Origin of the sequence: Vibrio intestinalis, from assembly GCF_025195085.2 — a bacterium.
GTDB classification, from domain to species: Bacteria; Pseudomonadota; Gammaproteobacteria; order Enterobacterales; family Vibrionaceae; genus Vibrio; species Vibrio intestinalis.
In genome coordinates this window covers 1-57671 of sequence record NZ_JANAVY020000009.1, presented here as the reverse complement: position 1 = coordinate 57671, position 57671 = coordinate 1, and the positions used below count along the sequence as shown (strand labels likewise).

The 57671-nt window shown below is 44.1% G+C and carries 50 protein-coding genes and 1 other annotated feature; of the genes, 32 read left to right on the top strand and 18 right to left on the bottom strand.

Annotated features, from left to right (window positions below; translation table 11 throughout):
- Nucleotides 1–51: 51 nt before the first annotated feature.
- The 4 genes from arcB (at nucleotide 52) to MU515_RS12925 (ending at nucleotide 3644) form a co-directional block, all read left to right on the top strand.
- Nucleotides 52–2400: an aerobic respiration two-component sensor histidine kinase ArcB gene (arcB, locus tag MU515_RS12940; RefSeq protein WP_260260849.1), complete on the top strand. Its 2349-nt coding sequence runs from the start codon at nucleotides 52–54 to the stop codon at nucleotides 2398–2400.
- A 40-nt stretch (nucleotides 2401–2440) separates the two neighbouring features.
- Complete coding sequence (locus MU515_RS12935) at nucleotides 2441–2887, top strand: hypothetical protein (protein ID WP_260260848.1); 447 nt, start codon at nucleotides 2441–2443, stop codon at nucleotides 2885–2887.
- A gap of 273 nt (nucleotides 2888–3160) precedes the next feature.
- Nucleotides 3161–3283, top strand: a complete 123-nt coding sequence (locus MU515_RS12930) for a hypothetical protein (protein WP_260260847.1) — start codon at nucleotides 3161–3163, stop codon at nucleotides 3281–3283.
- A 109-nt stretch (nucleotides 3284–3392) separates the two neighbouring features.
- Complete coding sequence (locus MU515_RS12925; RefSeq protein ID WP_260260846.1) at nucleotides 3393–3644, top strand: DUF1127 domain-containing protein; 252 nt, start codon at nucleotides 3393–3395, stop codon at nucleotides 3642–3644.
- 35 nt (nucleotides 3645–3679) lie between these two features.
- Here the strand turns inward: MU515_RS12925 and MU515_RS12920 are convergent, their stop codons facing one another.
- The gene (locus tag MU515_RS12920) at nucleotides 3680–4714 is read right to left on the bottom strand and encodes an NADP(H)-dependent aldo-keto reductase (protein ID WP_260260845.1); all 1035 of its coding nucleotides are present in this window, start codon (nucleotides 4712–4714) and stop codon (nucleotides 3680–3682) included.
- Between the two features lie 134 nt (nucleotides 4715–4848).
- Between MU515_RS12920 and MU515_RS12915 the strand changes: the two genes are divergently transcribed.
- The gene (locus MU515_RS12915; protein WP_260260844.1) at nucleotides 4849–5160 is read left to right on the top strand and encodes a DUF6482 family protein; all 312 of its coding nucleotides are present in this window, start codon (nucleotides 4849–4851) and stop codon (nucleotides 5158–5160) included.
- A gap of 4 nt (nucleotides 5161–5164) precedes the next feature.
- Here the strand turns inward: MU515_RS12915 and mutH are convergent, their stop codons facing one another.
- On the bottom strand, nucleotides 5165–5830 hold the full coding sequence (mutH, locus tag MU515_RS12910; protein ID WP_260260843.1) for a DNA mismatch repair endonuclease MutH: 666 nt from the start codon (nucleotides 5828–5830) through the stop codon (nucleotides 5165–5167).
- 620 nt (nucleotides 5831–6450) lie between these two features.
- On the opposite strand from mutH, the gene rppH reads away from it, so the two are divergent.
- The 5 genes from rppH to MU515_RS12885 are packed head-to-tail and all read left to right on the top strand — an operon-like array spanning nucleotide 6451 to nucleotide 11761.
- Entirely contained in the window at nucleotides 6451–6969 is a 519-nt protein-coding gene (gene rppH / locus MU515_RS12905) for an RNA pyrophosphohydrolase (protein WP_260260842.1), read from the top strand.
- Between the two features lie 2 nt (nucleotides 6970–6971).
- Nucleotides 6972–9218: a phosphoenolpyruvate--protein phosphotransferase gene (ptsP, locus tag MU515_RS12900; RefSeq protein WP_260260841.1), complete on the top strand. Its 2247-nt coding sequence runs from the start codon at nucleotides 6972–6974 to the stop codon at nucleotides 9216–9218.
- 28 nt (nucleotides 9219–9246) lie between these two features.
- Nucleotides 9247–10038, top strand: a complete 792-nt coding sequence (locus MU515_RS12895) for a sulfite exporter TauE/SafE family protein (RefSeq protein WP_260260840.1) — start codon at nucleotides 9247–9249, stop codon at nucleotides 10036–10038.
- Between the two features lie 43 nt (nucleotides 10039–10081).
- Complete coding sequence (lgt, locus tag MU515_RS12890; RefSeq protein WP_260260839.1) at nucleotides 10082–10900, top strand: prolipoprotein diacylglyceryl transferase; 819 nt, start codon at nucleotides 10082–10084, stop codon at nucleotides 10898–10900.
- 9 nt (nucleotides 10901–10909) lie between these two features.
- The gene (locus MU515_RS12885; protein WP_260260838.1) at nucleotides 10910–11761 is read left to right on the top strand and encodes a thymidylate synthase; all 852 of its coding nucleotides are present in this window, start codon (nucleotides 10910–10912) and stop codon (nucleotides 11759–11761) included.
- A 300-nt stretch (nucleotides 11762–12061) separates the two neighbouring features.
- Here the strand turns inward: MU515_RS12885 and MU515_RS12880 are convergent, their stop codons facing one another.
- Nucleotides 12062–13207, bottom strand: a complete 1146-nt coding sequence (locus MU515_RS12880) for a Na/Pi symporter (RefSeq protein ID WP_260260906.1) — start codon at nucleotides 13205–13207, stop codon at nucleotides 12062–12064.
- A gap of 412 nt (nucleotides 13208–13619) precedes the next feature.
- Between MU515_RS12880 and nhaR the strand changes: the two genes are divergently transcribed.
- Both nhaR and MU515_RS12870 read left to right on the top strand, forming a co-directional pair.
- The gene (gene nhaR / locus MU515_RS12875; RefSeq protein ID WP_260260837.1) at nucleotides 13620–14510 is read left to right on the top strand and encodes a transcriptional activator NhaR; all 891 of its coding nucleotides are present in this window, start codon (nucleotides 13620–13622) and stop codon (nucleotides 14508–14510) included.
- A 116-nt stretch (nucleotides 14511–14626) separates the two neighbouring features.
- Nucleotides 14627–14923 carry an ArsR/SmtB family transcription factor gene (locus MU515_RS12870; RefSeq protein WP_260260836.1) on the top strand — a complete coding sequence of 99 codons (297 nt, stop codon included), beginning with the start codon at nucleotides 14627–14629 and terminating at the stop codon, nucleotides 14921–14923.
- Between the two features lie 123 nt (nucleotides 14924–15046).
- On the opposite strand, the gene rpsT is transcribed toward MU515_RS12870, so the two are convergent.
- Complete coding sequence (gene rpsT, locus MU515_RS12865) at nucleotides 15047–15307, bottom strand: 30S ribosomal protein S20 (RefSeq protein WP_260260835.1); 261 nt, start codon at nucleotides 15305–15307, stop codon at nucleotides 15047–15049.
- A 261-nt stretch (nucleotides 15308–15568) separates the two neighbouring features.
- Here rpsT and murJ point away from each other — a divergent pair, with 261 nt between their 5' ends.
- The 6 genes from murJ (at nucleotide 15569) to ispH (ending at nucleotide 23345) form a co-directional block, all read left to right on the top strand.
- Nucleotides 15569–17131, top strand: coding sequence for a murein biosynthesis integral membrane protein MurJ (murJ, locus tag MU515_RS12860; RefSeq protein WP_260260834.1), 1563 nt, complete (start codon nucleotides 15569–15571; stop codon nucleotides 17129–17131).
- Between the two features lie 184 nt (nucleotides 17132–17315).
- Entirely contained in the window at nucleotides 17316–18251 is a 936-nt protein-coding gene (gene ribF, locus MU515_RS12855; protein ID WP_260260833.1) for a bifunctional riboflavin kinase/FAD synthetase, read from the top strand.
- Nucleotides 18252–18315: 64 nt separating this feature from the next.
- A complete protein-coding gene (ileS, locus tag MU515_RS12850; protein WP_260260832.1) occupies nucleotides 18316–21177 on the top strand; it encodes an isoleucine--tRNA ligase in 2862 nt (953 codons plus the stop codon).
- 85 nt (nucleotides 21178–21262) lie between these two features.
- On the top strand, nucleotides 21263–21805 hold the full coding sequence (gene lspA, locus MU515_RS12845; protein WP_432816148.1) for a signal peptidase II: 543 nt from the start codon (nucleotides 21263–21265) through the stop codon (nucleotides 21803–21805).
- Between the two features lie 116 nt (nucleotides 21806–21921).
- Entirely contained in the window at nucleotides 21922–22353 is a 432-nt protein-coding gene (gene fkpB, locus MU515_RS12840) for an FKBP-type peptidyl-prolyl cis-trans isomerase (protein WP_260260830.1), read from the top strand.
- 29 nt (nucleotides 22354–22382) lie between these two features.
- Nucleotides 22383–23345 carry a 4-hydroxy-3-methylbut-2-enyl diphosphate reductase gene (gene ispH, locus MU515_RS12835; protein WP_260260829.1) on the top strand — a complete coding sequence of 321 codons (963 nt, stop codon included), beginning with the start codon at nucleotides 22383–22385 and terminating at the stop codon, nucleotides 23343–23345.
- A gap of 184 nt (nucleotides 23346–23529) precedes the next feature.
- Here ispH and MU515_RS12830 read toward each other — a convergent pair whose 3' ends face one another.
- A complete protein-coding gene (locus tag MU515_RS12830) occupies nucleotides 23530–25014 on the bottom strand; it encodes a carbon starvation CstA family protein (protein WP_260260828.1) in 1485 nt (494 codons plus the stop codon).
- A 208-nt stretch (nucleotides 25015–25222) separates the two neighbouring features.
- Here MU515_RS12830 and MU515_RS12825 point away from each other — a divergent pair, with 208 nt between their 5' ends.
- Entirely contained in the window at nucleotides 25223–25564 is a 342-nt protein-coding gene (locus MU515_RS12825) for a DUF2799 domain-containing protein (protein WP_260260827.1), read from the top strand.
- A gap of 40 nt (nucleotides 25565–25604) precedes the next feature.
- Here MU515_RS12825 and murQ read toward each other — a convergent pair whose 3' ends face one another.
- Both murQ and MU515_RS12815 read right to left on the bottom strand, forming a co-directional pair.
- Nucleotides 25605–26531 carry an N-acetylmuramic acid 6-phosphate etherase gene (gene murQ / locus MU515_RS12820; RefSeq protein WP_260260826.1) on the bottom strand — a complete coding sequence of 309 codons (927 nt, stop codon included), beginning with the start codon at nucleotides 26529–26531 and terminating at the stop codon, nucleotides 25605–25607.
- An 8-nt stretch (nucleotides 26532–26539) separates the two neighbouring features.
- Nucleotides 26540–27655, bottom strand: coding sequence for an anhydro-N-acetylmuramic acid kinase (locus MU515_RS12815; RefSeq protein ID WP_260260825.1), 1116 nt, complete (start codon nucleotides 27653–27655; stop codon nucleotides 26540–26542).
- Between the two features lie 151 nt (nucleotides 27656–27806).
- On the opposite strand from MU515_RS12815, the gene nagZ reads away from it, so the two are divergent.
- Complete coding sequence (nagZ, locus tag MU515_RS12810) at nucleotides 27807–28793, top strand: beta-N-acetylhexosaminidase (protein WP_260260824.1); 987 nt, start codon at nucleotides 27807–27809, stop codon at nucleotides 28791–28793.
- Between the two features lie 50 nt (nucleotides 28794–28843).
- On the opposite strand, the gene btsR is transcribed toward nagZ, so the two are convergent.
- Nucleotides 28844–29563, bottom strand: a complete 720-nt coding sequence (gene btsR / locus MU515_RS12805) for a two-component system response regulator BtsR (protein WP_260260823.1) — start codon at nucleotides 29561–29563, stop codon at nucleotides 28844–28846.
- Between the two features lie 32 nt (nucleotides 29564–29595).
- Nucleotides 29596–31269 (bottom strand): sensor histidine kinase, encoded by a 1674-nt coding sequence (locus tag MU515_RS12800; RefSeq protein WP_260260822.1) that lies wholly within the window; start codon nucleotides 31267–31269, stop codon nucleotides 29596–29598.
- 243 nt (nucleotides 31270–31512) lie between these two features.
- Here MU515_RS12800 and MU515_RS12795 point away from each other — a divergent pair, with 243 nt between their 5' ends.
- Together MU515_RS12795 and tyrA are read left to right on the top strand one after the other, a co-directional pair.
- Nucleotides 31513–32586, top strand: a complete 1074-nt coding sequence (locus MU515_RS12795) for a 3-deoxy-7-phosphoheptulonate synthase (RefSeq protein WP_260260821.1) — start codon at nucleotides 31513–31515, stop codon at nucleotides 32584–32586.
- A gap of 29 nt (nucleotides 32587–32615) precedes the next feature.
- Nucleotides 32616–33743 carry a bifunctional chorismate mutase/prephenate dehydrogenase gene (gene tyrA, locus MU515_RS12790; protein WP_260260820.1) on the top strand — a complete coding sequence of 376 codons (1128 nt, stop codon included), beginning with the start codon at nucleotides 32616–32618 and terminating at the stop codon, nucleotides 33741–33743.
- 82 nt (nucleotides 33744–33825) lie between these two features.
- On the opposite strand, the gene MU515_RS12785 is transcribed toward tyrA, so the two are convergent.
- A complete protein-coding gene (locus MU515_RS12785) occupies nucleotides 33826–34155 on the bottom strand; it encodes a hypothetical protein (RefSeq protein ID WP_260260819.1) in 330 nt (109 codons plus the stop codon).
- A 555-nt stretch (nucleotides 34156–34710) separates the two neighbouring features.
- Here MU515_RS12785 and MU515_RS12780 point away from each other — a divergent pair.
- The 3 genes from MU515_RS12780 to MU515_RS12770 all read left to right on the top strand — a co-directional run bounded on the left by MU515_RS12780 (nucleotide 34711) and on the right by MU515_RS12770 (nucleotide 36764).
- The gene (locus MU515_RS12780) at nucleotides 34711–35265 is read left to right on the top strand and encodes a lysozyme inhibitor LprI family protein (RefSeq protein ID WP_260260818.1); all 555 of its coding nucleotides are present in this window, start codon (nucleotides 34711–34713) and stop codon (nucleotides 35263–35265) included.
- 72 nt (nucleotides 35266–35337) lie between these two features.
- Nucleotides 35338–35889, top strand: coding sequence for a hypothetical protein (locus tag MU515_RS12775; protein WP_260260817.1), 552 nt, complete (start codon nucleotides 35338–35340; stop codon nucleotides 35887–35889).
- Between the two features lie 221 nt (nucleotides 35890–36110).
- Nucleotides 36111–36764: a hypothetical protein gene (locus MU515_RS12770; protein WP_260260816.1), complete on the top strand. Its 654-nt coding sequence runs from the start codon at nucleotides 36111–36113 to the stop codon at nucleotides 36762–36764.
- 51 nt (nucleotides 36765–36815) lie between these two features.
- Here MU515_RS12770 and MU515_RS12765 read toward each other — a convergent pair whose 3' ends face one another.
- From MU515_RS12765 to ettA, 3 genes are all read right to left on the bottom strand, one after another.
- Nucleotides 36816–37808 (bottom strand): M23 family metallopeptidase, encoded by a 993-nt coding sequence (locus tag MU515_RS12765; protein ID WP_260260815.1) that lies wholly within the window; start codon nucleotides 37806–37808, stop codon nucleotides 36816–36818.
- A 9-nt stretch (nucleotides 37809–37817) separates the two neighbouring features.
- Nucleotides 37818–38186, bottom strand: coding sequence for a PilZ domain-containing protein (locus tag MU515_RS12760; protein WP_260260814.1), 369 nt, complete (start codon nucleotides 38184–38186; stop codon nucleotides 37818–37820).
- 182 nt (nucleotides 38187–38368) lie between these two features.
- Nucleotides 38369–40036 (bottom strand): energy-dependent translational throttle protein EttA, encoded by a 1668-nt coding sequence (gene ettA, locus MU515_RS12755; protein ID WP_260260813.1) that lies wholly within the window; start codon nucleotides 40034–40036, stop codon nucleotides 38369–38371.
- A gap of 269 nt (nucleotides 40037–40305) precedes the next feature.
- Between ettA and sltY the strand changes: the two genes are divergently transcribed.
- Both sltY and trpR read left to right on the top strand, forming a co-directional pair.
- Nucleotides 40306–42258: a murein transglycosylase gene (sltY, locus tag MU515_RS12750; RefSeq protein WP_260260905.1), complete on the top strand. Its 1953-nt coding sequence runs from the start codon at nucleotides 40306–40308 to the stop codon at nucleotides 42256–42258.
- A 10-nt stretch (nucleotides 42259–42268) separates the two neighbouring features.
- On the top strand, nucleotides 42269–42565 hold the full coding sequence (gene trpR, locus MU515_RS12745) for a trp operon repressor (protein WP_260260812.1): 297 nt from the start codon (nucleotides 42269–42271) through the stop codon (nucleotides 42563–42565).
- A 61-nt stretch (nucleotides 42566–42626) separates the two neighbouring features.
- Here trpR and yjjX read toward each other — a convergent pair whose 3' ends face one another.
- From yjjX to hpf, 4 genes are all read right to left on the bottom strand, one after another.
- On the bottom strand, nucleotides 42627–43160 hold the full coding sequence (gene yjjX, locus MU515_RS12740) for an inosine/xanthosine triphosphatase (RefSeq protein ID WP_260260811.1): 534 nt from the start codon (nucleotides 43158–43160) through the stop codon (nucleotides 42627–42629).
- Complete coding sequence (locus MU515_RS12735) at nucleotides 43126–45471, bottom strand: putative bifunctional diguanylate cyclase/phosphodiesterase (protein WP_260260810.1); 2346 nt, start codon at nucleotides 45469–45471, stop codon at nucleotides 43126–43128. The genes yjjX and MU515_RS12735 overlap by 35 nt, the downstream gene beginning before the upstream one ends.
- Before the next feature lie 320 nt (nucleotides 45472–45791).
- Nucleotides 45792–46970 (bottom strand): prephenate dehydratase, encoded by a 1179-nt coding sequence (pheA, locus tag MU515_RS12730; RefSeq protein ID WP_260260809.1) that lies wholly within the window; start codon nucleotides 46968–46970, stop codon nucleotides 45792–45794.
- Nucleotides 46971–46983: 13 nt separating this feature from the next.
- Nucleotides 46984–47104, bottom strand: a sequence feature (Phe leader region).
- Nucleotides 47105–47208: 104 nt separating this feature from the next.
- Nucleotides 47209–47532 (bottom strand): ribosome hibernation-promoting factor, HPF/YfiA family, encoded by a 324-nt coding sequence (gene hpf, locus MU515_RS12725; RefSeq protein WP_260260808.1) that lies wholly within the window; start codon nucleotides 47530–47532, stop codon nucleotides 47209–47211.
- Nucleotides 47533–48128: 596 nt separating this feature from the next.
- On the opposite strand from hpf, the gene MU515_RS12720 reads away from it, so the two are divergent.
- Entirely contained in the window at nucleotides 48129–49760 is a 1632-nt protein-coding gene (locus tag MU515_RS12720; RefSeq protein WP_260260807.1) for a methyl-accepting chemotaxis protein, read from the top strand.
- A gap of 444 nt (nucleotides 49761–50204) precedes the next feature.
- Entirely contained in the window at nucleotides 50205–51836 is a 1632-nt protein-coding gene (locus tag MU515_RS12715; protein ID WP_260260806.1) for a methyl-accepting chemotaxis protein, read from the top strand.
- Between the two features lie 76 nt (nucleotides 51837–51912).
- Here MU515_RS12715 and MU515_RS12710 read toward each other — a convergent pair whose 3' ends face one another.
- Nucleotides 51913–52641, bottom strand: a complete 729-nt coding sequence (locus MU515_RS12710) for an outer membrane protein assembly factor BamD (protein ID WP_260260805.1) — start codon at nucleotides 52639–52641, stop codon at nucleotides 51913–51915.
- 130 nt (nucleotides 52642–52771) lie between these two features.
- Here MU515_RS12710 and rluD point away from each other — a divergent pair, with 130 nt between their 5' ends.
- From rluD to clpB, 3 genes are all read left to right on the top strand, one after another.
- A complete protein-coding gene (rluD, locus tag MU515_RS12705) occupies nucleotides 52772–53749 on the top strand; it encodes a 23S rRNA pseudouridine(1911/1915/1917) synthase RluD (RefSeq protein WP_260260804.1) in 978 nt (325 codons plus the stop codon).
- Nucleotides 53750–53770: 21 nt separating this feature from the next.
- The gene (gene pgeF, locus MU515_RS12700) at nucleotides 53771–54502 is read left to right on the top strand and encodes a peptidoglycan editing factor PgeF (RefSeq protein ID WP_260260803.1); all 732 of its coding nucleotides are present in this window, start codon (nucleotides 53771–53773) and stop codon (nucleotides 54500–54502) included.
- A gap of 151 nt (nucleotides 54503–54653) precedes the next feature.
- Entirely contained in the window at nucleotides 54654–57227 is a 2574-nt protein-coding gene (clpB, locus tag MU515_RS12695; protein ID WP_260260802.1) for an ATP-dependent chaperone ClpB, read from the top strand.
- The last annotated feature ends 444 nt before the right edge of the window (nucleotides 57228–57671 follow it).

Here is a 57671-nt window from a genome sequence, read left to right as displayed (position 1 = left end):
ATATGGTGAAAAAGGTTAAGATTTAATTAACCTTTTCGCTCGGAGCGCTTAATGAAAACAATCAAAAACCTCGCTCAGTATTATGTGGATTTGCTCGTCAAGTTGGGCATTTTACGTTTTTCTATTCTTCTTGCCCTTGCGCTAGTGGCTTTAGCGGTTGTCGTTCAAGTCGGTATCACGCTCGTTCTCAGTGGTCATGTCGATAACATAGATATTGTTCGTTCGGTTTTCTTTGGTTTGATCATCACCCCTTGGGCCGTTTATTTCTTATCTGTGGTGGTTGATCAATTAGAAGAGTCTCGTCAGCGCCTTTCCAAATTGGTTTCTAAACTGAAAGACATGCGCTCGCGTGACCAAGAGCTGAACAATCAACTGCAACAGAATATCGCCAAGCTAAATCAAGAAATTGAAGAGCGAATTAAAGCAGAAGAAGCGCGCGAAGAGGCGATGAAAGATCTCGAGAATGAGGTTTATCAGCGCGAACGTACGCAGATGGAATTAGCTGAACGTACTGCGTTGTTACGCTCATTCATTGATGCCTCACCCGATTTGATTTACTACCGCAATGCCGAAGGTGTGTTCTCTGGCTGTAACCGAGCGATGGAAGAACTGACCGGCCGAAAAGAAGCGCAATTAGTCGGTTTAACCCCATGGGAAGTGTATAGCAAAGAAGTGGCGCAGCAGATTGTTGAAACCGATGATACGGTGTTCTCAGACAATCAAGCCATTACTTACGAGCAATGGTTAGAGTATCCCGATGGCCGCAAGAGTTACTTTGAACTACGCAAAGTGCCTTTTTACAGCAAAGATGGCCGTCACTTGGGCTTGGTTGGCTTTGGCCGTGATATTACTGAGCGTAAGCGTCATGAAGAGTCACTCGAAAAAGCAAGCCGCGATAAAACCACCTTCATCTCGACCATTAGTCATGAGCTGCGAACTCCGCTCAACGGCATTGTTGGTTTAAGCCGTATGTTGCTCGATACCCACATGACTGATGAGCAGCGCAAACATATGCAAACGATTAATGTCAGTGCGGTGACATTAGGTAATATTTTCAACGATATCATTGATATGGATAAGTTCGATCGTCGTAAGTTAGAGCTTTATCCTGCGCCGCTGAATTTTGATGAATTTGTGGTCGAAATTGAAAGCCTCTCTGCCTTGATGGCCGAGCAAAAAGGATTGCGATTTGATTTAGAGCGCTTAACCTCGCTGCCACTCGCCATTGAAGTAGATGCAACCCGTTTGAGACAGGTTTTGTGGAACTTGATCAGCAATGCCATGAAGTTCACCAAAGAAGGTGGTGTGGTGTTGTCAGTTAGCTCAGAACTGGATGATGGCTTTGCTCACATCACCATGGAAGTAGAAGATACCGGTGTCGGTATTCCTGAATCGGAATTGGAAAAGATCTTTGCCATGTATTATCAGGTGAAGTCAGGTAAAGATAATTTACACGCCGTGGGCACGGGTATTGGCCTTGCGGTATCAAAACAGCTCATCAATATGATGGATGGTGATATTCAAGTGAGCAGTGAAGAGGGCTTTGGTAGCACCTTTACCGTCACTATTCGCGTGCCGATTGGCGAAATCGAGCAGCCCAAAGTGATCGAAGCATGTATGGAGCAGTCACTGCGCATCTTTATGGTGGAAGATATCGAGCTTAATGTCACTGTGGCACGTTCGTTATTGGAAAGCTTAGGCCATCAAGTAACGGTTGCAATGACGGGGCAAGAAGCGATTGAGCTATTTGACCCTGAGCAATTTGACTTGGCCTTTTTAGACATTCAGCTGCCGGATATGACAGGCTTTGATGTGGCGGCTTATTTCCGTGAGCATTACTCGCAGTTACCGCCGTTGGTGGCACTGACCGCGAATGTGCTCAAGAATAAGCAAGAGTATTATGAGAAAGGGATGGATGAGGCAATAAGTAAGCCTCTATCTCTTACTGCTGTGCAAGAAGTGTTGAGTTTGGTCTCTGATGGTGAAACTAAGCCGCAGCCTAAGGTAGTATCCAATGCCCAAGAGAGTGACAATACAGAAGTGTTTCAACGTCTATTGGATTTGGAGATGCTTGAATCTTATGTTGGCATCGTCGGCACGAAACCGGTTTATGACAGCGTTGAAATGTTTGAAGATATGATGCCGGATTATATCGATCTATTAGATTCAAATATGACCGCGAAAGATCAAGAGGGCATTGTCTCTGAAGCCCATAAAATCAAGGGCGCAGCGGGCTCTATTGGTCTAAAACATATTCAGAGCGTAGCGCAAAAGGCTCAGTCGCCAAACCTACCTGCGTGGTGGGAGAACATCGATGACTGGGTCGAAGAGATTAAAAATGAGTATCTGCATGATATTAAGGTACTTAAAGATTGGTTAGGAACCGTTAAATCATCCTAATATTACCCGTATAACAACCAAGCATTACATAGGTGACGTCATGAAAAAATTTGCAGCAATCTCTCTCGGTATAGCCTTGTTAGCTGGTTGCTCTTCGCCACAAGTGGGTTGGGAGCAAGACAATCAAATCATGGTTGCGCAAAATAGCGTGGAGCTAAAAAGCAACTTGTGGCTAAACAAAATGCCCACCATAGGTGAAGTACAAGATCAGACTTTACATGGAGCCTTGTACCTTGAATCTAATGCCGCTCTGCCAGCTGAGTTGATGGTGCAGAGTATTGCGATTCGTCAGGGCGATGAAGAGTGGTTGATTGATGGCGATCTGCTTGAACTAAGAACCCACAGTGAAAATCATTGGGAAATTGCTTTTGTTTGGCAATTCTCTGTTGACCCAGATCAGCCGGTAGATGTGGCGGTCATGCTGAATAATGGCGAGCACGAAGAGTGGTTGGTAGAGAAAAGTGTCGCGATTGACCAAGTGTATTAATCAACAAAACACTTAATTAATTGAATTTAAAGCCAGTTAACTTCGACTGGCTTTTTTATTACCAAAATAAATGTATTGCAACATGCTTATTTCCAAGAGGAATATTTTATAAATATTGGTTATGTTTGGTTACTTTTAGGTAAAAAAAATGTTTTTAGTTTTTATGTGAATAAGTGGTTGAATATTATTCACTGTTGCATAAAATTTAACCATGAGCTCAAGCTCATAACCCATCAAATTTTATTGGATTATTAGATTGCTAGGAGGCGCACAATGAAACAATTCATCGTTATCAAACACGTTAGTGCGTCTGTCGATCCTATGGCCTTACTAGGTGCTGCTTTTTGTGGCTCAACCGTTAACGCCGATCGCAAAGATACCCAAGCAACCTACTGATCCGTTATCCAATTTTAATTGGCTGCGGAGAAAGGCAGCCGATTAAGTGAAGACAATCCCCTCATTTGACTGCCTTTTTCCCAGTAAACTCACTAACTGGAGAAAAACCATGAGTCATTCAATTTACCTAAAACTTGCTACCGTACTTGTTAAAGCCGATGTCCGCCGTGAAGAGAAAGCATGGCAACGCAAAGTCCGCCGCAGTTCTTTCGATATTCCTTGGGGTAACGAGCACTTGCTGCGTGATATTGGCCTGGATACTGAAGGTCGTCCTTTGAACAAGACCATTAGTCCTGAAGTCAAAGTTGAACGCCGTTTACGTCATCTTCGCCGCGTACTAACTTTGCGAATACCAACGTAGCTTAAAGGGGGAGCATCGCCTGCTCCCCCGACTTTTTAAGGGCAAGGATTGGAGTAAGTGGTTCCGATTGCTTGTATCTCAGATAACAAATCATCACTTAAATTAACCGAAATACTATCGATATTGGCTTTAAGCTGTTCCATGGTGGTTGCCCCAATAATGTTTGAGGCAACAAATGGACGCTGATTTACAAACGCCAAAGCCATCTGCGCAGGGTCTAAGTTGTGCTTATGCGCTAAGTCTACATAGGCTTGAGTCGCTGCTTCCCCTTGCGGGGTAAAGTAGCGAACAAAGCGTTCAAACAGAGTACAACGCGCGCCTTCTGGTCGTTGCCCATCGAGGTACTTGCCAGATAAACAGCCAAATGCAAGAGGAGAGTAAGCGAGCAGCTCAACCCCCTCATAATGGCTGATTTCAGATAACCCCACTTCAAAGCTGCGATTGAGCAAGTTGTAAGGGTTTTGAATTGAGACAATTCGTGGCAGCTCATGCTTTTCTGCTAGTTTGAGCAGTGACATCACGCCCCATGGTGTTTCATTTGACACGCCAATGTAGCGAATTTTTCCCGCCTTAATTAACTCAGCTAACGCTTCAAGCGTTTCGATCAGCGTGACTTCATATTGTTCATCACTGTATGGGTAATTGAGTTGGCCAAAGGTATTGGTTTGGCGCTGAGGCCAATGAACTTGGTAGAGATCGATATAATCGGTTTTGAGACGCTTTAAACTGTCATCAATGGCGAGATGAACATTGCGGCGGTCTAGGCTCATGTTCTCGCGAATATAAGGAACGTTGCGAGGCCCAGCGACTTTGGTAGCGAGTACTACTTTTTCTCGTTTGCCTGATTTTTCAAGCCAATTGCCAATGATAGATTCGGTTGAACCTTGGGTATCAGGCTTGGGGGGAACAGGATACATTTCAGCGGTATCAATAAAATTAACCCCCCGTTCTAAAGCGTAATCAAGCTGGCTAAATGCTTCTGCTTGAGAATTTTGCTCACCAAACGTCATAGTGCCTAAGGCGATTTTGCTGACCTCTAAGCTTGAGTGTGGCAACTTGCGATAAAGCATAACGATTCCTTGTTAAATTGCATATTCAACCAATATACGGATCAAATCAGATCAAGAAAAGTGCAGCACCAGTAAAGTTTGGTTAAACACACCTATACTTAAGCTCAACAGCAAACGCGATTGCTGGGGGAGTCATGCATAAGAAGCAATTAGATAAATGGATTCATGGACACCATAAAGCGAGCTATCAGCCGCCGAAAGTGTTTGTGATCAGTTGTTCGGATCTTTCGCACTATTTATTAGCCGTGGAGTTCAAACACAAGTTGGAGCCGATCTTACTTGATGATCAACCTATCCACTTTGAGTCGCTAGATAAGGTGAAAGAAGAACTGTTAAAGCTAGGCGTAGAAAAAGCATATTTAAGGCTGCATAACGCCTATGATGAATGCGGGGCAAGCGATGGGCCTGCCTACCATGATATTGAGATGTCGTTAGTTACCCATTGAGAGATTAAGCAAAGTTCTGTTGTAAAATCTCAGCGGTAAATTGTGTTCTAAGGTAAAAACCTCGGGGCAGGGTTTTGATCATTTTGCCGCTCGCACCATACGCATCGGTCAGCACTCGGCTGTTGGCCGCTTTAGGGCGAAGTTGCAGTACTTCACCATGACGCGCTGTAATTTGCTCAACTTGTCCGAGTACGATCAATTCCATCAGTTCTTCCCAGTCGGTTTGTAACTGCTGCTCTTGCTGCGCTGTAGGCGACCAGATAAGAGGAGAGCCAACGCGTCTTTCTGCTAGTGGAATTTCTCTTTCACCTTCCACAGGAACCCACAAAACGCGCGATAGCTTATTGCGCACATGGCTTGTATGCCAAGTTAAACCATGAACGCCTGTTAGCGGCGCGACACACACAAATGTTGTTTCAAGCGGTTTGCCTGTGTAGCTGATAGGTATGGTCTTGAGCTCAATACCAAGCTGTTCGAAATCTTGCTGTGGCTTACTGCCTGCCGTTGCCCCTAAATGCCATTCTAACAATTGTCCAACCCAGCCTTTATCGCGGCGAAGATCCGGCGGTGTTTCCATCCCAGCTTCATCTGCGAGTTCTTTGAAAGTGATGCCTGCGATTTCTTTGGCGCGTTCTAGCAGTTCTTGTTCAGACTGAGGTTCGGGTTTCATTGCTAACAATAGGGTTGGTTGAGATGGCTTTATTGTAATGAATTAACGGAAAATATCGACTCGTGGATCTTTTGAACGATATGCCTAAAAGATCATCATTAAATGGTTATCCACAGGTGAATTATCAAAATCCGGTAAATTTGTGACTAATGTATGTATTTACAGGGGTTTTAGGCGCGTATTCTAGGCTAAGTTGAGTGACTGTATAAAAACTATCACTTGGCTGTGTGGATAAATGCAACTTGGTGGATCTTTGACCGATCTGTATTTTGGTTTAATGAGCTTTATATAAGTAATTGCTAAAGTCTGCTCTTTTGTGTTTAGGTGTTTGTATATTATGGTTTTTTTGTTTTTGTGTGGCTTGGGTTAATTACGTTTTTAGGGGCGCTGTTCGATTAATGATCGCTTGTGGAATGCTTTTTCACATAGTTATACACAGAAAAGGTGAATAAATGTGGCTGATGTCTCATTCTAATGTGAATAAACGGCTGCGTGGTCAATAGTTATCCAAATGAGCAATATTCGGTGATAATTTCTGCGTTAGTCACACTAGTAAGTTTGCTCCAGTTGGGGATATGTGGAAAAATTACCGCAATTAAGAATTTATTTGAGGTTGGCCAGTGATAGATGGCGATGGTTACCGCTTAAATGTGGGAATTGTAATCTGTAACAACCATGGTCAGGTCTTCTGGGCAAAAAGATACGGACAACACTCTTGGCAGTTTCCGCAAGGCGGAATCGATGAAGGTGAAACACCTGAACAAGCCATGTATCGTGAATTATACGAAGAGGTCGGTCTTACTAAAAAAGACGTAAAAGTTGTCGCCACAAGTCGCCATTGGCTGAGATACAAATTGCCAAAGCGTTTAGTGCGCTGGGATTCAAAACCAGTTTGTATCGGCCAAAAACAGAAATGGTTTCTACTGCGATTAGATTGTGATGAATCTAAAATCAACATGCAGCGTGGTAGTTCCCCTGAATTTGATGGTTGGCGTTGGGTCAGTTATTGGTATCCAGTGCGTCAAGTAGTCTCTTTTAAGCGTGACGTTTATCGCCGCGCGATGAAAGAATTTGCCTCAATGGCAATGCCATTTAAAGAACGTCGAGCGAAAGGCAAGCGTAAGCCACGAAGAGGTTAGAGATGCTTTCTCAACTAAGGGAAATAGTTGAACAGGTTTCCAAGGTCGATGATGTCCATCAGGCATTAGACATTTTGGTTAAACAGACGTGTCTCGCCATGAACACAGAGTGTTGCACCGTTTATCTCGCAAACGAAGAAATGCAGCGCCTTGAATTAATGGCAACCCAAGGATTACGATTTAAAGGCAAAAAGATCCACATTAACTTCAGCCAAGGCTTGGTCGGTTTGGTAAAACGTACCGCTGAGCCTTTGAATTTAGCTGAAGCTTCCAAACACCCTAATTTTAAGTATTTTTCTCAACTCGGAGAGGAAGTGTATCAAAGCTTTCTCGGCACTCCGATCATCCACCGTAAGCAAGTATTAGGCGTACTGGTTGTTCAACAAAAAGATCCTCGTCTGTTTGATGAAATGGAAGAGTCATTTTTGGTGACCCTAGCGGCTCAGGTGGCGGTGATCATTGCCCACGCCCAAACACAAGGCCAATGGCGATTAGAGAAAAAACAACAGGCGATCAAAGGAATACCTGCCTCCTCAGGTGTTGCTATCGGCCAATTTTGGTGGGACGACACCCAGCCAGAGCTTACCGATATATACCCAGCTTCCACATTGAACGTAGATCAAGAGCAAGAGTGGTTGTTGCTTGCGATTGAAGCGGCATTGGCCGATTTTCGTCGTATGCGGAAAAAGCTGGATAGTGAAATCAATAAAGACGCACTGGCGATTTTCGATCTATTCACCCACTTGTTGAACGACCCAATGCTGCGCAAAGATCTTAAAGCGCAAATTCAAAAAGGGGATCGGGCTGACTGGGCGATCAGGCAAGTAGTGGAAACCTATTCCAACCGTTTTGCACGCATGTCAGATGTCTATTTACGTGAACGTGCACAAGACATTCGCGAGCTAGGCCAGCGGCTGCTTCATTTCTTGCACAACACCGAAAATGAGCAGCCTAAATTTGATAAGCCGGTTATTTTGGTGGTTCGAGAGCTAACGGCAACCTTGCTGGCTTCCATTCCAAAAGATCAGTTATTGGCGGTGATCTCGCTAGAAGGTGCGGCGAACTCGCATGCGGCGATTTTATCTCGCGCATTAGGCATTCCTGCAGTGATGGGCGTGACGCTTAATCTATCCAATATCAATGGCAAACGTGGTGTTGTGGATGGTTATAGCGGCAAAATTTTGGTCTCGCCAAGTCGTCAATTGCTTAAAGAGTACCGAGCGTTAGCCGATGAAGAACGTGAGTTGGCCACCATGGTTAACCAACGTATCGAAGAGCCTGCTTTTACCTCAGATCAGCAGCGAATTGAAGTGTTGCTCAATGCCGGCCTTAGTGCCGATGCCAATATCGCAGTCAACCAAGGGGTAGACGGCGTTGGTCTGTACCGAACGGAAATTAGCTTCTTACTGCAACACCGCTTTCCATCTGAAGACGAGCAAACCTTGCAGTATCAAACGGTACTTAACACCTATCCAGATAAAAGAGTGGTCATGCGTACCCTCGATATCGGCGGTGATAAGGCTTTGCCTTACTTGCCTATCGAAGAGGACAACCCATTTTTGGGCTGGCGCGGGATTCGCTTTACCCTCGATCATCCAGATATCTTTTTGATGCAGATTCGTGCGATGCTTAAAGCCAGTTCGCAGACACAAAACTTGAGCATTCTGCTGCCTATGGTTTCTGGTGCTCAAGAGTTAGATGACGCCATTGCGCTGATTGAACAGGCTTATCAGGAAGTGTCACAAGTCGATGATCGAATTGTTCGCCCGCAAGTTGGGGTGATGATCGAAGTGCCTTCCATGCTTTACTTACTGCCTTTAATCGCGAGTAAAGTTGATTTTGTTTCTGTAGGTACCAACGATTTAACTCAATACCTATTGGCCGTTGACCGAAACAATGCGCGAGTTTCTGATGTTTACGAATCCATGCACCCTGCGGTTATTATGGCGTTGAACCATATCCATCAATCGTGTCAGCAGCTTAATCTCCCTGTCTGTATCTGTGGTGAGCTCGCTGGTGACCCTATTGGCGCATTGCTGGTGGTTGGGCTTGGCTATCGCAGTTTAAGTATGAATACCTCCAACGTCGCGAAAGTGAAATATCTACTGCGCCACACAAGTAGCGAAGAATTAAAGCAACTTGCTGACAAAGCTCTGATGCAACCTTATGGCAAAGATATTTATACTATGATGCAAGACTTCTTCGAACAAAAAGGCCTTGCTGGCTTTATTCGAGCGGGTAACAAATAGCCTACCTAAGGTTAGATAAGGATACAGAGTGACGATTGAACTGTTAATGCTGCTGCTAATGCTTGGTGCATTTGTTGGCATTATGGCTGGCCTGTTGGGCATTGGCGGTGGACTGATTGTCGTTCCTGCGCTGGTTTTCCTTCTACCTAAAGCAAACATAGACCCTTCAATAGTCATGCAGATAGCATTGGCGACCTCTTTAGCCAGTATTATTATCACCTCGGGTTCATCAGCGTTAAATCATCTAAAACTCGGCAATGTGGATATGTTCGTCATCAAGTGGTTGATGCCGGGTGTATTGGTGGGAGGCTTCTTGGGCGCGAATGTCGCTGAGTGGATTCCAAGCCATCATTTGCCAAAGGTATTTGGTGTGATTGTCTTGCTGTTGGCATTGCAGATGCTACTTAGCATTAATAGCACCAAAGTAAGAACGATGCCAAGCAGCACTATTACCGCCTTGTGTGGCGCTTTTATTGGGATGGTTTCAAGCCTTGCAGGTATCGGTGGCGGCTCACTTTCAGTGCCGTTTTTAAATCGTCATGGCGTAGAAATGCGCAGGGCGGTAGGTTCATCCTCTGTGTGTGGTTGTGTTATTGCCATATCAGGCATGGTAGGCTTCATCTTACAAGGATACCGCGTCGATAATTTACCGGAATACAGCGTGGGTTATGTGTATTTACCCGTGTTGGTTGCGGTGGCTTCAACCTCAATGTTAACCACTCGTATTGGGGCGAAGCTTGCCTCCACGATGCCGACCGTTGCATTGAAGAAGGTGTTCGCGCTGTTTTTAATTTGTGTTGCGGGAACTATGTTGCTGTAACACACTCTCAAAAAGAACTTAATAATCTAAGAGTAATCCGTTTATGTCTCAGGGATATCTAGACTTTCCTAATATTGATCCTGTTCTATTCTCAATTGGGCCACTGTCAGTGCGATGGTATGGCTTAATGTATCTTATTGGCTTCATGTTTGCCCTGTGGCTAGCAAATCGTCGAGCGGACAAGCCAGGTAGTGGTTGGACGCGTGATCAGGTTTCTGACTTGCTATTTGCCGGTTTCTTAGGTGTGGTGATTGGTGGCCGAGTTGGCTACGTATTCTTCTACAATTTTGATTTATTCCTGCAAGACCCGTTGTACCTATTTAAAGTTTGGACTGGCGGCATGTCGTTCCACGGCGGCTTACTTGGTGTGATTAGCGCAATGTTCTGGTATGCGCGTAAAAATGGTCGAACCTTCTTTGGTGTTGCTGACTTTATTGCGCCACTAGTGCCATTTGGTTTAGGCATGGGCCGTTTGGGGAATTTCATGAACAGCGAATTATGGGGCAGAGTGACGGATGTGCCATGGGCATTTGTCTTCCCTAATGGCGGTCCTTTGCCACGTCACCCTTCTCAACTTTATGAGATGGCGCTTGAAGGTGTGGTGTTGTTCCTAATTTTGAACTGGTTTATCAAAAAGCCTCGTCCTCTTGGTTCCGTATCAGGGTTATTTTTAGCTGGATATGGTATCTTCCGCTTCGTTGTTGAGTACTTCCGTGAGCCGGATGCCCACCTAGGTCTATTTGGTGGTTTTATCTCGATGGGACAAATCCTATCTACCCCAATGATCGTTGCGGGTGCTCTCATGGTGGTATGGGCCTACAAACGTGGCCATTACAAAGATGAATTACCAAAAGCGAAGTAAGGAATTGGTGTGAAACAGTATTTAGAACTCTGTCAGCGAATTGTTGACCACGGCGAGTGGGTTGAAAACGAACGTACAGGTAAGCGTTGTCTTACCGTGATTAATGCCGACCTAACGTATGATGTGGCGAACAACCAATTTCCACTAGTAACGACTCGTAAAAGCTTTTGGAAAGCGGCTGTCGCGGAGCTTCTTGGCTATATCCGCGGTTACGACAACGCAGAAGATTTCCGTAAACTTGGCACCAAAACATGGGATGCTAATGCGAACCTAAATGACGCTTGGCTAAACAATCCTTACCGTAAAGGTGAAGATGACATGGGCCGTGTATATGGCGTTCAAGGCCGTGCATGGGCAAAACCAGACGGTGGTCATATTGACCAACTACGTAAGATTGTTGATGACTTAACTCGCGGAGTGGATGACCGGGGTGAGATTTTAAACTTCTACAACCCGGGTGAATTCCACATGGGCTGTTTGCGTCCGTGTATGTACAGCCATCACTTCTCGCTATTAGGCGATACTTTGTATCTAAACAGCACGCAACGCTCTTGTGATGTGCCACTTGGTTTGAACTTTAATATGGTTCAAGTGTATGTATTCTTGGCGATTATGGCTCAGATTACTGGTAAGAAAGCAGGCGTGGCGTACCATAAGATTGTTAACGCGCATATCTATGAAGATCAGCTTGAACTGATGCGTGATGTGCAGCTACAGCGTGAGCCACTTGCTCCAGCAACCTTCCACATCAACCCAGAAATTAAATCTCTCGAAGATTTAGAAACATGGGTAACATTGGATGATTTTTGGGTTGAAGGTTACGAGTGTCACGAACCAATCCGATACCCGTTCTCAGTGTAACTAAGCGCTTTGAGTAACTAAACCGTCTCGCAAGAGGCGGTTTTTTTATGCGTGGAATTCATGCCTAGTCGTATACCTAATTACTTGCTTTTAGGTTCACAGGTAAGGCGACAATCGTGTTAAGTAGTTGGATTTGAATCGCGAATACAGCGATGGCTTGGCAAAACTCTCACGCTGATGAGCGGAGCTAAGCGCCCTTGTGTGGTGAGATTAGATAGGGAGTAGGGGAATGGTTTACTTGAAACGAAAAAGCCCGCAACCGAGGTTGCGGGCTTTGAATGATGCGATGGTAACTTTTGCTTAAGCAGTTAGCGCTAGAATTGTACCCGGCATTACAATGAATACTGCCAATAGGTAACCTGCTACAACAGCTTTGTTCTTCACTGCCATGTCAGAGATTAAGTCTGCGCCTTTCACTGGTAGTTCACGTAGGAACGGAATACCAAAGATAAAGATAGTCGACATTAGGTTGAACACTAGGTGTACTAGGGCAATCTGTAGTGCGAATACTGCGAACTCACCAGATACTGCTGTCGCTGCTAGTAGTGCTGTAATACACGTACCGATGTTAGCGCCAAGAGTGAACGGGTAAACGTCACGTACTTTAAGAACACCTGAACCAACCAGTGGAACCATTAGGCTAGTAGTTGTAGAAGACGACTGAACTAGCACTGTCACGATTGAACCTGAAACGATACCGTGAATTGGACCACGGCCAATTGCGTTCTTTAGAATTTCACGAGCACGGCCAACCATTAGGCTCTTCATCAGTTTACCCATTACAGTAATAGCGACGAAGATTGTTGCGATACCAAGAATGATAAGCAGAACACCACCAATCGTGTCACCAAATGTTGCTAGAGGCTCTTTAATAGCGCTTACAACAGGCTTAGTGATTGGTTTGATGAAGTTCATACCCTTCATGCTCATATCACCAGTTGCTAGAAGTGGTGATACTAACCAGTGAGATGCCTTTTCAAGGATGCCGAACATCATCTCTAGCGGTAGGAAGATCACTACAGCTAATAGGTTAAAGAAGTCATGGATAGTTGCACTAGCAAACGCGCGCTTGAACTCTTCTTTACAGCGAACGTGACCAAGTGAAACTAGAGTATTAGTTACTGTTGTACCGATGTTTGCACCCATAACCATAGGGATAGCGGTTTCTACTGGGAGGCCGCCTGCTACAAGGCCAACAATAATAGAAGTAACTGTACTAGAAGATTGAATTAACGCTGTTGCTACTAGACCGATCATTAGGCCTGCTACTGGGTGAGAAGCGAATTCAAATAGCACCTTAGCTTGATCGCCAGTTGCCCATTTAAAACCACTACCTACCATAGATACAGCTAGAAGTAGCAAGTACAACATGAATGCCAAGTTAGCCCAGCGTAACCAGCGAGCAGTGCTCGAGATTGGTGCTGCTGTAGAAGTAGCTTGGTTCATCATAATTTTCTCCGTTGGACCGTTAAAACGTTGTTTGGTCGGTATGTTTAATCTGAGGGCGATACTAGAGAGGAAATATTTCAGTAATATTACAGTTATGTGTAACAAAGCGATTTTTATGACTAGGGCAAAAAATAGCCTGTAATTCGAGTTTTACACCCAGGCTAAGTTATTGATTTTAATTGAGTAAAACGGAGTTTTTCTTTTGTTGTTTAGCTCACAAATAATTAAGAAATTTACTGGAATTTGTTTTTGCTCTGGCCTTTATATGACATTTGACTGTCATATTTGAATTTGATTATTCGGTTTAAATAGTGGTTTTTAGTTTTCACTTCGAAAATTACGAACTATTGTTGTCATCTAGTACTTTTGTTATAACCTAGCGTGTTGTTCATTCAGGCGATATCCGGATATGTCTCACTTAAATTACAACCATCTCTATTATTTTTGGATGGTATGCAAACAAGGTTCTGTTACTAAAGCGGCGGAAGCTCTGTTTCTTACACCTCAAACGGTAACAGGTCAGATTAAATCTCTAGAAGAGCGTTTAGATGGCAAGTTGACTAAGCGTAATGGCCGTAGTGTGGAACCCACAGAGCTTGGCCAGTTGGTATTTAAATACGCTGACCGTATGTACGGTCTGAGTTATGAAATGCTGGATATCGTCAATTACAGCCAACGCTCTAATTTGTTGTTTGATGTCGGTGTTGCGGATGCGCTGTCTAAGCGCCTTGTGAGTAAAGTGCTGCTGACTACTGTTCCTGATGACAACAGCATCCATCTCCGCTGTTTTGAATCGACCCATGAAATGTTGTTAGAGCAGTTATCACAGCACAAGCTGGATATGATTCTTTCTGATTGTCCGGTAGATTCAGGTAAAAGCCCTGGTCTATACAGTAAGAAGCTCGGTGAAAGCCGCATGAGCTTTTTCTGTTCCGGTAATGTGGATGCGGTTAACTTCCCTGCGGTTTTAGAGCAACGTAAGCTTCTGATCCCGGGCAGTCGAACCGCGATGGGGCGAAAAGTGCTTGAGTGGTTTGATCGCCAAGGCATTCAGCCTAATATTTTGGGTGAATTTGATGATGTCGCGTTAATGAAAGCTTTTGCGCGTTATCATCATGATGTGATTTTTTTAGCGCCGACGTTATATATGTCAGAAGTGGGCGATGATCTGCCATTGCAGTTGATTGGCCACATCGATGAGCTAAAAGAAGAATATTATGTGATTTTTGCGGAACGAATGATCCAACACCCCGCAGTAAAAAATGTCTGCGATGCGAACTTTAGCAAGCTGTTTAATTGACATTTTTTAACCAATTCGGTAAATCGGGTATTAGAAATAGAATTATTCAGGGTAAGCGCCCTTAATCATTACAAATAGATGTGTAGAAATATGGTTGTTCTCAGGAGTGCTCCCTTATGAACGTACAAGAGATGGAAAGAAATTCAGCGCAAGCTGTTGTGCTATTGAAAGCCATGGCAAACGAACGGCGTCTGCAAATATTGTGTCTGTTACACAATCAAGAGCTATCGGTCGGGGAGTTGTGTGGCAAGCTTCAGCTAAGCCAATCGGCATTATCGCAACACCTTGCTTGGTTACGTCGTGATGGGTTGGTGAATACCCGTAAAGAAGCACAAACGGTTTATTACACCCTTAGCAGTGAAGAAGTGAAAGCGATGATCCATCTATTGCATGGTATTTACTGCGAGGCGTAGGTTAGACGCAAGGTTGAACCTTGTCTTGTTCAGTGAGCGTGTGTATTGAATGAGATGAGTAAAAATTAGATATAAAAAAACCGGCCAAGGCCGGTTTTTTCTTTACTGGGAATCAGAGTTCTATTATAGAGCTTTGATTGCAGCAGCAAAGCGAGACTTATGACGAGCTGCTTTATTCTTGTGAATAAGGCCTTTAGTCGCCATACGGTCTAGTAGAGGTGTAACTGCAGTGAATGCAGCAGTTGCAGCTTCTTTGTCGCCTGCTTCAATAGCAGCAACAGTTTTCTTCATGTAAGTGCGCATCATAGAACGACGGCTAGCATTGTGCTGGCGACGTTTCTCAGCTTGGATAGCGCGCTTCTTAGCAGATTTACTATTTGCCAAGGGTCTAACTCCCAAAAACTTTAGTTCGGTGACAATTTAAGGGCGAGGACTATCCCTCATTTGCGCCTAAATGTCAAATGATTTGTGCAAAAACCAGTCTGAACCAAACAAATTTTGGATTAGACGGGGCTTCGCGGTTAAGATGGCGGGGATTCTATCAGTATTTTTTTTTCAATGCTAATACTTATCTGCTTACATCACGACTTTCATCGAAGTAAATGAGCAGATATATAGAAGCATTGACGTGTCTTAGGGGTAATTGTGAGTAAACGTCTGCTCAAGTCTGGCATGATCGTCAGTGCTATGACTTTGATTTCTCGTGTATTAGGTTTAGTGCGCGATGTGGTTGTCGCAAATTTAATGGGGGCGGGTGCCAGCGCTGACGTCTTTTTCTTTGCCAACAAAATTCCTAACTTTTTGCGCCGCCTATTTGCTGAAGGGGCATTTTCGCAAGCTTTTGTTCCTGTACTGACTGAGTACCACGCCAGCGGGGATATGGATAAAACGCGTCAGTTAATTGCGCGTGCTGCCGGTACACTTGGTGTTATTGTTTCGGTTGTAACCTTGCTTGGTGTGCTTGGCTCAGGTGTTGTTACTGCCTTGTTTGGCTTTGGCTGGTTCCTTGATTGGATGAATGGCGGTCCATCAGCTGAAAAATTTGAGCTGGCCAGCTTCATGCTCAAAATTACCTTCCCTTACTTATGGTTCATCACCTTTGTCGCGCTCTCTGGGGCGATCCTCAATACAATGGGCAAGTTTGCGGTATCATCATTTACCCCAGTCTTTCTCAACGTGATGATCATTTTGTCTGCTTGGTTTATTGCGCCGCAATTGGCTCAACCAGAAGTAGGCTTAGCTATCGGCGTATTTTTAGGTGGTTTGGTTCAGTTCTTGTTCCAAATTCCTTTCCTTATAAAAGCGGGCGTAATGGTCAAACCGAAATGGGGTTGGCGCGATCCGGGTGTGGTAAAAATTCGCACTCTGATGATTCCTGCTTTATTTGGTGTTTCTGTTAGCCAAATTAACCTGTTGTTCGATACCTTTATTGCCAGCTTCTTAGAAACCGGTTCAATCAGTTGGCTTTATTACTCTGACCGCTTACTTGAATTCCCGCTCGGTTTGTTCGGTATTGCGATTGCCACTGTGATTCTTCCTGCTCTATCACGTAAACACGTTGATGCCCATAGCGAAGGCTTTGCCTCAACCATGGATTGGGGCGTGCGTATGGTGATGCTGCTAGGCTTACCTGCTATGTTGGGCTTGATGGCGTTGGCTAAACCTATGTTGATGGTGCTGTTTATGCGTGGTGAGTTTTCTCCGCAAGACGTACACCAAGCTTCGCTCTCTTTGTTTGCCTATGCCTCTGGTTTACTTAACTTCATGTTGATCAAAGTGCTCGCGCCTGGCTATTACTCGCGCCAAGATACGAAAACACCAGTGAAATACGGCATCATTGCTATGGTCTCTAACATGGTGTTCAACGCCATATTTGCATGGTTCTACGGCTATGTTGGTCTTGCGATGGCCACTGCGTTGTCAGCATTTGTCAACATGGCACTTCTATATAGAGGCCTTCACTTGCAAGGTGTTTATAAGCTAACTAAAACAACCTTACTATTTGCAGCGCGATTAGCGGTTGCTGGTGGCGCGATGGTTGCGATGATTATTTGGCAGCTTGAAGATATGAGTGTTTGGCTAACTTGGAGCTTTGTTGAGCGAGTAATGTGGCTGAGCGTGCTGATTGGTATGGGGGCGGGCGTCTACCTGCTGACCTTACTTGTTTTGGGTGTGCGGCTCAAAGACTTAAAAGCAGCGACTGAATAATATCCCTAAGCACCTCAATAGGTAGCGCTTGAAATCATAGCAGCTCCCTATTGATGCTTTCTCGATGAAGTCAGTTATTCTTGCCGAACAGTACATCTTGAGGTTACTTGCCGATCAGGATTGGTATATAATCCGTCAGTTTCACGCAGTGTAAATTAGAAAACAGGGCATTAAGCACGTTCCCATGGAATTAATCCGAGGTATTCAAAATATACAGCCACACCATCAAGGGTGTGTGTTGACCATAGGAAACTTCGATGGCGTTCATCTAGGCCATCAAGCGGTATTAGATCAAGTTTCTCAGCAGGCTGAACAACTTGGCTTGCCATCTATGGTGATGACATTTGAGCCTCAGCCTTTAGAACTGTTTGCTAAAGAAAAAGCGCCGGCTCGATTAACGCGTTTACGTGACAAGTTTGTTCAATTAAGCAAGCTGGATATCGACCGTTTACTTTGCGTGAGCTTTAACACTCATTTTGCTCATTTGACTGCTGAGCAGTTTATTAGTGACTTGTTGGTCAAGCGATTGGGTGTTAAGTTTCTGGTAGTTGGTGATGACTTCTGTTTTGGCCGTGGCCGCAAAGGTAATTTTGCGATGCTGCAGCAAGCGGGTAAAGAGTATGATTTTGAAGTGGTGAGCACTCAAAGCTTCTGTTTACAACAGTTACGCGTAAGCAGTACCGCGATTCGAGAAGCATTAGCCAGTGACGATTTAGCCTCTAGTAAAGAGATGCTAGGCCGTAACTACAGTATTAGTGGGCGAGTTTCCCACGGACGTAAGCTAGGAAGAACGATTGGTTTTCCTACTGCGAATATCCCGCTTAAACGTTGCGTTTCGCCAGTTTCCGGTGTTTACGTAGTGGAAGCCTTAGGCCTTGGTGAACAAGCCATTGGCGGGGTAGCGAACATTGGTAATCGCCCAACGGTGAATGGTGTTCGCCAACAATTAGAAGTACACTTATTTGACTTTCAAGCTGACTTATACGGTAAACAGCTAGAAATTGTACTTTTGCATAAACTTCGTAATGAAGAAAAATTCGCTTCTTTTGAAGCTCTAAAACAACAAATTGAATTGGATGCTGAGGCAGCAAGGGTGTGGCTGCGTCAGCTTAAAGGTTAAATGGTTTAGTCCACCATTTAGCATAATGTCTAACTTTCGCCCAACATAACGGAATTAAGAATCGATGAGTGAGTATAAAGATACCCTGAACTTACCTGAAACAGGGTTTCCAATGCGCGGCAATCTGGCTAATCGCGAGCCAGAAATGCTTAAGCGTTGGTATCAAGAAGATCTATACGGTGAAATCCGTAAAGCCAAAAAAGGCAAGAAGTCATTTGTTTTGCACGATGGTCCTCCATATGCGAACGGTGATATTCACATTGGTCACGCACTAAACAAGATTCTTAAAGACATTATTATTAAATCCAAAACTCTTTCAGGTTTTGACGCACCTTACATTCCTGGCTGGGACTGCCACGGTCTACCTATTGAATTAATGGTAGAGAAAAAGGTTGGTAAGCCAGGTCAAAAAGTTACAGCGGCTGAGTTCCGTGAAAAGTGCCGCGAATACGCAGCAGGCCAAGTTGAAGGTCAAAAAGAGAGCTTCAAACGTCTAGGCATCATGGGTGAGTGGGATAAACCTTACCGCACTATGGATTTTGCTACTGAAGCAAACATCATCCGTGCGCTAGGTAAAATCGCTGACCAAGGCCACCTTCTGAAAGGTTTCAAACCTGTTCACTGGTGTACTGACTGTGGCTCTGCACTTGCTGAAGCGGAAGTGGAATACAAAGATAAAGTATCTCCATCTATCGATGTACGCTTTAAAGCAGCAGACGAAGCAGCGCTGCTTGCTAAGTTTGACCTAAATGAAGGTCACGAAGGTCAAGGCGACATCTCTATCGTAATCTGGACAACAACGCCATGGACACTGCCTGCAAACCGCGCAGTATGTCTACGTGACGATCTAGAGTACGTGCTAATCCAAACGGAAGCTTCTCCTGAAAACGGACAGCACCCTGAGCGCATCATCGTAGCGGCAGAGCTAGCGAAAGATGTAATGGATCGCGCTGGTATCGAGCATTTCCACAACCTTGGTTTTGCTAAGGGCGCGGATCTAGAGCTAACTCAGTTCAACCACCCATTCTACGATTTCACGGTTCCGGCGATCCTTGGTGATCACGTAACAACTGACTCAGGTACTGGTGTGGTTCACACAGCTCCAGGCCACGGTCAAGAAGACTTCGCAGTAGGTAACAAATACGGTCTAGAAGTGGCGAACCCAGTAGGGTCAAACGGTGTTTACCTACCAGATACCGAGCTATTTGCTGGCCAACACGTATTTAAAGCAAATGATGCCGTTGTTGAAACGCTAAAAGAAAAAGGCGCACTACTACACCATCACGCTTACGAGCACAGCTACCCACATTGCTGGCGCCATAAGACACCAATCATCTTCCGTGCAACACCACAATGGTTCGTATCAATGGACCAAGCAGGCCTACGTGCTAAAGCACTAGAGTCAATTAAGAGTGTTGAGTGGATGCCAGAATGGGGTCAAAGCCGCATTGAAGGCATGATTGAAGGTCGCCCTGAGTGGTGTATCTCTCGTCAACGTACTTGGGGTGTGCCAATCGCTCTATTTGTTCACAAAGAAACGGCAGAGCTGCATCCAAAAACGTTAGAGCTAATTGAGAAAGTAGCTCAATTGGTTGAAGAAAAAGGTATTCAAGCTTGGTGGGATGTGGAAATCGCAGACCTACTAGGTGACGACGCTGATCAATACGAAAAAGTGCTAGATACACTAGACGTATGGTTCGACTCTGGTGTGACTCACTACTCTGTAGTTGATGCGCGTGAAGAGTACAACGGTAACAAAGCGGACCTATACCTAGAAGGTTCTGACCAACACCGTGGTTGGTTCCAGTCTTCTCTAATTTCATCTATCGCGATGAAAGACGAAGCGCCTTACAAGCAAGTGCTAACGCACGGCTTCGTAGTAGATGGTAATGGCCGTAAGATGTCTAAATCTATCGGTAACGTAGTTGCACCAAAAGACGTAACCAACAAGCTAGGTGCAGATATCCTGCGTCTATGGGTTGCATCAACAGACTACACTGGTGAAGTAGCGGTTTCTGATGAAATCCTAAAACGCTCTGCGGACGCTTACCGTCGTATCCGTAACACAGCGCGTTTCTTCCTAGCGAACCTAAGCGGTTTCAACCCAGCAACGGATATCGTTCCTGCTGAAGAAATGGTTGCTCTAGACCGTTGGGCTGTTGGTCGAGCACTCGCTGCACAAGAAGAGATCATTAAAGCATACGAAGAGTACAACACACACGGTGTAACTCAGCGTCTAATGCAGTTCTGTTCTATCGAAATGGGTTCATTCTACCTAGACGTAATTAAAGACCGTCAGTACACAGCGAAGCAGGGCGGTCACGCTCAACGTAGCTGTCAAACTGCGCTTTACTACATCGTAGAAGCATTGGTTCGTTGGATGGCGCCTATCATGTCATTCACGGCAGATGAAATCTGGAACGAGATGCCAGCTTCCCTTCCTACAGGTGAAAGCCGCGACAAGTTCGTATTCACCGGTGAATGGTTCGATGGCCTATTTGGTTTAGCAGAAGGTGCTGAGCTAAATAACGAATTCTGGTCTGAAATCCAAGCGGTTCGCGGTGGCGTGAACAAGCTGCTAGAAGATGCTCGTAAAGACAAGACGATTGGTGGTTCACTGCAAGCGGAAGTAACACTATTCGCAGCAGACGAACTAGCTGAAAAACTTGGTAAGCTAGAAGATGAACTACGCTTCGCGCTACTAACTTCAGCAGCGGTTGTTAAACCACTAAGCGAGAAGACTGATGCGGCACAAGCGACCGACGTTGAAGGTTTGTTCGTAGAAGTGAAAGCAACGGAAGCTGAGAAGTGTGACCGTTGTTGGCACCACACTCCTGACGTAGGCACAATCGCAGGCCATGAGACAATCTGTGGTCGCTGTGTGACTAACGTTGAAGGTGACGGTGAAGTGCGTAAATTCGCTTAATCACTGAACTTTTACACACCGAAAGGTCAAATTAGTTAAAGTTGCATGAGCAGCATTAACTTGAAAGGAATTATAGCCCCAGTTAATGCTGGGGCTATTTGTAGGAATTGGAATGACACAATCTTTAAAGCAATCAGGTGTACGTTGGCTTTGGCTTGCGCTAGTGATTTTTCTGGCTGATATCGGTATCAAGTACCTTGTTATGAATAACATGGGCTACGGTTGGAACAATCGCATTGAAATTTTGCCATTTTTTAACCTGCTCTATGTACACAACTATGGTGCTGCATTTAGCTTTTTGAGTGATCAAGAAGGTTGGCAGCGATGGTTCTTTACCGGGATCGCATTTGTGGTCACTGGTATGCTGACGTATTGGATGAGTAAGCTTCCAGCAAGCGAAAAGTGGAACAACATCGCTTATGCTTTGATCATTGGTGGTGCGGTAGGCAATGTGTACGATCGCATCCTCCATGGCTTCGTAGTCGATTATCTGGATGTCTTTTGGGGCAACTATCATTGGCCGGCATTTAACTTAGCCGACAGTGCCATCTGTATTGGCGCGGCAATGATTATTCTCGATGGCTTCTTAAGTAAAAAAGAAGAGAAGCCACGCGCAGATGCCAAATAGTCCATCCGCCGCATAATAACCCTAAGCGCTGTCCGTTGATTCGGACGGCGCTTTTTATTATGTTGAAGCGGATAATAAAAATACTTAGCGGTTCAATAGGAAAAGGAAGCGATAACGTGACAACAATTACCCAAGATTCAGCAGTCACTCTGCATTTCACCATCAAGATGAAAGATGGTTCGGTTGCAGATAGCACCCATAATATGGGCAAGCCAGCCAAATTGATTATTGGTGATGGCAGCTTGAGTGAAAACTTTGAACGCTGCTTATTAGGTTTAAACGAAGGTGAGCAAGCTGCAATTGAGCTGGCTGCGGCTGATGCATTTGGTATGCCTAACCCTGACAATGTACACCATATGGATCGCGCGAGATTTGTTGGTGATTCTGAAGTAGAAGTCGGCACGATTATGGCGTTTTCTGGGCCTGACGGTATGGAGATTCCGGGTATCATCACTGATATTGCAGGGGATTCTGTCACCGTTGATTTTAACCACCCGCTAGCCGGGCAAGATGTGACTTTTGAAGTTGAAATTTTGTCTGTAGAATAGCCAGCCAAAAAGTAGAACCATCCACTACCATGAGCAATGAAATGAAGATCCTATTATCCAACCCACGAGGTTTCTGTGCCGGTGTTGATCGTGCTATCAGCATTGTTGAGCGCGCACTAGAGATGTACCAACCTCCTATTTACGTGCGACATGAAGTTGTACATAACCGTTTCGTGGTGGAAGGTTTAAAGCAGCGTGGAGCTATCTTCGTTGAAGAGTTACACGAAGTGCCAGACGACAACATCGTTATCTTCTCAGCTCATGGTGTATCGCAAGCTGTACGGCAAGAAGCAAAAGCGCGCGACTTAACCGTGTTTGATGCAACTTGCCCATTGGTAACCAAAGTACATATGGAGGTGGCACGTGCGAGCCGTCGTCATATGGAAGTCGTTTTGATTGGTCACGCAGGTCACCCTGAAGTAGAAGGGACAATGGGGCAGTACTCAAGTGAAGATGGCGGTATGTACTTAGTGGAAGTACCTGCCGATGTTGAAAAGCTTGTCGCTAAAGTTAAAGACCCATCGAACCTTCATTACGTGAGCCAAACGACGCTGTCCGTGGATGAAACCGCCGATGTGATTACAGAGCTGCGTCGTGTATTCCCTGAAATTCAAGGGCCGCGTAAAGATGATATCTGCTACGCGACTCAAAACCGCCAAGACGCAGTGCGCGATTTAGCCAATGACGTAGATGTAGTGGTGGTCGTAGGTTCTAAAAATTCATCTAACTCAACTCGTTTAAAAGAGCTGGCAGAAAAGCTAGGCACTCCTGGCTACCTGACTGATTGCCCTGAAGATATTAAGCCTGAATGGTTTGATGGCAAAACTAACGTAGGGGTAACAGCTGGCGCATCAGCACCTGAAGAGTTGGTAAATCAGATTCTTGACCGTATTAAAGAGCTTGGTGCAACCACAGTTGAAGATCTTGTCGGCCGTGAAGAGAACATGTTCTTTGAAGTGCCAAAAGAACTGCAAATTAAGCAAATTGACTAAGCATCGCGCTTAGCACAGCAAACTCAAATTTACTAAAGGCGACTCTCTGAGTCGTCTTTTTTATGCCACTTACTTTTATGCGGCTTATTTTAATATAAGCGAAAAAAAGACTCCCAGTTGTGGGAGTCTTTTCTGCTTCTCAGGCCATGAGAGAAGCACTAGCAAGCGAAAGTGCTAAAGAGTATCAGGCGGTTTTAGTATCAGCTTGCGGTTTCTCTTCGTCCGCTAAGTCTGTCTCGCCTTTACCTTTAGAGGTAATCATTACGTAAGCTGTCACGGCTAGAGTAAAACCGACACCAACGAAGGTTGAGATTTGCATTGGTAGACCAAAGCCTAGGCTGCTGTTGTTCAGGATGAAAGTCACACAAACTGTAGTCATGAACATAGCTGGAACCGTGGTAATCCAGTGGAACTTGTTATGGCGTAGTAGGTAAGCCGATGCCGTCCAAAGCATCATTACCGCCGTTGATTGGTTAGCAAAGCCGAAGTAGCGCCAGATGATGCCGAAATCTACTTGAGTCAGGATGCCACCAAGAACAAACAGTGGCACAGCCATCATTAGGCGGTTACGCAGTGTTTTTTGTTCCATGTTGAAGTATTCAGCAAGGATTAGACGGCTAGAGCGGAACGCAGTGTCACCTGATGTGATAGGCAGAATGACCACACCAAGGAAAGCCAAGATACCGCCAAATACGCCTAGCAGGCCAAACGATGATGAGTAAACCACGTTACCAGGGCCACCGTTAGCAACGGCTTCTTGTAGCGCATCGAGTGAGCCGAAGAATGACAGCGCGATAGCACACCAGATAAGCGCAATCACACCTTCACCAATCATTGCCCCGTAGAAGACAAAGCGACCATTCTTTTCGTTTTCCATACAACGCGCCATCAGCGGAGATTGCGTTGCGTGGAAACCAGAGATAGCACCACATGCGATGGTGATAAATAGCGCAGGCCATAGAGGCATATCATTAGGGTTTAGGTTAGTGAACATGTCGCTCACTTCGAAACCGCCTAGAACGGTATGTTCACTTGAGAAGGCAATTGCCGTCATTAGGCCAACAGACATGAAGATCAGTAGCGCGCCAAATAGAGGGTAGAAGCGACCGATGATTTTATCGACAGGAACAATCGTTGCGATGATGTAGTAGCCGAAGATGATCGCGACCATGCTTGTCATGCTAACGGTTAGGCTAGTTTGGTCGTTGATTAGGTTGGTAATCATACCTGCGGGAGCAGAAACAAATACCACACCAACCAATAGAAGTAGAACAATGGCAAAGATGTTCATAAAGTGTTTAGCGCCATTGCCTAGGTATCGGCCAGTAATAGTAGGTACAGATGCGCCGCCGTTACGAATAGAAAGCATACCTGAGAAGTAATCGTGAACTGCGCCAGCAAAGATACAACCAACAACAATCCAAAGCATGGCGGCTGGGCCGTATAGTGCACCCATGATAGGGCCAAAGATTGGGCCAACACCAGCAATATTGAGCAGTTGTACTAGGTAAACCTTTTTAGTCGACATAGGTACAAAGTCGACCCCGTCGGTTTTGGTGTGTGCCGGCGTTTGGCGTTTTTCGTTAATGCCAAATACTTTCTCTACGAAAGCTCCATATATAAAGTAGCCACCAATCAGTGCTGCTACGCAAGTAAGAAACCACAACATAACTCTTGTCCTAAAGTGAATTATTTTCAATCTCAGACTGCATAGTAGAATGGGTAAGCGCTAGATTCATGCGACTTCCTAGTCAGTGGTCATATAGCGTATTAAGTGGCAATTTAACTAATTAAGTGGTTTTTGTGGTGCTTGAGTGGTCATTGGTTCAATTTAGTGGTTACACTGTTGGCCAAGGTTAAAATTTAAAGGAAAAACAATGATAAAGCAGTTAGGTTTACTGTCATTGGCATTGCTAGCCGGTTGTGCAAGCTCGGTTGAGGAGTTAGCGCAGCAAGGTGAGTGGCATCAAATTGGTTATCAAGATGGCATCAGCGGAAATAACTCTCGTTCGGTGCAAGAGCTCGCTAAATTAGGTTCTGCAATGCAAGCTGACTATGACCAAGGCTACCTTGAAGGCATTACTGAATTTTGTAATCCCAACGTTGCCTATCAAATTGGCCTGTCTGGCCAGTATTATGAAGGTGTGTGTGAAGGTACAGAACAGGCGCAGAAGTTCCGTATGGAATGGCAGCGCGGTTGGAATGAGCACCAGAACTAATGGCTTAAAGCACAACCCCTAAGCCATTAGCTTCAACAGATTAATCTTGGTCGTGCTTTTCCACAGCGCGACGCAAGAAGCCTTCTTGCTGGTGGAGATGATGTCGAGCGCTGTCGACATCCATTCCAGTAAGAATCATTAGAATCGCCACTTTCACATCGTAGTCAGTTTGCTCTAGCGTCTCGATAGCGAGTGGCTTTTCGCAATCTGTGGCTTGCATAACAATACGAGCAGCGCGAGCCACCAGCTTCTTATTGGTCGCTTTTACATCCACCATGAGGTTTTGATAGCTCTTACCTAAGCGAATCATACTCGCAGTGGTGAGCATGTTGAGTACCAACTTTTGTGCCGTTCCTGATTTTAAGCGAGTAGAGCCAGTTAAAGCCTCTGGGCCAACAATCGGGCTAATGGCAATTTGAGCTTCTTCGGCAATGGGTGAGTCAGGGTTACAAGAGAGGGCTACTGTCGTCGCACCAATCTCATTAGCGTAACGCAATGCGCCAATCACATAAGGCGTTCGGCCACTCGCGGCTATACCAACCACCACATCATTGTCTGAAAACTGGATGTTCTTAAGATCTTCTACACCTAGTTCAAAAGAATCTTCTGCGCCTTCTTTGGCTTTTAAAATCGCTTCTGGGCCGCCTGCAATCAAACCAATCACCATTTGATCCGATACGCCAAACGTTGGTGGGCACTCAGAGGCATCCAAAACGCCTAATCGACCGCTTGTTCCAGCGCCCATGTAAATGAGTCGGCCACCTGATTTAAATGCCTCCGTGATGCAGTCTACCGCTTGAGCGATCTCTGGCAGAACACGCTCAACCGCCATTGGCACTTGTTTATCTTGTTGGTTAATGCGTTTAACAATATCGAGTGACGACAATAAATCGATATCCATAGTCTCTGGGTTACGTCCCTCAGAAACTAAGTGTGAAAGTGCCGCAATCAGTGCGTCGTTAGTCATACGAATCCTTATTGTTCTGCAAAATAGAGAACGCCTAGAGAGGCGGGTTTACTTGCACCAGTTACTTCAGGCAAGTTGCTTGGTAAATTGGCCATACGGCGCTGAGCTAGCCATGCAAAGGCCATGGCTTCCATATTATCACTGTCGACGCCTTTTTTATCAGTAGGCATTACCGCCCATTCAGATAAAAGATCAGCTAAACGAGACATTATTAACGGGTTACGTGCACCGCCACCACAGACTAACAGCTCTGGAGTTTCACCTACCTGATAACGCTTAACCTCGTTAGCAATTGTCATGGCAGTGTATTCACAAAGCGTACGCTGAACATCCGGTGCAGAGAGTGAGTGCTGACTTAAAATAGCCTCTAACCAAGGTAAATTGAATAGCTCTCTGCCTGTGCTTTTCGGCGCGTTTAGAGCTAAATATGGCTCTTCCAATAATTGCGTAAGCAGGGCTTGGTTTAGTTCACCTTGCATGGCGAACTGAGCGTTTTTATCAAATTTCTTACCTAAGTGTTTATCACACCAGGCATCCATCAACATGTTACCTGGGCCTGTATCATATCCAATCACAGCTTGATTCGGCCTAAGTATCGAGATGTTGGCAATGCCGCCAATATTTAATACCACGACGCTCGAGTTCGTGGGCTGAAATATTGATTGGTGAAATGCAGGGACAAGAGGCGCGCCTTGGCCACCTAAAGCCATGTCTTTGCGGCGAAAGTCAGCAACGGTATCAATGCCTGTTTTGGTGGCAATGATATTGGCATCGCCAAGCTGCATGGTAAAAGGTGCACTACCATTTGGCCTATGGTAGACCGTTTGCCCATGATTGCCGATGGCGGTGACATCGTCAGCTTTACAATTGGCATGTTGTAGCAAGGCATTCACGGCATCCGCAAACAGATGGCCAAGTAAATGATCCAGTTCGCCGATCTCTGCGAGGTTGGTTTGTTGTCCAATGCAGACATTAAGTAAGCGCTGTTTGAGGGAGTCAGGCATTGGGTATTCATGGGAGGCGATGAATTGAATGGCATCTGCGTCAATATCAACCAACGCGGTATCCACGCCATCCATGCTTGTGCCAGACATGACACCGATAAAGCGTTGTTTTGTTCTCATATCCAATTTTAACTATTTGAATGACTTATTCATTGTATACCGAGATTAATCGGAATAACCTTGAAGCCATAGCGAAATTTATACCAATCGCCTTCACTCCCGAAAATGAGTAAATCATTGGCGCGATTGGCCCTTTAAGTTAGGAGACATTATGGGCCCGTTATGGCTAGACGTAGCAGGATACGAACTAACCGCTGAAGACAAAGAGATTTTACAACACCCAACCGTGGGCGGCGTAATTCTGTTTGGTCGTAACTATCACGATAACGAGCAGCTTTTGGCATTGACCACAGCAATGCGTAAAGCGGCTAAGCGTCCGATCTTGATTGGTGTTGACCAAGAAGGTGGTCGAGTGCAACGTTTTCGTGAAGGCTTTTCTCGCATCCCTGCTGCTCAGTTGTACGCACAGCAAGCTAATGGTGAGCAACTCGCTCAACAAGGTGGTTGGCTAATGGCGGCGGAGCTGATTGCCCATGACATCGATTTAAGCTTCGCCCCTGTACTTGATAAGGGGTTTGATTGTAAGGCGATTGGTGACCGTGCTTTTGGTGACGATGTCGATACCATTTTGCGCCACAGCACGGCTTTTATGCAGGGCATGAAATCAGTGGGAATGGCGACAACGGGTAAGCACTTCCCTGGTCACGGCGGCGTTATCGCGGACTCTCACCTAGAGACACCTTACGATGAGCGCGACTCGATTCTTGAGCAAGACATGGCGATTTTCAAAGCGCAGATTGAAGCGGGTACGCTTGATGCGATGATGCCAGCGCACGTAATTTATCCTCAGTATGATGACCATCCGGCAAGCGGTTCGCAGTTTTGGCTGAAGAAAGTACTGCGCGAACAACTTGGCTTTAAAGGTATTGTCTTCTCTGATGACTTAAACATGGAAGGCGCAGCAATTATGGGCGGCGCAGCGGAGCGTTCTCATCAAGCTTTGGTTGCAGGCTGCGATATGATCTTGCTGTGCAATAACCGTGACCAACAAGTAGAAGTGTTAGATAACCTGCCGATTTTAGAGTTCCCTGAAGCGATGACCCTTCTAAAGAAACAGTCATTCACTATGGCAGATTTACAACGCAGTGAAGAGTGGAAACAGGCCTCTGAAGCGATGAAGCGCATGTTAGAAGGTTAATTATTCAAACCAATGCTAACTAAATAAAATCCCGCATCATGCGGGATTTTTTAATGGAATCCGAGTAGCTCTTTGAGTGTTTTTAAATAACGGCGACTGACTGGGATAGGATGATCACTGCATGTGATGATTTCTGCTAGGCCATTTTCAAGTAATTTGATCTCTTTAATCGCTTTGACATTGATGAGGTATTGGCGATGGCAGCGAACGAGGGGCGTTTTTTCTTCCAATACTTTTAGCGTCAATTGGCAAGTGGCTGCTTGCTCTGCAGTTTGTACGTGCACACCACTAATATCGCTGTAAGCGAACTCAATATCTTGCGTGGGAATAATTACAATACGATTTAAACCAATACAAGGCACTTGGTCTAAGGTTTGTGGTGCGACGGCTTCATAGCGCTGCTGGTTACGCAGTTCGGTTTTTAGCAATCGCTGTACGGTCTTATTTAATCTTTCAGTATCAACAGGCTTAAGCAGATAATCAAAAGCGTTATCTTCAAAGGCCTGAATCGCAAACTCGTCATAAGCGGTAACAAACACCACTTTTGGCATTGTGTCTGGGTCTAGCATACCGAGTAATTCAATACCGGTGATTTGCGGCATCTGAATATCAAGAAATACCACGTCCGGTTTGAATTGGTTAATCTTCTTCAAACCTTCAATCGCATTACTGGCTTGATCGATTACTTCGATTTCACCTGTTTCTTCTAGAAGTTCGGTAAGCTCTTCGCGAGCAAACTGCTCATCGTCGATGACCAAAGCTGACAGCATGGTATCCATTCCTTATCGCGTTTTAGGTGTCACTATTTCGTTTGGCTCGGAATGATAAAGCTCATTCTCGTATATCGTTCTTTCTCTACATCGATGTTGAGCGCACTCATTCGGCCAAATTTGTTGGTTAGTCGCTTGGCGACGATTTGCATACCTAACCCCGCATGATCGTCGTTAGGAGCAACATAACTGCCGGCATTATCTTCCACCACGATTTGATGCCCATTGGCCGTGGTTTGGCTATAAATCTTTATTACCCCACCTTCCAACAAGTTGGAGATTCCGTGTTTGATGGCGTTTTCCACCAGTGGCTGCAAAGTAAAGGTTGGCAATTTGCGCTCAAGCAGCAGTGGGTCGATGTCTATCTCTATATCAAGCCTATCGGTAAAACGGGCTTTCTCAATGGTCAGATAGGCATTCACATGAGCAAGCTCTTCTTTAAGCGTTACCGTCTCGACCGATTGTTTCAAGTTACTGCGGAAAAACTGAGATAAATGCTGAATCAACTCGCGTGCCTTAGTTGGATCGCGACGAACCACGGCGCTGATGGTGTTTAAAGCATTGAACAGAAAATGCGGATTGACCTGAGCGTGCAGCAACTTGATTTCTGCTTGCGAGAGCAGGGTTTGCTTTTGCTGATATTCACCAAACAAAATTTGGCTAGAGAGCAGTTGCGCTATCCCTTCGGCCATTGACATATTAATGGTTGAGAATAGCTTACGCTTTGGTTCATAGAGCTTAATTGTGCCGATAACCTTCTCACCAGTACGCAGCGGAATGATCAGTGCGGAGCCGAGCTTACATTCTGGCGACAATGAGCACTGATAAGGCTTTTCTCGTCCATCGAGATAAATGATGTCGTTCTGCGCGATGGCATCTAAGGTGCTTTGCGAAGAAATAGGTGTTTCTGGCTTATGGTGATCATCACCAATGCCGACAAAAGCTAAGATCTTTTCATCATCAGTAATCGACACAGCGCCAACATTAGTTTCCTCATACACCACGCGAGCGATCTTTTCTGCATTGTGAGTGTTAAAGCCTGAAGCGAGAATACCGACAGACCGCTCGGCGATATTTAGTGCTCGCCGAGAAAAGGTCGCGGAGTATTCTTCAAAAATGGTTTTGCGGTCATGCAAGATACTCATAAACAGGGCAGCGCCGACAGAGTTGGCAATGATCATTGGCGCAGCAATAGCGGAGACTAAGCTATAGGCTTGGTCAAATGGCTTAGCCACCATCAAGATGATCGCCATCTGCACTAGCTCTGCCACCAAGGTTACGCTGAATACGATGGTTGGGCTAAACAGTAACGTGCTCTTATTTTTACGGAGCAAGTAGGTATGCAGTAAGCCGCCGATTAAGCCTTCCGCTGTGGTTGAGATAGCGCAGGCAAGGTCGGTAAAACCGCCTAAAGTGTAACGGTGTAAGCCACCAGTTAGGCCGACAAAAAAGCCAACGACGGGGCCGCCGAATAGGCCTCCCATCACGGCGCCAATGGCACGCGTATTGGCGATGGCATCATTGATCTGCAGACCAAAGTAAGTGCCCATCACACAGAATGATGAGAAAAGCACATAAACACTGATTTTGTGACTAAGGCGATTAGAAATACTCAGCAGCGGCAGAAACAGAGGTGTCTTGCTCAGCATGTAGGCGAGCATCAGATAAACACACATTTGCTGGAGGAGAGACAGAATCAGATCCATTGCTGCATCCTAAATGACTGAGATTTGATAGCAATATTCTAACAATATGAATGCGAGAAAATACGCTTAATGCGCAGTTTTGTTATAAAAAGCGATAAAATAGAGGGTGTAAATTTAATTTTACATTCAATGTTAATTTAAGTTTACGGTTGAAATCTAATTTTAGCCTGTTATTTTATGTTTTAAACAATCTCATCGGAAATGGATTTGATGGGTGTAAATTTGAATATACAGGTTTGAGTTATGCAAAAAAGTGAATTGAGTAATATTAACATCATTGATGAGCAGGTGCTGATTACACCAGAGCAGCTAAAAGCCAAATTGCCTCTTAGTGATAATGCTCGTCGCTTTATCCAGCAATCGCGTCAAACTATTGCTGACATCATCCATAAAAAAGATCATCGTTTGCTGGTGGTCTGTGGGCCATGCTCCATTCACGATGTTGAGGCGGCGAAGGATTACGCGAAACGTCTTAAAGCATTGTCAGAACAACTGAATGATCAACTGTATATTGTCATGCGCGTCTACTTTGAAAAGCCTCGTACTACCGTTGGCTGGAAAGGTTTAATCAATGATCCACAACTCGATGGCACATTTGATATTGAGCATGGCCTTCATGTAGGTCGCCAGCTGTTAGTTGAGCTGGCTGAAATGGAAATTCCACTTGCAACTGAAGCCCTAGACCCAATTAGCCCTCAATACTTGGCGGATACCTTTAGCTGGGCGGCGATTGGTGCACGCACCACGGAATCACAAACTCACCGTGAGATGGCCAGCGGCCTTTCAATGCCGATTGGTTTTAAAAATGGTACGGATGGCAGCTTAGGCACTGCAATTAATGCAATGCAGGCCGCTTCATCAGGTCACCGTTTCATGGGTATTAACCGTGAAGGCCAAGTGGCATTGCTGACGACACAAGGCAACCCAAATGGCCATGTCATTCTGCGTGGCGGTAAGCAAACCAATTACGATTCAGTGTCAGTGACCGAATGTCAGCAAGAGATGGTGCGCTCTGGTCTAGAGCCTGCACTGATGATTGATTGTAGCCACGCCAACTCTCGTAAAGACTACCGTCGTCAGCCGTTAGTAGCAGAGGATGCCATTCACCAAATCCGTGAAGGTAACCGTTCAATTATTGGTTTGATGATTGAAAGCCATATCAACGAAGGGAACCAATCCGCAGATCTTCCTCTAAATGAGATGAAGTATGGGGTTTCGATTACTGATGCGTGTATTAATTGGGATTCAACTGAGGCACTATTACGACATGCTCATCAAGAGTTAGTGCCGTTCTTAGAGAACCGCCAAAAGAGTTAATGGAATAAAGAATAACGGTAGGAACATCAATGGCCGAACAACTGAATGAACTGCGCGATAAAATAGACGCAGTCGATAAACAGATTTTAGATCTGCTCTCTCAGCGTCTTTCTTTGGTAGAGCAAGTGGGTGAAGTAAAAAGTGAACATGGTTTGCCTATTTATGCCCCAGACCGAGAAGCCGCTATGTTGGCCTCTCGCCGCGCAGAAGCGGAGAAAATTGGTGTTCCACCTCAGTTAATTGAAGATATTCTGCGCCGTACTATGCGTGAGTCTTACGCCAGTGAGAAAGATTCTGGCTTTAAATGTCTAAACCCAGAACTGCGCTCAGTGGTGATTGTCGGTGGTAAAGGTCAACTAGGTGGCCTGTTTGCCCGTATGTTTACCTTATCTGGTTACCAAGTAAAAATATTGGGCAGTCAAGATTGGCCTCGTGCAGGTGAAATCCTCGACAATGCGGGTCTAGTGGTGGTCACTGTGCCAATCCACTTAACGGAAGGGGTAATCGAGAAGCTTGGCTCTTTGCCTGATGATTGCATTCTGTGCGATCTCACCTCGATTAAGTCGAAGCCACTGCAAGCCATGATGAACGCTCATAATGGCCCTGTGGTTGGCTTACACCCAATGTTTGGCCCAGATGTACCAAGTTTGGCTAAGCAGGTGATTGTGTACTGTGATGGTCGCGGCCAAGAGCACTACCAGTGGCTGTTAAAACAGTTTTCTATTTGGGGTGCTAGCTTGTGCCAGATTGAGGCAAGTGAACATGACCACGGCATGACACTGATTCAAGCTCTGCGTCACTTTACTTCGTTTGCGTACGGGCTACATTTGAGCCGCGAAAATCCTAACATCGATAAATTACTGCAACTTAGCTCACCAATTTACCGCTTAGAGCTAGCCATGGTTGGTCGTTTGTTTGGTCAAGATCCAAACTTGTACGGCGATATTATCCTGTCTTCAGATGAAAACATTGCGATGATTAAGCGATTCCACCACTGTTTTGGTGAAGCGCTGAAGATCTTGGATGGTAAAGATAAACAGGCGTTTGTAGAAAGCTTTAACAAGGTTAGTGATTGGTTTGGCGATCACTCACAGCAGTTCATGGATGAAAGTCAAAACTTGCTCAAACAAGCCAATGATTCAATTCATCGTGGTTAGATAATTTGGCGACAAATGATAAAAATAAAGCCCCAGCGTTAATCACGCTGGGGCTTTTTAGTATTCAGCTGAACTAAGTGAATTATTGACGGCGCAGCGTAATAGCAGCTAGACCTAAGTCCATGATTAACTCATCGTCAGATACGATTTTAAACGCGATTTTATCGTTTGGATTCGAAGGCTCAGAAACAACTAGGTATTGAGTACCATTTTGATCAATAACTTCGAAGTCAGCATCTGTACGAACACCGTCAGAAACCATGTAATCAGAACCTAGTTCAATCTCACCTGATTGCATGGAGAAACCCATAGCACCCGCTTCAGAAGTCCATGTACCTTCGTAATCATGACCACCACATCCAACAAGAACAGCAGAAAGTAGTACCGCTGTCATTAGCTTGAAAAATCTCATATTGATTAACCTTAAATATCCATTCTGAGTTTCGATTTTTATAGTGATTCACAGCATCACTGTACAACAAAATCAGTGCCGTGAACGGTGCACAACATATCACTGATTTATGTTGCAGTGAAACAAAAAATTAACGGTCTAAGGCTTTAAAATCAATGGATTTAGTCTTCGTTATTGTTGCTAGTTTACCGTGGTTTTGCTATCAGAATCTGACGCTTCATTGGCCACAGAGAAAGCTTTAGTCTCAGTGTAAGGTGAGTGGGTTAAATTCACCTGCAATCTCACTGTGTCATCAATTAGCTCACCAAATACAATATTATTGATATTTTAATGATTAAATTTCCGTGTGGTGGGGCGGCCTAGGTAATCCCAATATAAGAAACTTGAATAGACGCAAATAAATGCGAGATATATAGAACTATTCGATAAATAGCAATGAAAATAGGTGGCTACTTATATCATAAATATGGAAAATATGGTTAGTCAAAGGTTTGGTAGTTTGAACATGCACGGATAGTTAGATGAAAAACAATTGCATAATTCTGGATGGTACACGTGTTATATAAAATGATAGCAATGTTGTTTTGTTCTGTTCTTTCTTTTTCAGCACAGTCATATGTAAGTATAGAGTTCTCCGATGATTTTAATAGTAAACTTGAACAAAGAAAGTTGGACTATAAAAACGGCGATGTATTACTAAACCAAAGATATCGTGAAATTTTAAAATATCTTAAAAAATATGATTTAGACAATGATTTTAAAGAAACACAACGGAGTTGGTTGAAATACAAAGCTGAAGCATGCAATGGCGAAGAGTTTTTTGATGATTCAAATGTGAGTAGTGATATTATGACGCAATATCTTATTTCGGATTGTATGTCGTGGGTCACATATGCGAGATTACTAGAGTTTGACTATATCGAATCTAAAAAAGTAGAACTTGCTTATACTCTTCGTCAAGAGAGAGCCTATTCAGAATCGGATTATTATAAAGATTCTTGGAAAGGCTATGTTTCTAAATCTTGTAATATTAACTTAATACTCCACAATGAAGATGTTGAACACTGTGCAGAAAGGATTAATTACTATTATAGAGAGGTTGAGTTGTGATATGTGTATATTTTTAATAGGATAAGTTACGCTTTAAATAATAAAAGTGGTTGTTTAATTATGAATAGATATATGATGGTTGTAATGCTTGTGATTGGCTTGTTTGGCGCTAAAACCGCTTATGCAGTTCATCCTCAAATTGATGTTAAAAATAGTGACATTACCAGCACATTGTGTAGTGATGAAGAAGATATTTACTTTAGTGCTAAATTGAATAATGGAAAGTTTGCTTCATTGTGTGGATATAAGCATAAAAGCCCAGATACGGGGTATGTTAAATATAGATATGGTTTTCCAGATAATATTGAACTAGAGTATCCCAAAGATGAAGGAACCCCGAAAGGTAGATTTTTAACATACCATATTAGATTAAGTCCTAATGTTCAAGGGCGAACAATATTCTTCCATATTGGTAAATATAGATACGATATCAGTCATGTTGCTGGTAACTGTAGCGTATTTGCTTATGAGGGTAAAAAGGTAGTATTTGAATCTTTTTGTAATGAAGAATTATGGTTGAATACATTTGATGGGAGAATGTCTGGAAGATTAATACTTAATAAAGAGTTTGTAAAACGTTTTCCTCAGCAATTTCAAGACCCTACTGAGCCAGAGTTTCACTAAGGGTACAATAGGTGCTTAGTCTTTTGGGGTTACTTAACGGGTGGTTGATATTAAGGAGCGATTACTTTTTACATGTAGTATTTAAACTAGTTGTAAGAGTATGAGCAAACTTAAGCACGGTTCATAATGGCCGTAAATTGTGGTGTTTTCTTGGTTCCTTGTTTCTTAAACTGTATAGGATGAAAGTAATTATATGATTATCGAATCAATGGATAGTGAAAATGAACATATCTAGTTTGATAACGGTATTGTTAGCTCTCCTATTCGTTACTCTCCCTGTATTCGCTGAGTCTTTAGATATTACACCCAATTTTAGAATCGGAAAGTGTCAGCAAATCAAACAGGAAGCTGATCTGAATAAGTGCTTTGGTTATGAAAATGTACTCTCAACCTACGAGTTTGATAGAGATGGTGAGGAGTACCCCGCTACCATACTTTATCCAAGTGTCGAGGGAAAAACATTGCGTATTTTTTGGTTCGATGATCAAAGAACTGAGCCGAGAAGCGTGCAATTGACTGCCGATGGAAGCCAATGGCGAGTTGGACCTGAACTTTATGTGGGGTTGAGTAGTCAGGAGCTTACTAGAGTGAATAAGGCGAACTTTGCTGTGAGAGATTTCGATTTTGATGATCAAGGTGAGGTATTGTGGAAATCTGGCTATGTGCCAAGCGTTCTCGCGCCGGAGCGACTTCGAGTGTATCTAGATATTCAAAATGATTTGAGCACTGAGCAGATGATGGCTGTGAGCGGGCAAGGCGTGTTTTGTTCTTCTCATGCTGAAAAGCTGGGTGTAAAAATGGTAATCAAAGAGATTAACCTATATTTTTCAGACCAGCAGCGCTTTAAGGTGGATTGTAAAGATGTGGAAGAATAAGCAAGTAGTGCTGTCGCTTCAAAACAAATGATTGAAGCGACAACGCTCACTCTAGTTTGTTGATTCAACCTCTTCAGAACGAGTGTCTTTATTGACCGCTGTTTTAATCGACGAGTCAACATAAGGTGCATTAGTCAGGTTGATCTGTAGTTTAACTACGCGGCTTACTAACTCGACCAGCGGTTTCCATTTTACTTTTTTCTCTTTTTCAAACAGATAATCAAAGTTTTCGGGCGTCCAGTCCATGGTGTATTGTGGGTTGAGCGCTCGGCCTAAGAAGCGTACTTCATAATGAAGGTGAGGGCCGGTAGAGTTGCCTGAATTACCGCAAGTGGCAACCACATCACCTTTACTGACGAACTGACCACTTTTTACTTTGAAGCGTTGTAAGTGGGCGAAAGAGCTCATAAAGCCGAATGAATGGCGAATAGTTAAGAAATTGCCATATCCTTTCTTACTTGGTCGCACGGTTTCTACCACACCATCAGCGGGTGCGATGATCTCGGTGCCTCGTTTACAAGTGAGATCAATACCAGTATGTGTGTGGCGCTTACCTGTGATGGGGTTAGTACGACGACCGTACGAGGACGAAATTCGTAAATAGTCGAGCGGTGAATCGTTTGGAATGATACGAAACATCGTTGCACGTACAGCAGAGTCTACCGCCGCAGCATCGAGTCGATCTTCTAGATTTAGCTCACCTTCAGCCTCTTCGCTTGCTAGCCCTAAAACGGATTCTACATCGTAGACACGTTGGCCTAGTATATTAAGTTGGCTACTCTTCTCTTCAAGTTCTTGAGAAAGGCCATGAGTGGTATCTAATTGAGCAGAGTAGAGAGATTCAAAGTTAGACTTTTGCTCTGACACCTCTGTTAACTGTTGCTCAAGGGCTTCTACGTGTTTTTGAGTGTGTACCAACCAAGTTGCGGTACCTAAAATTGCCGTTGTTGTGGCAGCGAAAGCAATAAAAATGTTTTTTCTGCTGAGCGAGAAACGTTGTTCCCCTTTGCCAGCAGGGATAGATATAGTAATTTTTTTAGACATAAAACAGGATTAAGAGTGTTCACCTAAATCTGACAGGTGCTCAATTTCTCGATGCAGCAGCTTATCGTCACCCACATTGAGTTCAACGATACGCTTAATGTGGCTGATACTCTCTAGGTCAATGTGCTCAATGGATACCCGTAAGGTATGGTCATTTTTAGCAACGATTCGACCCACTAATTCGATTGTCACATCGCTGTCAGGCAATGAGAAGCGAATTGAAAGCGGTTTTAATTCCAACGATTCTGACTCATCACAAGTAACCAGAAGGCCATGCAAAGAAAGATCTTTGATGCTTGCTTCGACTTGATGTTCACCTTGGGTGATAATCGCAGGGGCTTTATATACGATGCGGGAAAAACGACGGCGTTCAATCATACTTAGTTCTCTTCCTGTTATTTCTGTTAGCTTAACAGAATAAATTAATTTGCTGTGTGGAGTCGCTCAAAGTTAATGATGGCGGGTCTTATAAAAGGTTTTTCATATTTACCGTATACAATAAAGGCCGCTATGATAGCGGCCTTTGCATAAAATTCAAGCGACTTTACGTAACGCTAACGTTACTTAGTCACACGCTTGTATTTAATACGGTGAGGTTCTGCTGCTTCAGGACCAAGAGTCTTCTTCAGCCACTCCATGTACTCATTGTAGTTACCTTCGTAGAAGTTCACTTGGCCTTCGTCGCGGTAATCAATGATGTGAGTAGCAATACGGTCTAAGAACCAACGGTCGTGCGAGATAACCATGGCACAACCAGGGAACTCAAGCAGTGCTTCTTCTAGTGCACGCAATGTTTCCACGTCAAGGTCGTTGGTTGGTTCATCGAGTAGCAGTACGTTACCGCCCGCTTTAAGAAGTTTAGCAAGGTGTACACGGTTACGTTCACCACCAGAAAGCTCGCCGATGATCTTTTGTTGATCTGAGCCTTTGAAGTTAAAGCGTGAACAGTATGCACGAGCAGGGATTTCGAAGTTGTTGATCTTGATGATGTCAGCGCCTTCAGAGATCTCTTGGTAAACGGTCTTAGTGTCATCCATTGAATCACGGAACTGATCAACAGAAGCCAGTTTAACGGTTTCACCCATCTCGATCGTACCCGCGTCAGGTTGCTCAGTACCACTTAGCATCTTGAATAGGGTAGATTTACCTGCACCGTTGGCACCGATGATACCGACGATAGCACCTTTAGGCATGTTGAATGATAGATCATCAATAAGAACGCGGCCGTCAAACGACTTGGTTAGGTTCTTAACTTCGATAACCTTATCACCTAGACGCTCACCTGGCGGGATGAATAGTTCGTTAGTCTCGTTACGTTTCTGACGATCGCCGCTTTGTAGTTCTTCAAAACGAGCCATACGCGCTTTAGATTTAGACTGACGACCTTTCGGGTTTTGACGAACCCACTCAAGTTCTTTTTCGATAGTCTTTTGGCGAGCTTTTTCTTGTGATGCTTCTTGTTGTAGACGCGCATCTTTTTGCTCAAGCCATGATGTGTAGTTACCTTCCCATGGAATACCTTCACCACGGTCAAGTTCTAGAATCCAACCCGCTGCGTTATCTAGGAAGTAACGGTCGTGGGTAATCGCAACAACAGTGCCGTTGTAATCCACTAGGAAGCGTTCTAGCCATGCTACTGATTCTGCATCCAAGTGGTTGGTTGGTTCGTCAAGAAGTAGCATGTCTGGCTTTTCAAGAAGAAGACGACAAATCGCAACACGGCGGCGTTCACCACCAGAAAGGTGTTCGATTTTTTGATCCCACTCAGGCAGACGAAGTGCATCAGCTGCACGCTCAAGCGCGTTTTCTAGGTTGTGACCATCTTTCGCTTGGATAAGCGCTTCTAGTTCACCTTGTTCTTTCGCGAGTGCATCGAAGTCAGCATCTTCTTCTGCGTAAGCTGCGTAAACTTCATCTAGACGCTTCATTGCACCAGCAACGTCAGATACCGCTTCTTCAACTACTTCACGAACGGTTTTAGATTCGTCTAGTACCGGTTCCTGAGGTAAGTAACCTACTTTTAAGCCAGGTTGTGGACGCGCTTCACCATCGATGTCGGTATCAATACCGGCCATGATGCGTAGTAGGGTAGATTTACCTGCACCGTTTAGACCCAAAACACCGATTTTTGCGCCAGGGAAGAAGCTAAGAGAAATGTCTTTAAGAATTTGACGCTTAGGTGGCACGATTTTGCTCACCCGCGACATGGTATATACGTATTCAGCCATTGCCGATCGTTCCTAAATTTCTTTGCACATAAAAGCGTATTTTACACCAACCAAACTCGGTTTGTTAGCCAAGTTAATAAATGGAAGTAATCGCACGCTGTGATTTCTATTTTATTAAATGTGTCACAGTTATATGAAATAATTTTTGTTTACACCTAAATACTTTACAGGACTGATTAGAATAGTCCTTAATGTTTATACCCAAACGTTTTCATAGCATCTGCTATTTTTGGGTAAACGACGATAATTTCTCATTAGGACGAGAAGAGATGACGCCAAGGTTTTCAAAACCACTGCATCGCCTTCCATCATCGCTATTGGCTTTTAGCGCGATGTTATGCAGTGTAAATGCTCATGCGAGCAAAGAATTAGATTTAAGCCAACAACGCAAAGTATACGATCAAGCTCAGCAGCTTTTAGATGATAGAAATATTGAACAATATCTGAGCATACGGCCTCAAATTGCCCATTATCCGCTGACACCTTATGTTGATTATCGTGTCTTCATGGCTCAGTTGGGTGATAAGTCCCCTCAAGAAGTGACCGCGTTTATTGAGCAAAACAGTAGCTTTCCGTTTTCCAATCGTATTCGCGCGCCCTATTTAGATAGACTGGCTCAGCAGAAAGAGTGGCAAGCATTGCTTCGTTTTCAAACCGAGCCTCCTCGCGGCGAGCAATATCAATGTCATTACTACAATGCATTGCTACAAACTGGTAATAAACAAGCGGCCTATAAAGGGGCAGAGCATCTTTGGTTACATGGAAAGAGCGTCTCTGATGCTTGTGACCCACTGTTTCAAGAATGGGATAAAGCGGGCTTAAGAACGGATCAACTTATCCTTGAACGTATGTTGCTTGCATTTGATGCGCGTAACGGCAAGTTACTCAACTATCTCGCTAAGCAGCTCGATAGCACCAGCGCGCGCAATAAAGCCAAGCAAATGGTGGCGTTATTTAACCAACCGGAGAAAGTTACCCAGTTTGCGATTAAGCAACCTGCGAAAGATTTCTATCAGCAACAAGCTGAAATGGCACTAGAAAAATTGGCGCGTAAAGATGTCACTAAAGCGCAACAGGCATGGTCGACAGTAGTTGAGCGCCAGCACTTGCCGGATGAACGAGCTCAGCAATTAGCGGATTACATTTCGTTTCGTCTAATTAATACCGATTCGCCAAGTTTAATCCAATGGCGAGACAGCAAAATAGCCACCACCTCCAATGTGAAGTTGCTAGAGCGTCGTTCTCGCTTAGCTATTCAACATGCAGATTGGCAAGGGGTGACTCAATGGATCGCTCTGATGCCAGAAGAGGCTCAGCAGTCGAATCGCTGGCAATACTGGCAAGGTCGTTCTGAGGTTGCACTTGGACAAACAAGTGAAGGCCAAAAGCGTTTAGAGTCTATTCTTGGCCAAAGAAACTTCTACAGTGTTGCAGCGGCTAAAGAGATTCAACGTTCGATTGAGTATCCCCAGACAACGTTTAGTTTAGATCGCAGCCGTGTCGAACCTTTTGCTACGAGTTTGACGCGAATTGATGAATTGATTGTGCGCGATAAAATTGCCGCAGCCAAGAGTGAATGGCGCTGGTTGCTGCGTCGTGCTGATAGCAAGCAAAAAGAGATGTTAGCGGCATACGCGGCGTATAAACGCTGGCATCACTTGACAGTGACGGCGAGTATTCAAGCCAAAATGTGGGATAACATCAAGTTGCGTTTCCCAGTCGCTCACAGCTGGTGGTTTAATTTCTATGGTGAGAAGCACAATATCGACCCAATAACGTTAATGTCGCTAGCTCGCCAAGAGAGTGCGATGGATGTTGAAGCAAGATCGCCTGTCGGTGCTCGTGGCATCATGCAAATTATGCCTTCAACCGCGAAGTATACGGCGAAAAAGTATCAGCTTTCCTATCGCGGAAGCCACGAGTTGTATGAAGTGGGGAAGAACATCGAAATTGGCAGTCACTACTTGCAAGGACTTTTAGAGCAATACGATAACAATCGAATTTTTGCATTTGCTGCGTATAATGCAGGGCCAGCAAGAGTGAAAACGTGGCGTTCTCGTACGCAAGGCAAATTAGATGCTTACGCCTTTATTGAGGCGATTCCTTTCAATGAAACTCGTGGTTATGTACAAAACATTTTAATGTTTGAAACTTACTACCGAGATTTGTTGGGGGCGGACGGTGCGTTTCTTAATCCTCATGAAGTGAACACCCAGTATTAGGCGCACAATTATGTCATTACAACCTGAATATCAAGAGTGGCAGCAAGTATTAGATCTGATTAAGCAGAGCACAGAATCCGAGCAACATGAAATGTTATTAACCATGTTACTTACGCCGGATGAGCGTGACTCTCTCGTTGCTCGTGTGAATATTTTCCGTGAGCTACTGAAAGGGGATTTATCTCAGCGCCAGATTAGCCAACTACTTGGCGTTGGTGTGGCCACCATTACTCGTGGTTCGAATGAGTTGAAATCGAAAAGCGGTGATGAAAAGCAGCAGATTGCTCACCTATTAAAAGTTGATTAATTAATCTCATTCAGGTGATTAGAAAAGGTGTCCTCGGACACCTTTTTTGTTTTTGGCTGCGTTATAAATTAGCAGGGAAGTGCTCAGGGTTAATAAAAGGGATCAAAGCCAATATGAGTGCCTGATGATAAACAGAGCTGCGAGTAAGCAAATCTTTGGTTAGCAAGCCAATTGCCCCGCCTTTTTGCTTGATGTTATTGGTGGCAAAGACCTCATCCATCACTGTGCCGAGCTCATTATCCGCAGACAACTTTTCAACCACGGCAGGGGGCAACATCAAACTGGCAGAGCGAGATTCACCGCTTCTATTTTCTGATTCAATCACCATCCAAGCAAAAGTAGTCTGTCCTTCATTGCCCGCTTCAAGCCCTACATAATAGTCCGCATTGGGTTGCTCTGCTTTGGCGTTTTTAACGCGATTGAGTGCGCCGAGGTGAGTTTCGTGATCGCCAATAGGTTGGTCAGCAACGCCACTTGGCACACTGACGCCGATAAACTCAAAAGGTTGCTCAGGGAAGCTTGCTGAAAAAGCACTTTCTACCGCTTTAATTTTGGCAGGGTTAAGCGAAGCGACAATAACTGTCTGGGTGGACATATCCGTTTACCTTCTTAGAAGAGACGAACTCTTTTAGCTGATGTAAATCGACCGGCGGTGATAAGTAGTAGCCTTGCATGAAATCGCATTTATTGTCGGCGAGCCAAGTATGCATGTCTTCTGATTCAATGCCTTCTGCGGTCACAATCATCGACTGTGAATGGCATAAATCGACCAATGGTTTTACTACTTTTCGGTTGTCGGTTTTAATCAAGGCGGCTAAGAATTCGCGATCCAGTTTAATTTTTTGTACTGGGTATTCTACAAGTTGTGTGATGGATGTATAGCCAGAACCAAAATCATCAATAGCCAGTTTAAAGCCCATGGTCGAGAGTTCATGCAACAAGGTATAGCTTTGTGAGTCGGTGGCGAACGTTTCGGTGATTTCAAAATCGATAAGATCTGGGCGCACTTTGTAGCGATGTGCCATGCGCTCAATAAACAGCGCCAGTTGTTTAGAGTCGAGTTCTGCTGAGGAGAGGTTAATCGACAGTTGGATGTCATGCTCGAACAGCGATTGAATCCCCACAAAATCACGAAATGCCTGCTCTATTACCCAACGGTCTATGTTACCGAATAATCCGGTCTTCTCTGAGATAGGGATGAACTCCGCCGGGTTTACTTTGCCTAGTTTTGGCGAGTTCCAGCGCAGCAGGGCTTCAACGCCCATTACCTTATCTCCTTGGCGGTTGTAATAGGGCTGATATTGCAAAGCAAACTCTTTGTTGTATTCACCACTTCGCAAGGCGCGCTCAACTTGGGTACGGCGTCGCACGGTATTGTCGAGTTCTTGCGAGTAGTAGGCTACTTGGTTTTTACCAGCTCGTTTGGCTTGGTACATCGCGGTATCTGCATTGGATAATAAGCTCGTTAGGTCGTTGCCATCATCTGGGTAGGCTGCGATACCTATGCTAGCAGTAATTGGGAAGCTACCTAATGGTGAGCTGCCGGTTTTCATTAATGGTTCAAGAATGGCCTCAGCCAAGGATTCGGCGTACGCATCCCTTTGTGAAGATGCAATGAAAATCGCAAATTCATCACCAGATAACCTTGAAGGAAGGCATTTTAGGCTGTGTTTCTTTTGCCAATCAAAGCATTGCACTTTGAGGTGGTTAGCAAAGTTAATCAGCAAGTTATCGCCAGTATTGTGTCCATACTTGTCATTCACATACTTAAAGTTATCTAAGTCGATATAAAGAATCCAAGCGTAGTGAAAGCGAATTTTATTGGCCAGAGTTCGCTCGACAGCGGTTTGAAACTGGTATCGATTGGCGAGTTGGGTTAAGTGGTCATTTTCTGCCAGCGCTTTGGTCTTTTGATAGCTTGAATGCAGTTCACGATACATTTCGTAAAAACGTACTGATAAACGGCCGATCTCATCGTCATTGGGCAGCTTTTCGATGTTATGGAGCTTTCGTTGCTCAACGTCCAATAGCTGTTTGTCTAATTTGGCGATCGGGCTAATGACGTGGCGATAGAGCAAGATTAATAAGATCAAAACCGTGACCAGAGCAGAACTGGCAAAAGAGAGCACCAACTTATGCTCGATGGTTTCAAGTTTATCGTTAAGCAAGTATTGAGCAGGATCTAAGGTGGCGTATAGCCCTGACTTTAATTCAACAGAGTGATTTAACCCAGATTTGTAAACAGGATGGTCGGTAAAGAAGATGCTGCTGTCGTTATCAAATTCGAGAATATGCTTGAGTTGGTCGAACTGACTTAAGGTGAGATAGACCACCACAAAGTAGATTTCGTCATTATCATAATTGAATGGGGTCACTAACGTATCGGGGTTAAGAATGTTGTAGCGAACCAAAACACTCTGACCTTGGTGGTTTTTGGTAAAGCCAGTATGAGTAAGCTGCCCAGAATGCTGATAGATATAATTAACGTAGCGCATCACCTTCTCATCAAACTTTGAGAAAGGGTCGCTTTGGCTGTCGGCAAAGAAACGAGCTTGACGTTGGTTGTTTAAGATTGCCACGCCGATGGTATCTTGCCCGCTAGACTGCAGCGTTGCTATGGTACGTTGCAAATCATCCTGCAACTCCATCTCTTTAAAGGGATTCTCTTGTGGATCGAGATAGTGACGAATGATGTCGCTTTTGGTGAGCGTGAGCGAATAACTGTTGATCAACGCATAAGATTGACGAAAGTGGCCTGCTAGCTTCTCCATTGTCAGCTGCAAGTAACTCGCTTCTCTTTTTATTAATGCGTCTTTTTGATTGTGATAAATGCTGTAACTCGATAAGGCAGCACTGAGTAACACAACTGGGGTAACAAGTAACAGGACTCTAGTATTGAGTTTCATGGCCTTTCAAATGCAATTTATTACGTCAGCTCTTGAGCTAATCGTTCGAGCTTGAGAACCCAATCGATTTGTTCTTGCTCGAATCATGATTGTATTGAGCGCTATGATGCATCAACTAATTGCGATTCATGCACAAGTTTTAGTCAACTTAATCAGTACGTTGCAGCTTTGAAGGTTGTTACATTTGTTGCAGTTATTTTGTGATATCGAAATGGTTGAAAGAGTGGCTGCGTAGGGAAGGTGTCATGTGAATTAAATAACGCTGACACATTTTAATTAAGCCACGCAAAGGCCAATGTGTCAGCGTGACAAGTCGAAATTTAAGTCAGTTTAACCTGAGTGGGTTTGACGTTTTCGCTTGGGTAGCAGCCGAGAACTTTCAGGTGCTTCGTGATTTTGGTTACTTCAGACAATGCTTGCTGCATATGTTCCGAATCTAGGTGAGCTTCCAAATCTACGTAGAACATTTCTTCCCACGGGTTACCCATTATTGGGCGCGACTCTAGCTTTGTCATATTGATGCCGTAACGCTGCAACACTAAGAGGGTAGCAACCAAAGAGCCGGCTTGTTGCGACGTTGACATGATCAGCGTGGTTTTCGCTGGAATTTGTGGTGACACTTCAACAGGCTTGCGCGCTACGATGATAAAGCGAGTGTGGTTTTCTGTTTGATTAGCAATATTGCCTTTGATCGATTGCAGTCCGTACAGTTTGCCACTGGAAGCGTTACCAATCGCTGCAATATCTGAGCGATTGAGTTCGCGAACTTTTTGCATCGCATCGGCAGTACTTGCGCAGGTTTCTAGCTTCACCCCTTTTAGGCGGCCGATAAACTCGCTGCATTGTTGGTGCGGTTGAGGGTGCGAGTAGAGGGTGGTGATATCTTCAAGACGAATATCTGATGTGGCGACTAAACAGTGCTCAATAGGCAAGGTTAGTTCACCGACAATATAGAGCGTTGTGTGTTGTAGAAGGTCATACACCTCATTAATTGAGCCAGAACTGGTGTTCTCAATTGGCAATACACCAAAATCAGCATGGCCTGATTCCACTGTATTGGCGACTTCTTTAAAGCCTTCACAATTTAACTCAATCAGCTCAGTGTTTTTTCGGCTGAAGTACTCTCGGCTTGCTAGGTGAGAATATGAGCCCTTAGAACCAAGGAATGCGACGCGAGCAAGTGGCTTACGGCTTTGTTCTGGGTTGGCTAGGTTCTGCAAGTATGATTGCTGAAGAAGGACAGAGTCTTCAATGATAGTGTGGAACAGCTTAGTAATGTATTGCGCGTCAAGTTGGTATTTGTTTTGACCATTATCGATCAGCTTAACCAATAGTTGCTGCTCTCGCTCAGCATCACGAACAGGTTTGGATGTCTCAACCTTGCTCTTGGCAACTTCAATACTCATTTGGCGACGCTCAGAGAGTAGCTGTAGCAATTGATCGTCGAGCTCGTTTAGACGCAGTCGAATTTCGTCGAGCGAGTATTTTTGTTCAGTCATCCTATTTTCCTTACATAAAAAAACCTCCCTTTGGGAGGCTTTCTGTTCGTTTTTGACTTATCTTGCGAAACGAGTGAGCCTCCAAAAGTTATTGGAGAAAAAACAAGTCAAAAAAGAACAGAGTGTTTGATGTCATAAATCGTTTATTTTTAGTGGGTTCGTAAACACAATAAGCAACCGAGTTTTCAGCGTCAAGCAAAAAAATAGCGCCTTTCGGCGCTATTTTTCATGGTTTACTTTACTCCGCTTCTTCAAGTTCAGGTTTGTCTGCTCGACGAGCTTCTGGTTTGTGGCGCAGTTTGTTTAGCTGACGTTCTAGTTTCTGTTCTACCTCGTTAACGGCAGCGTATAAATCTTCATGTGTTGCTGAAGCGACCAATTTCCCTTTTGGAATGGTAATTACGGCTTCAAACTTTTTCTGTTTATTCGGTTCTTCGCTAAAGCTTGCTTGGCATCCGATGATGTCCACTTGCCACTTTTCTAGCTTTTTAAACTTGCTCTCAATGTGATTGCGGATTGCAGAGGTGATGTCGATATTTTTGCCAGTGATGTTTACTTTCATAGATGTTTTCCTCTGTTGCATCCCTCATGGGTTAACTCCAGATTACTCATCCATACTCAAAAGAATGTGACGTAGATCTTGTTTTGGGGTGGGTTTTTAGCGTTCAAATTCAATTGTGATCTAATTCAAAATGTCTTTAGATAAGCGCATAAAAATGCTTGAGAAACTTTGAAAACGCTTTAGATTGGGAGTTGTAAGTTGCTAAAAATCATTCGCTTTTTAGGGACTTCATTCGACCTCAATAAACCCTCTGTTCAATCTTTATTCACCTTGCCTTTGTGATTTAGTTCACTATTGAATCTTCAATTTATTGCTTTGGTTAATTTAGTGCATCTTAGCTGGCGAATAAATATCCTTTCTTTTTGTTGGCAGGCCTAATCCGTACGATAACGCAATTCACTTTTTAATATCACTTGTTGTTAATTGTTTTATTGTTGCTTTCAAGTTTATAAAACTAAATTTGCGAGCAATGAGTGTTATAAAACATATTTCACTGCAATTAATTTGTATTGGGGGTATATCAAGCTGCTCTATAGGCTCTTTCTTGGTGATTAATGTTATTAAGTGGGGCGTTTTAATTGAAAAGTTTGGTGTTTATGAAGTTTAAAGATATCTCAATCAAGAAAAAGGTATCCGCTGTATTTGTATTGATTGCACTAGCAGTGGTTATTCTCATGGCTTTTATTAGCAATCAAGTCACTCAGGTTCGTGATGCGATGAATGTATTTGCGACCACAACCGTTCCTAGCGTCCTTCAAGTAAAGAATATGCAAATCAGCATAGAAGAGATTCGTCGCGATCAATACGCATTAGCTGCGAACCCTAATGATAAGTTAGTACCAATCTGGCATGAAAACATCGCTACTTTCGTGAATGAAATTAACACCAGCCTTGATACTTATCGTCAAGGTTTATGGGATGAACGTGATCGAATTGCTTTTGCAGAACTCGAAAAACGCTGGCAGGTTTATCATCATCAAATCAACCTTTTTACTGAATTGATGCAGCATGGCGATATCGCCGAAGCGAACCGAGTTACAGTTGAAGGCTATGATGAGTATCAGGCAGCCTTTAGTGCAATGACTGGGTTGGAGGAAATTAACCAGATTTATATCAGTGAGGATAATGAGGTTGCTCATCAGAGAGTTGAGCATACGTTCATTGTTGGCGCAATTGGATCTCTGGCCGTGATTAGCTTTATGTTGGTGGTTGCTACGTTATTGATAAAACAGATTTGTGATCCTTTAGACTTGGTAATTGCTTTGGCACAGCGAATTAGTCGTGGCGATCTTACTGGTCGATTAGCTCGCGATAAAATTGGCAATGATGAATTGGGTGATTTAGCAGATGCATGTCAGACAATGCAAAATGGGTTAAATCAAATGGTGGAAGAGATTGCTAGTGCATCTACTCAGTTAGCAACCTCTATCGAAGAGGTTAGCGCAGTCTCTGCTCAAACAGAGCAAGGTATGGCTAGTCAACAGCATGAGTTGGAAATGGTATCAACGGCGATGACGCAACTCCAATCTACGGTTAATGAAGTGGCTAATAACACAGAAGAGGCCTCTAGTGCGGCAACCGAAGCTAATACTAGTACTGCGCAGGGGGCAGGGAGTATTACATTAGGAGTTCAGCAAATAGAGAAGGCAAAGGATGTGATTGAGGACGCTGGTAGTATGGTTGCTCAGTTAGAAAAAGACTCTAGTGATATCAGTATGGTGGTTGATGTGATTCAAGGAATCGCTGAACAAACTAATCTACTTGCGCTGAATGCGGCAATCGAAGCGGCACGAGCTGGTGAGCAAGGCCGAGGTTTTGCTGTTGTGGCAGATGAGGTAAGGACGTTAGCAGGACGAACTCAAAGTTCTACTGAAGAGATCGTCACCATTATTGGACAACTTCAAGATAGAGCGAAACGTGCGGTAGAAGCGACCAATCAAAGCTGTGAGATAATTAATCGTTGTAATGAGCAGGCGATTGAAACGGGAGAGACCATGAGGGGGATTAATATCTCCATTGAAAATATCGCGAATATGAATATTCAGATTGCTAGCGCTTGCAGTGAACAAAGCTCTGTTTCTGAAGAGCTGCAACGTAATGTAGATAACATTCAACATTCGTCGACTGAAGTTGCCGCAGGAGCTACGCAAACGGCTCAAGCTTGTGCAGAATTGAGTCAGTTAGCTTCAAATATGCAAGTTATTATTCATCGCTTTAAAGTAGCGTAAGACGGAAAGTCACTGAATAGAGCTGCTAACTATAATTTCGTAGATATTTGTTAACGGAGCGCATTTCTGCGCTCTTTTTTTGTCGATAAGTTTTTTAATTAATCTTTATTACGGCCTCAGTTTAAATGGTTCAACCATGGAAAACTTGGTCTGGATTTGTTCAAAAGAGTGATTAGCTCCCATTGCTCTGGGAGTTTATTGTGGTTTTAGCAAGACTTTATATCTTGATTTTAACGTAGGTTATTCTGCAAACATACAATTCGTATTGGAACTAACATCCTTAATTGGAACCTCTCAAGTCGTAAACCGTGAAGTGTGACGAGTCTTTGTTTTATTTAATTCTTAATTTTTGAGTTTAAGCGATATAACGCGCCACTTATATTTCATTTTCGTGGAATTTAATTTCGTTTATTTATTTTTTGGTAATTTTATTGGTGGTGAGTAATGAGATTCAAAGATTTTAAAGTTAAGCATAAGGTGGCTGCTATTTTTGTCGCTATTTCTTTGGCCGTAATACTACAGATCGCATTTATGGTTAAACAAATAAGTAACGTTAGAGATTCTATGCTGGTTTTTTCAGATGTTAGTGTCCCAAGTGTTTTGTTAGTAAAAGATATGCAAATTAACCTTGAAGAGATCAGACGTGATCAATATGCCTTACTGTCTAATCCTACACATGAATTGGTTCCAATTTGGCAGCAAAATATGGTTGATTTTCAAGCTCAGCTTGAACAAAGGTTATTTGATTATCAGAGTTATGTGTGGGACGCGAAAGAGCGTGAATATTACGAGAAAGTGGAAGTAAACTGGAGAGAGTATTTAGAGCAAATAGAAAGCTTTCGAATAGCGTTTAGTGCCGGAGAAATAGGTAAAGCAGGTCAATTGACGATTGATGGATATGAGGATTATCAAAATGCTTTTAAATCTCTGACAGAGCTAGAGGGATTAAACCGGGAGTTCATTGTCGAAAAGAGGGCGCTGGCGAATGAACAGGTGACTCAAACCTTTATGGTTAGCTTTATAGGTATCGCTTGTGTTCTTACTTTTATGGTTTTTGCAGGGTGGGGATTAACTCGGCAAGTATGTTCACCTCTTGTCCGTGTGATGGCGCTAGCTCAAAGCATTACCAATGGTGATTTAACACAAGCAATCGATAGAGAAAAAATTGGTAATGATGAGTTTGGGAAGTTGGCCGATACTTGTCAAAAAATGCAAGATAACCTTAAGTCAATCATAGAGCAAATAGCGAGTTCGTCTACACAGTTAGCGAGCTCGATTGAAGAGGTGAGTGCAGTATCGACGCAGACAGAGCAAGGTATGGTGAGCCAGCAAAGCCAATTATCCTTAGTCGCAACAGCTATGACTCAGTTACAAGCAACTGTTAATGAGGTTGCAGCTAATACTGAAGAAGCGTCGAATGCAGCGATGATTGCAAATGACAATATAAATGATGGGACTAAGAGCATTAAAGAAGGAATAAGCCAGATCTCTCATGCCCAACAAGTCGCTGAGTCTACAGGAGACATGGTTACTAAGCTTGAAAAAGATTCTAGTGACATCAGTATGGTTGTTGACGTCATTCAAAGTATCGCAGAGCAAACAAACTTGCTTGCTTTAAACGCAGCGATAGAGGCTGCTAGGGCGGGTGAAAAAGGCCGCGGTTTTGCTGTTGTTGCCGATGAGGTCAGAACGTTAGCGGGGCGAACCCAGAGCTCTACCGAAGAGATTGTTGCGATAATCAATCAATTGCAAGAGCGAGCAATGCGAGCAGTAGAAGCGACAAATCAGAGTTGCGATATAATCAATCAATGTAATGAGCAGTCGACAGTGACAGGAACAACGATAGGAGACATAAGTTCTTCCATTGAAAATATTGCGAATATGAACATTCAGATCGCTAGTGCATGTAGTGAACAAAGCTCTGTTTCCGAGGAGTTGCAACGTAATGTAGACAATATTCATCATTCATCGACTGAAGTTGCCGCAGGTGCAACACAAACGGCTCAAGCTTGCATAGAGTTGAGTCAGTTAGCTTCTAATATGCAAAATATTATTCATCGTTTTAAAGTGGCGTAATGACCCATCCTAGTATGGGGTATAAATACAAAATTAAAAGCTCACCAAGTGGTGAGCTTTTTTGAATCAATCGTGCTTAAAGCGGATTCTTCGATATCAATTGTCGAGTGCGATTGGCCGCATCGGTTAAGCCTAGCTCTTGGTAAGCTTCTAATTGAATTTCGAGTGATTTACGCGCAGCTACCGTATCAGGGTAGGTTTTTTGCAATTCTTGGCAGCGGTTGATAGCTGCAATCCATGCTTCACGGCGCAGATAAAAATCAGCTGTGGCTAAATCGTATTCCGCTAGGCGGTTCTTAAGCGCGAACATGCGCTTTTGCGCATCTTTTGCGTAGGCACTTTCTGGGTAGCGCTCAAGTAGCTTTTTGAAATCAGCGAAAGCGGCTTTTACTGGCTCTGGATCGCGGTCGCTACGATCGATATTGAATATATCGTGCATAAAGTTTCGATCTTGAGCCATATGGCTTAGACCGCGCATGTATAAAATCCAGTCAAGTTTTTCATGAGTTGGGTTCAAGCGCATAAAGCGTTCAATCGTTGCTAGACCTAACGCTAAATCGTCGTTTTTGTAGTAAGCGTAGATAAGATCAAGCTGAACCTGCTCAGAGTACGCACCGAATGGGTAGCGCGAATCTAGTGCTTCTAGCTTTTCAATCGCGGTAATCCAGCTACCACTTTGAAGAGAAATTTGAGCATCAGAGTAAAGTTCTGATGGTGGTACATCTGGGACGATTTGTTCGCTGCCGCTACTGCAGCCTACTAATAGAGTTAATGCTAAAAGCCCAGATAAAGTATGCTGTTTCATGTCAGGAGTCGATTCCTTGAAGTAAATAATTCTGTCGCTTCCGTTACTTTCTTGTCGGTAGCAGATACAATGGTGCAATATTCTTCCACACTCGTGACAATTAGTCTCACAGTTTTTGAAAAAGTTCGATATGGCTCAGCAGATTGAATTAACTAATACAGTAAAAGATAGCCAATTAGGTCAACGTCTTGACCAAGCTATCGCCGAAATTTTTGCCGACTTCTCTCGTTCGCGCCTGAAAGAATGGTTGCTAGCGGGTAAGGTTCAAGTCGATGGCGAGGTCATTACCAAGCCTAGAACCAGAGTTATGGGCGGCGAAGTCATTACCCTGCAAGCGGAACTTGAGGATGAAGAACGCTGGGAAGCGCAAGATATTCCGTTGGATATTGTTTACGAAGATGACGATATCATCGTAATCAATAAACCGCGTGACTTTGTTGTTCACCCAGGTGCGGGTACGCCAGATGGTACAGTGCTAAACGCATTGTTACATCATTATCCTGCGATTGCAGAAGTGCCTCGTGCAGGTATTGTTCACCGTCTTGATAAAGACACAACAGGTTTGATGGTTGTCGCTAAAACAGTTCCAGCACAAACTCGTTTAGTGCGCGCACTGCAAAAGCGTAAGATCACCCGTGAGTACGAAGCGATTGCGATTGGTCGTATGACGGCTGGTGGTAAAGTTGATCAACCTATTGGTCGTCACTCTACTAAGCGTACATTGATGTCGGTAGCCCCGCTCGGTAAACCAGCGGTGACGCATTACCGTGTGGCGGAGCACTTCCGTGAACATACGCGTATTCGTCTACGTCTAGAAACCGGCCGTACGCACCAAATCCGTGTGCATATGTCTTACTTGCAGCATCCACTGTTGGGTGATACTGCCTACGGTGGTCGTGCACGCATCCCGCAAGGTGCAACTCAAGAGCTTACGGATATGATTCGAGCATTTGATCGTCAAGCACTGCACGCAGTAATGCTTCGTTTTGATCACCCAGTGACGGGCGAAGAGCTTGAGTTCCATGCTCCTGTGCCTAATGACATGGTGGTGATGGCTGAAGCGCTGCGCAAAGATGCTGAAGAGCATGGTCTAGAAGAAGACTACTAAACGGTCTAAACGAGGTTTTCGATGTCTTTCTTAGTACCTAATTGGAAAGTACCACCCCATGTAAAGGCCGTTGCTTCTACGCGGCAAGGTGGTTTCTCAACTAATGAGTATTTAGGGCTTAACCTAGGTACGCATGTTGGGGACGATGCTGATCTCGTTGCTAGTAATAGAGCGCAGCTTGTTGAACTCGCTCAAATGCCGAGTGCGCCTGTTTGGCTTAATCAAACACACTCAACCAAAGTTGCTGAAGTTTTTGCACCAAGCTCAGAGATACTTGATGCCGACGGTGTATATACCAGTGCAACTGGTGTTGTGTGCTCAGCCATGACAGCCGATTGTTTGCCAGTACTGCTAACAGATAGTAAAGGTACACAAGTTGCTGCGGTGCATGCGGGATGGCGTGGCCTTGCAAACGGTATCGTTGAAAATGCCGTTGAGAAATTCTCCGGTGAAGTGATTGCATGGCTTGGCCCCGCGATTGGCCCCAGTGCATTTGAAGTTGGAGAGGATGTGCTTAACGCATTCGCAGATTTTGATGCGCAAGCCATTGATGCATTTCAACCGACAGGTGAATACGGTAAATGGTGGGCGAACATGGATGAGCTAGCCACGCAGCGATTAAACAAGCTAGGGGTTACGCAAGTCTTTACAAGTGGTCTTTGTACCTACTCTGAACCTGAGCGTTTTTACTCTTACCGACGCGATGGTGTCACTGGCAGGCAAGCCACTTTTATTTGGCTTGAATCCCACTAAAGAAATGATGAAAGGCTGACTAGTGTCAGCCTTTTTGTTATCTGCGTAAATGTTTTCGTTTTTGCTTCTGATGCCCTTGAAATTCTTGTGGTCAGTATCCATCTTTTGTTTTGATTAATAGAATTTTTCCGTTGAGGTTAGGAAGGTTGGTATGCGTCTAGACAGGTTTACTAGCAAGTTTCAAATCGCTATTTCTGATGCGCAGTCATTAGCGTTAGGTCGTGACCATCAATATATTGAACCGGTGCATTTAATGGTGGCACTGATGGATCAAAATGGCAGCCCCATTCGTCCATTGCTCACCATGCTCAATATCGATATTACCCATTTGCGTTCAAAACTAAGTGAAATCCTAGATCGCTTACCTAAAGTGAGCGGTATTGGTGGGGATGTACAGCTTTCTAGCGGCATGGGTACGCTGTTTAATTTGTGCGATAAAGTGGCGCAAAAGCGACAAGACAGTTACATCTCATCAGAAGTATTCCTACTCGCAGCACTAGAAGATCGTGGTCCTTTAGGTGCGCTGTTAAAAGAGCTCGGCCTGACAGAAGCCAATTTATCTGAAGCGATCGATAAGATCCGTGGTGGTCAGAAAGTCAATGATCCAAATGCAGAAGAACTTCGCCAAGCCCTTGAGAAGTTCACCATCGATCTTACTGAGCGTGCAGAGCAGGGCAAACTTGACCCTGTTATTGGCCGTGATGATGAAATTCGCCGCACAATACAGGTGCTGCAACGCCGTACTAAAAATAACCCTGTGATCATCGGTGAGCCTGGTGTGGGTAAAACCGCCATTGTTGAAGGCTTAGCACAACGCATCATTAATAATGAAGTGCCTGAAGGTCTACGCAACAAACGTGTGTTGTCATTAGATATGGGCGCGTTGGTTGCAGGTGCAAAATACCGTGGCGAATTTGAAGAACGTTTGAAATCGGTTTTGAATGAACTTTCTAAAGAAGAAGGTAATGTCATTCTTTTCATCGATGAAATTCATACCATGGTCGGTGCCGGTAAAGGTGAAGGCTCAATGGATGCGGGTAACATGCTAAAACCTGCCCTTGCGCGAGGTGAACTGCATTGTGTTGGTGCGACAACATTAGATGAACATCGTCAATACATTGAGAAGGATCCTGCTTTAGAGCGACGTTTCCAAAAAGTGCTGGTGGATGAACCAAGTGTGGAAGATACAGTAGCAATTCTACGTGGCCTAAAAGAGCGCTATGAGTTGCACCATCATGTTGAGATTACCGACCCTGCAATTGTCGCTGCGGCTAGCCTATCTCATCGTTATGTCTCAGATCGTCAGTTACCAGATAAAGCCATCGATTTGATTGATGAAGCGGCATCAAGCATCCGGATGCAAATTGACTCCAAACCAGAATCTTTGGATAAGTTAGAGCGCAAAATCATTCAGCTTAAAATTGAGCAGCAAGCGCTGAGCAATGAAAATGATGAAGCGAGTGAAAAACGCTTAGCAACACTTAACGAAGAGCTGCAAGAGAAGGAACGCGAATTTGCTGAGCTCGATGAAGTATGGAATGCAGAAAAAGCGGCACTGTCTGGTACACAACATATTAAAGCGGAGCTTGAACAAGCGCGCATGGATATGGAGTTTGCACGCCGCGCTGGTGACTTAAATCGAATGTCAGAGCTGCAATATGGACGAATCCCTGAATTAGAGAAGCAGTTAGACTTAGCAACTCAAGCTGAAATGCAAGAGATGACGTTATTACGCAATAAAGTCACCGATGTAGAGATTGCTGATGTATTGTCTAAGCAGACAGGCATTCCTGTTTCTAAGATGCTTGAAGCTGAAAAAGAAAAACTATTACGAATGGAGCAGGTGCTGCATAAACGCGTGATTGGTCAAAAAGAAGCAGTTGAAGTGGTATCCAATGCGATACGCCGTAGCCGAGCGGGTCTGTCAGATCCGAACAAGCCAATAGGTTCTTTCTTATTCTTAGGCCCAACAGGTGTGGGTAAAACGGAACTATGCAAAACACTAGCTAGCTTTATGTTTGATAGTGAAGATGCCATGGTTCGTATCGACATGTCTGAGTTTATGGAAAAACATTCAGTCGCGCGTTTGGTTGGTGCGCCTCCTGGTTATGTTGGTTATGAAGAAGGTGGTTACTTAACCGAAGCGGTTCGTCGTAAACCTTATTCAGTAATTCTGCTTGATGAAGTTGAAAAGGCGCATCCAGACGTATTCAACATTTTACTGCAAGTATTAGATGATGGCCGTTTGACTGATGGCCAAGGTCGTACGGTAGATTTCCGCAATACCGTTGTGATCATGACGTCGAACTTAGGCTCTTCAAGAATCCAAGAAAACTTTAATGCACTGGATTACCAAGGTATTAAAGATCAAGTAATGGATGTTGTAACTAAACACTTTAGACCTGAGTTCTTAAACCGTGTTGATGAGAGCGTGGTATTCCATCCATTGGGTCAAGACCATATCAAGTCGATTGCGGCTATTCAGTTATTACGTTTAGCAAAACGCATGGAAGAAAGAGGCTATCATCTAGAGGTGTCTGAAAAAGCGCTCGATATGATTGCTCAAGTTGGCTTCGATCCAGTCTATGGCGCTCGACCATTGAAACGCGCAATTCAACAAAGTGTCGAAAACCCATTAGCGAAAGCCATCTTATCTGGCCGAGTGATACCGGATAAAACAGTGAAACTGGTGGTCAATAACGATCAAATCATCGCGCATCAGTAATGGTTCAAAAATTCATTCAATCAATAAAGGGGCTTTTTAGTCCCTTTTTGCTTGGTTTTTGATGGTTTTGCTTAATTAGTATCCGAACAGCTCGAAAAGAGCTAATTAATTTAAAATTACTATTGTGTTCGGAAATAAACTACCTATAATGCGCCTCCGTTGTCACGGGAAACCAAGCAAATATGCAGGCAACGAAGACGGCGAAAGTTACTTAGCTAACTTTCAGAGAAATAACTAAAAAAGTGTTTGACACGAATGGTTATCTCGCTAAAATGGCCGTCCTGTTTGAGTGAAGCTCAACAGAATGTTCTTTAACAATATAAACCTATCAATCTGTGTGGGCACTCGTTGATGATAATCCAATTAGATAGCTTAGCTATCAAATTAGGTTTCAATGAAACGAAGTGACCATTGAGTCGAAAGACTCAGCACAGTCAATTCAAA

Coding starts and splice junctions, on each gene's coding strand:
- MU515_RS12765 (WP_260260815.1), bottom strand. CDS start 37,808: ATGTCTAAAAAAATTACTATATCTATCCCTGCTGGCAAAGGGGAACAA.
- MU515_RS12825 (WP_260260827.1), top strand. CDS start 25,223: ATGATAAAGCAGTTAGGTTTACTGTCATTGGCATTGCTAGCCGGTTGT.
- MU515_RS12735 (WP_260260810.1), bottom strand. CDS start 45,471: ATGAAACTCAATACTAGAGTCCTGTTACTTGTTACCCCAGTTGTGTTA.
- rluD (WP_260260804.1), top strand. CDS start 52,772: ATGGCTCAGCAGATTGAATTAACTAATACAGTAAAAGATAGCCAATTA.
- ispH (WP_260260829.1), top strand. CDS start 22,383: ATGAGCAATGAAATGAAGATCCTATTATCCAACCCACGAGGTTTCTGT.
- MU515_RS12800 (WP_260260822.1), bottom strand. CDS start 31,269: ATGGATCTGATTCTGTCTCTCCTCCAGCAAATGTGTGTTTATCTGATG.
- MU515_RS12920 (WP_260260845.1), bottom strand. CDS start 4,714: ATGCTTTATCGCAAGTTGCCACACTCAAGCTTAGAGGTCAGCAAAATC.
- lspA (WP_432816148.1), top strand. CDS start 21,263: ATGCTGGGGCTATTTGTAGGAATTGGAATGACACAATCTTTAAAGCAA.
- MU515_RS12795 (WP_260260821.1), top strand. CDS start 31,513: ATGCAAAAAAGTGAATTGAGTAATATTAACATCATTGATGAGCAGGTG.
- lgt (WP_260260839.1), top strand. CDS start 10,082: ATGTCTCAGGGATATCTAGACTTTCCTAATATTGATCCTGTTCTATTC.
- MU515_RS12710 (WP_260260805.1), bottom strand. CDS start 52,641: ATGAAACAGCATACTTTATCTGGGCTTTTAGCATTAACTCTATTAGTA.
- trpR (WP_260260812.1), top strand. CDS start 42,269: ATGTCATTACAACCTGAATATCAAGAGTGGCAGCAAGTATTAGATCTG.
- sltY (WP_260260905.1), top strand. CDS start 40,306: ATGACGCCAAGGTTTTCAAAACCACTGCATCGCCTTCCATCATCGCTA.
- hpf (WP_260260808.1), bottom strand. CDS start 47,532: ATGAAAGTAAACATCACTGGCAAAAATATCGACATCACCTCTGCAATC.
- mutH (WP_260260843.1), bottom strand. CDS start 5,830: ATGAAACCCGAACCTCAGTCTGAACAAGAACTGCTAGAACGCGCCAAA.
- MU515_RS12925 (WP_260260846.1), top strand. CDS start 3,393: ATGAGTCATTCAATTTACCTAAAACTTGCTACCGTACTTGTTAAAGCC.
- ileS (WP_260260832.1), top strand. CDS start 18,316: ATGAGTGAGTATAAAGATACCCTGAACTTACCTGAAACAGGGTTTCCA.
- murQ (WP_260260826.1), bottom strand. CDS start 26,531: ATGACTAACGACGCACTGATTGCGGCACTTTCACACTTAGTTTCTGAG.
- btsR (WP_260260823.1), bottom strand. CDS start 29,563: ATGCTGTCAGCTTTGGTCATCGACGATGAGCAGTTTGCTCGCGAAGAG.
- MU515_RS12870 (WP_260260836.1), top strand. CDS start 14,627: ATGAACGTACAAGAGATGGAAAGAAATTCAGCGCAAGCTGTTGTGCTA.
- nhaR (WP_260260837.1), top strand. CDS start 13,620: ATGTCTCACTTAAATTACAACCATCTCTATTATTTTTGGATGGTATGC.
- arcB (WP_260260849.1), top strand. CDS start 52: ATGAAAACAATCAAAAACCTCGCTCAGTATTATGTGGATTTGCTCGTC.
- MU515_RS12815 (WP_260260825.1), bottom strand. CDS start 27,655: ATGAGAACAAAACAACGCTTTATCGGTGTCATGTCTGGCACAAGCATG.
- clpB (WP_260260802.1), top strand. CDS start 54,654: ATGCGTCTAGACAGGTTTACTAGCAAGTTTCAAATCGCTATTTCTGAT.
- MU515_RS12880 (WP_260260906.1), bottom strand. CDS start 13,207: ATGAACCAAGCTACTTCTACAGCAGCACCAATCTCGAGCACTGCTCGC.
- MU515_RS12915 (WP_260260844.1), top strand. CDS start 4,849: ATGCATAAGAAGCAATTAGATAAATGGATTCATGGACACCATAAAGCG.
- pgeF (WP_260260803.1), top strand. CDS start 53,771: ATGTCTTTCTTAGTACCTAATTGGAAAGTACCACCCCATGTAAAGGCC.
- MU515_RS12830 (WP_260260828.1), bottom strand. CDS start 25,014: ATGTTGTGGTTTCTTACTTGCGTAGCAGCACTGATTGGTGGCTACTTT.
- MU515_RS12935 (WP_260260848.1), top strand. CDS start 2,441: ATGAAAAAATTTGCAGCAATCTCTCTCGGTATAGCCTTGTTAGCTGGT.
- ribF (WP_260260833.1), top strand. CDS start 17,316: ATGGAATTAATCCGAGGTATTCAAAATATACAGCCACACCATCAAGGG.
- MU515_RS12930 (WP_260260847.1), top strand. CDS start 3,161: ATGAAACAATTCATCGTTATCAAACACGTTAGTGCGTCTGTCGATCCT.
- MU515_RS12760 (WP_260260814.1), bottom strand. CDS start 38,186: ATGATTGAACGCCGTCGTTTTTCCCGCATCGTATATAAAGCCCCTGCG.
- nagZ (WP_260260824.1), top strand. CDS start 27,807: ATGGGCCCGTTATGGCTAGACGTAGCAGGATACGAACTAACCGCTGAA.
- MU515_RS12720 (WP_260260807.1), top strand. CDS start 48,129: ATGAAGTTTAAAGATATCTCAATCAAGAAAAAGGTATCCGCTGTATTT.
- MU515_RS12770 (WP_260260816.1), top strand. CDS start 36,111: ATGAACATATCTAGTTTGATAACGGTATTGTTAGCTCTCCTATTCGTT.
- MU515_RS12785 (WP_260260819.1), bottom strand. CDS start 34,155: ATGAGATTTTTCAAGCTAATGACAGCGGTACTACTTTCTGCTGTTCTT.
- tyrA (WP_260260820.1), top strand. CDS start 32,616: ATGGCCGAACAACTGAATGAACTGCGCGATAAAATAGACGCAGTCGAT.
- MU515_RS12715 (WP_260260806.1), top strand. CDS start 50,205: ATGAGATTCAAAGATTTTAAAGTTAAGCATAAGGTGGCTGCTATTTTT.
- MU515_RS12775 (WP_260260817.1), top strand. CDS start 35,338: ATGATGGTTGTAATGCTTGTGATTGGCTTGTTTGGCGCTAAAACCGCT.
- yjjX (WP_260260811.1), bottom strand. CDS start 43,160: ATGTCCACCCAGACAGTTATTGTCGCTTCGCTTAACCCTGCCAAAATT.
- ettA (WP_260260813.1), bottom strand. CDS start 40,036: ATGGCTGAATACGTATATACCATGTCGCGGGTGAGCAAAATCGTGCCA.
- pheA (WP_260260809.1), bottom strand. CDS start 46,970: ATGACTGAACAAAAATACTCGCTCGACGAAATTCGACTGCGTCTAAAC.
- ptsP (WP_260260841.1), top strand. CDS start 6,972: ATGCTTTCTCAACTAAGGGAAATAGTTGAACAGGTTTCCAAGGTCGAT.